59 protein-coding genes and 2 tRNA genes (2 of these 61 cut by a window edge) are annotated in these 55222 nt (G+C 61.7%); 35 read left to right on the top strand and 26 right to left on the bottom strand.

The window, feature by feature from the left end; genetic code table 11:
• Positions 1-3325: the 3' portion of a tetratricopeptide repeat protein gene (locus SMD31_RS01360; RefSeq protein WP_320500989.1), read on the top strand. 83 nt of this gene lie to the left of the window's left edge; only the last 3325 of its 3408 coding nucleotides appear in the window; its start codon lies off the left edge, out of view; it ends in the stop codon at positions 3323-3325.
• 63 nt (positions 3326-3388) lie between these two features.
• On the top strand, positions 3389-4567 hold the full coding sequence (locus tag SMD31_RS01355) for a tetratricopeptide repeat protein (RefSeq protein WP_320498812.1): 1179 nt from the start codon (positions 3389-3391) through the stop codon (positions 4565-4567).
• A gap of 146 nt (positions 4568-4713) precedes the next feature.
• Here the strand turns inward: SMD31_RS01355 and SMD31_RS01350 are convergent, their stop codons facing one another.
• Positions 4714-6948 (bottom strand): flagellin N-terminal helical domain-containing protein, encoded by a 2235-nt coding sequence (locus SMD31_RS01350; protein ID WP_320498810.1) that lies wholly within the window; start codon positions 6946-6948, stop codon positions 4714-4716.
• A gap of 530 nt (positions 6949-7478) precedes the next feature.
• On the opposite strand from SMD31_RS01350, the gene SMD31_RS01345 reads away from it, so the two are divergent.
• Positions 7479-8039: a hypothetical protein gene (locus tag SMD31_RS01345; RefSeq protein WP_320498809.1), complete on the top strand. Its 561-nt coding sequence runs from the start codon at positions 7479-7481 to the stop codon at positions 8037-8039.
• Between the two features lie 48 nt (positions 8040-8087).
• On the opposite strand, the gene SMD31_RS01340 is transcribed toward SMD31_RS01345, so the two are convergent.
• The 3 genes from SMD31_RS01340 to SMD31_RS01330 are packed head-to-tail and all read right to left on the bottom strand — an operon-like array spanning position 8088 to position 10004.
• Positions 8088-8525, bottom strand: coding sequence for a hypothetical protein (locus SMD31_RS01340; protein ID WP_320498808.1), 438 nt, complete (start codon positions 8523-8525; stop codon positions 8088-8090).
• The gene (locus SMD31_RS01335; protein ID WP_320498807.1) at positions 8525-8839 is read right to left on the bottom strand and encodes a rod-binding protein; all 315 of its coding nucleotides are present in this window, start codon (positions 8837-8839) and stop codon (positions 8525-8527) included. The genes SMD31_RS01340 and SMD31_RS01335 overlap by 1 nt, the downstream gene beginning before the upstream one ends.
• Before the next feature lies 1 nt (position 8840).
• Positions 8841-10004 carry a flagellar basal body P-ring protein FlgI gene (locus tag SMD31_RS01330; protein ID WP_320498806.1) on the bottom strand — a complete coding sequence of 388 codons (1164 nt, stop codon included), beginning with the start codon at positions 10002-10004 and terminating at the stop codon, positions 8841-8843.
• A 304-nt stretch (positions 10005-10308) separates the two neighbouring features.
• Between SMD31_RS01330 and SMD31_RS01325 the strand changes: the two genes are divergently transcribed.
• Positions 10309-10740 carry a flagellar assembly protein FliX gene (locus SMD31_RS01325; protein ID WP_320498804.1) on the top strand — a complete coding sequence of 144 codons (432 nt, stop codon included), beginning with the start codon at positions 10309-10311 and terminating at the stop codon, positions 10738-10740.
• Between the two features lie 168 nt (positions 10741-10908).
• Positions 10909-11325, top strand: coding sequence for an RNA polymerase-binding protein DksA (gene dksA, locus SMD31_RS01320; RefSeq protein ID WP_320498802.1), 417 nt, complete (start codon positions 10909-10911; stop codon positions 11323-11325).
• A gap of 18 nt (positions 11326-11343) precedes the next feature.
• On the opposite strand, the gene SMD31_RS01315 is transcribed toward dksA, so the two are convergent.
• The 5 genes from SMD31_RS01315 to flgF all read right to left on the bottom strand — a co-directional run bounded on the left by SMD31_RS01315 (position 11344) and on the right by flgF (position 15450).
• Positions 11344-11916: a nucleotidyltransferase family protein gene (locus SMD31_RS01315; RefSeq protein ID WP_320498801.1), complete on the bottom strand. Its 573-nt coding sequence runs from the start codon at positions 11914-11916 to the stop codon at positions 11344-11346.
• Between the two features lie 161 nt (positions 11917-12077).
• Positions 12078-12851 carry a flagellar basal body L-ring protein FlgH gene (gene flgH / locus SMD31_RS01310; RefSeq protein WP_320498799.1) on the bottom strand — a complete coding sequence of 258 codons (774 nt, stop codon included), beginning with the start codon at positions 12849-12851 and terminating at the stop codon, positions 12078-12080.
• Between the two features lie 11 nt (positions 12852-12862).
• Complete coding sequence (flgA, locus tag SMD31_RS01305; RefSeq protein WP_320498798.1) at positions 12863-13888, bottom strand: flagellar basal body P-ring formation chaperone FlgA; 1026 nt, start codon at positions 13886-13888, stop codon at positions 12863-12865.
• Positions 13889-13899: 11 nt separating this feature from the next.
• Entirely contained in the window at positions 13900-14685 is a 786-nt protein-coding gene (gene flgG / locus SMD31_RS01300; protein ID WP_320498797.1) for a flagellar basal-body rod protein FlgG, read from the bottom strand.
• A gap of 21 nt (positions 14686-14706) precedes the next feature.
• Positions 14707-15450, bottom strand: coding sequence for a flagellar basal-body rod protein FlgF (flgF, locus tag SMD31_RS01295; RefSeq protein WP_320498796.1), 744 nt, complete (start codon positions 15448-15450; stop codon positions 14707-14709).
• A 336-nt stretch (positions 15451-15786) separates the two neighbouring features.
• Between flgF and SMD31_RS01290 the strand changes: the two genes are divergently transcribed.
• The 7 genes from SMD31_RS01290 (at position 15787) to SMD31_RS01260 (ending at position 23743) form a co-directional block, all read left to right on the top strand.
• Complete coding sequence (locus tag SMD31_RS01290; RefSeq protein ID WP_320498794.1) at positions 15787-16317, top strand: flagellar basal body-associated FliL family protein; 531 nt, start codon at positions 15787-15789, stop codon at positions 16315-16317.
• Positions 16318-16372: 55 nt separating this feature from the next.
• Positions 16373-17455, top strand: a complete 1083-nt coding sequence (fliM, locus tag SMD31_RS01285; protein ID WP_320498793.1) for a flagellar motor switch protein FliM — start codon at positions 16373-16375, stop codon at positions 17453-17455.
• A 24-nt stretch (positions 17456-17479) separates the two neighbouring features.
• A complete protein-coding gene (locus SMD31_RS01280; RefSeq protein ID WP_320498792.1) occupies positions 17480-17929 on the top strand; it encodes a DUF6468 domain-containing protein in 450 nt (149 codons plus the stop codon).
• 69 nt (positions 17930-17998) lie between these two features.
• On the top strand, positions 17999-18709 hold the full coding sequence (locus tag SMD31_RS01275; protein ID WP_320498791.1) for a MotE family protein: 711 nt from the start codon (positions 17999-18001) through the stop codon (positions 18707-18709).
• 122 nt (positions 18710-18831) lie between these two features.
• Complete coding sequence (locus SMD31_RS01270; RefSeq protein ID WP_320498789.1) at positions 18832-19218, top strand: response regulator; 387 nt, start codon at positions 18832-18834, stop codon at positions 19216-19218.
• Positions 19219-19324: 106 nt separating this feature from the next.
• A complete protein-coding gene (locus SMD31_RS01265; RefSeq protein ID WP_320498788.1) occupies positions 19325-19927 on the top strand; it encodes a protein phosphatase CheZ in 603 nt (200 codons plus the stop codon).
• Positions 19928-19960: 33 nt separating this feature from the next.
• Entirely contained in the window at positions 19961-23743 is a 3783-nt protein-coding gene (locus SMD31_RS01260; RefSeq protein WP_320498787.1) for a tetratricopeptide repeat protein, read from the top strand.
• A gap of 12 nt (positions 23744-23755) precedes the next feature.
• Here SMD31_RS01260 and fliP read toward each other — a convergent pair whose 3' ends face one another.
• Genes fliP through SMD31_RS01240 form a run of 4 tightly spaced genes read right to left on the bottom strand, consistent with a single transcriptional unit; the run spans position 23756 to position 25705 of the window.
• Positions 23756-24547, bottom strand: a complete 792-nt coding sequence (gene fliP / locus SMD31_RS01255; RefSeq protein ID WP_320498785.1) for a flagellar type III secretion system pore protein FliP — start codon at positions 24545-24547, stop codon at positions 23756-23758.
• The gene (fliO, locus tag SMD31_RS01250) at positions 24544-24939 is read right to left on the bottom strand and encodes a flagellar biosynthetic protein FliO (protein ID WP_320498784.1); all 396 of its coding nucleotides are present in this window, start codon (positions 24937-24939) and stop codon (positions 24544-24546) included. The genes fliP and fliO overlap by 4 nt, the downstream gene beginning before the upstream one ends.
• A gap of 41 nt (positions 24940-24980) precedes the next feature.
• Positions 24981-25346, bottom strand: coding sequence for a hypothetical protein (locus SMD31_RS01245; RefSeq protein WP_320498783.1), 366 nt, complete (start codon positions 25344-25346; stop codon positions 24981-24983).
• On the bottom strand, positions 25343-25705 hold the full coding sequence (locus SMD31_RS01240; RefSeq protein WP_407652064.1) for an EscU/YscU/HrcU family type III secretion system export apparatus switch protein: 363 nt from the start codon (positions 25703-25705) through the stop codon (positions 25343-25345). The genes SMD31_RS01245 and SMD31_RS01240 overlap by 4 nt, the downstream gene beginning before the upstream one ends.
• A 289-nt stretch (positions 25706-25994) precedes the next feature.
• On the opposite strand from SMD31_RS01240, the gene flgB reads away from it, so the two are divergent.
• From flgB to SMD31_RS01205, 7 genes are all read left to right on the top strand, one after another.
• Entirely contained in the window at positions 25995-26402 is a 408-nt protein-coding gene (gene flgB, locus SMD31_RS01235; protein ID WP_320498782.1) for a flagellar basal body rod protein FlgB, read from the top strand.
• A gap of 47 nt (positions 26403-26449) precedes the next feature.
• The gene (gene flgC / locus SMD31_RS01230) at positions 26450-26857 is read left to right on the top strand and encodes a flagellar basal body rod protein FlgC (RefSeq protein WP_320498781.1); all 408 of its coding nucleotides are present in this window, start codon (positions 26450-26452) and stop codon (positions 26855-26857) included.
• Positions 26858-26876: 19 nt separating this feature from the next.
• Complete coding sequence (gene fliE, locus SMD31_RS01225; RefSeq protein ID WP_320498780.1) at positions 26877-27188, top strand: flagellar hook-basal body complex protein FliE; 312 nt, start codon at positions 26877-26879, stop codon at positions 27186-27188.
• Between the two features lie 51 nt (positions 27189-27239).
• Complete coding sequence (gene fliQ / locus SMD31_RS01220) at positions 27240-27500, top strand: flagellar biosynthesis protein FliQ (RefSeq protein ID WP_320498779.1); 261 nt, start codon at positions 27240-27242, stop codon at positions 27498-27500.
• 9 nt (positions 27501-27509) lie between these two features.
• A complete protein-coding gene (locus tag SMD31_RS01215) occupies positions 27510-28271 on the top strand; it encodes a flagellar biosynthetic protein FliR (protein ID WP_320498778.1) in 762 nt (253 codons plus the stop codon).
• Positions 28272-28283: 12 nt separating this feature from the next.
• On the top strand, positions 28284-29354 hold the full coding sequence (gene flhB, locus SMD31_RS01210; RefSeq protein ID WP_320498777.1) for a flagellar biosynthesis protein FlhB: 1071 nt from the start codon (positions 28284-28286) through the stop codon (positions 29352-29354).
• Between the two features lie 65 nt (positions 29355-29419).
• Positions 29420-31867 carry a response regulator gene (locus tag SMD31_RS01205; protein ID WP_320498775.1) on the top strand — a complete coding sequence of 816 codons (2448 nt, stop codon included), beginning with the start codon at positions 29420-29422 and terminating at the stop codon, positions 31865-31867.
• A gap of 105 nt (positions 31868-31972) precedes the next feature.
• On the opposite strand, the gene SMD31_RS01200 is transcribed toward SMD31_RS01205, so the two are convergent.
• The gene (locus SMD31_RS01200; RefSeq protein WP_320498774.1) at positions 31973-32281 is read right to left on the bottom strand and encodes an HU family DNA-binding protein; all 309 of its coding nucleotides are present in this window, start codon (positions 32279-32281) and stop codon (positions 31973-31975) included.
• Positions 32282-32382: 101 nt separating this feature from the next.
• Here SMD31_RS01200 and SMD31_RS01195 point away from each other — a divergent pair, with 101 nt between their 5' ends.
• The 4 genes from SMD31_RS01195 to SMD31_RS01180 all read left to right on the top strand — a co-directional run bounded on the left by SMD31_RS01195 (position 32383) and on the right by SMD31_RS01180 (position 33191).
• Positions 32383-32538 (top strand): hypothetical protein, encoded by a 156-nt coding sequence (locus tag SMD31_RS01195; protein WP_320498773.1) that lies wholly within the window; start codon positions 32383-32385, stop codon positions 32536-32538.
• A gap of 11 nt (positions 32539-32549) precedes the next feature.
• A tRNA-Pro gene (locus tag SMD31_RS01190) sits at positions 32550-32626 on the top strand.
• Between the two features lie 162 nt (positions 32627-32788).
• A complete protein-coding gene (locus SMD31_RS01185) occupies positions 32789-33097 on the top strand; it encodes an ETC complex I subunit (RefSeq protein ID WP_320498772.1) in 309 nt (102 codons plus the stop codon).
• Between the two features lie 17 nt (positions 33098-33114).
• Positions 33115-33191, top strand: a tRNA-Arg gene (locus SMD31_RS01180).
• Positions 33192-33261: 70 nt separating this feature from the next.
• Here the strand turns inward: SMD31_RS01180 and SMD31_RS01175 are convergent.
• Complete coding sequence (locus tag SMD31_RS01175) at positions 33262-33687, bottom strand: DoxX family protein (RefSeq protein WP_320498771.1); 426 nt, start codon at positions 33685-33687, stop codon at positions 33262-33264.
• Between the two features lie 114 nt (positions 33688-33801).
• Here SMD31_RS01175 and SMD31_RS01170 point away from each other — a divergent pair, with 114 nt between their 5' ends.
• The 7 genes from SMD31_RS01170 to SMD31_RS01140 all read left to right on the top strand — a co-directional run bounded on the left by SMD31_RS01170 (position 33802) and on the right by SMD31_RS01140 (position 41216).
• Positions 33802-34698, top strand: a complete 897-nt coding sequence (locus SMD31_RS01170) for a LysR family transcriptional regulator (protein ID WP_320498770.1) — start codon at positions 33802-33804, stop codon at positions 34696-34698.
• Between the two features lie 437 nt (positions 34699-35135).
• On the top strand, positions 35136-36368 hold the full coding sequence (locus SMD31_RS01165; protein ID WP_320498768.1) for a dienelactone hydrolase family protein: 1233 nt from the start codon (positions 35136-35138) through the stop codon (positions 36366-36368).
• Positions 36369-37880, top strand: coding sequence for an SDR family oxidoreductase (locus tag SMD31_RS01160; RefSeq protein ID WP_320498766.1), 1512 nt, complete (start codon positions 36369-36371; stop codon positions 37878-37880).
• A gap of 19 nt (positions 37881-37899) precedes the next feature.
• Positions 37900-38661 carry an ABC transporter ATP-binding protein gene (locus SMD31_RS01155; protein WP_320498764.1) on the top strand — a complete coding sequence of 254 codons (762 nt, stop codon included), beginning with the start codon at positions 37900-37902 and terminating at the stop codon, positions 38659-38661.
• 2 nt (positions 38662-38663) lie between these two features.
• Complete coding sequence (locus tag SMD31_RS01150; protein ID WP_320498762.1) at positions 38664-39368, top strand: ABC transporter ATP-binding protein; 705 nt, start codon at positions 38664-38666, stop codon at positions 39366-39368.
• Position 39369: 1 nt separating this feature from the next.
• Positions 39370-40269 carry a branched-chain amino acid ABC transporter permease gene (locus SMD31_RS01145; protein ID WP_320498760.1) on the top strand — a complete coding sequence of 300 codons (900 nt, stop codon included), beginning with the start codon at positions 39370-39372 and terminating at the stop codon, positions 40267-40269.
• Positions 40269-41216, top strand: a complete 948-nt coding sequence (locus SMD31_RS01140) for a branched-chain amino acid ABC transporter permease (protein WP_320498758.1) — start codon at positions 40269-40271, stop codon at positions 41214-41216. The genes SMD31_RS01145 and SMD31_RS01140 overlap by 1 nt, the downstream gene beginning before the upstream one ends.
• A 58-nt stretch (positions 41217-41274) precedes the next feature.
• Here SMD31_RS01140 and SMD31_RS01135 read toward each other — a convergent pair whose 3' ends face one another.
• The 7 genes from SMD31_RS01135 to SMD31_RS01105 form a co-directional block, all read right to left on the bottom strand.
• Complete coding sequence (locus SMD31_RS01135) at positions 41275-42618, bottom strand: ABC transporter substrate-binding protein (RefSeq protein ID WP_320498756.1); 1344 nt, start codon at positions 42616-42618, stop codon at positions 41275-41277.
• Between the two features lie 40 nt (positions 42619-42658).
• Positions 42659-42901: an Lrp/AsnC ligand binding domain-containing protein gene (locus SMD31_RS01130; RefSeq protein ID WP_320498755.1), complete on the bottom strand. Its 243-nt coding sequence runs from the start codon at positions 42899-42901 to the stop codon at positions 42659-42661.
• An 83-nt stretch (positions 42902-42984) separates the two neighbouring features.
• Positions 42985-44226 carry a kynureninase gene (kynU, locus tag SMD31_RS01125; RefSeq protein WP_320498754.1) on the bottom strand — a complete coding sequence of 414 codons (1242 nt, stop codon included), beginning with the start codon at positions 44224-44226 and terminating at the stop codon, positions 42985-42987.
• A 3-nt stretch (positions 44227-44229) separates the two neighbouring features.
• Positions 44230-44850 (bottom strand): arylformamidase, encoded by a 621-nt coding sequence (kynB, locus tag SMD31_RS01120; protein WP_320498753.1) that lies wholly within the window; start codon positions 44848-44850, stop codon positions 44230-44232.
• 64 nt (positions 44851-44914) lie between these two features.
• Positions 44915-45106: a hypothetical protein gene (locus tag SMD31_RS01115; RefSeq protein ID WP_320498751.1), complete on the bottom strand. Its 192-nt coding sequence runs from the start codon at positions 45104-45106 to the stop codon at positions 44915-44917.
• An 87-nt stretch (positions 45107-45193) separates the two neighbouring features.
• Complete coding sequence (gene hisI, locus SMD31_RS01110) at positions 45194-45598, bottom strand: phosphoribosyl-AMP cyclohydrolase (protein WP_320498749.1); 405 nt, start codon at positions 45596-45598, stop codon at positions 45194-45196.
• Between the two features lie 6 nt (positions 45599-45604).
• Positions 45605-46912 carry an NAD(P)/FAD-dependent oxidoreductase gene (locus SMD31_RS01105; protein ID WP_320498748.1) on the bottom strand — a complete coding sequence of 436 codons (1308 nt, stop codon included), beginning with the start codon at positions 46910-46912 and terminating at the stop codon, positions 45605-45607.
• A 172-nt stretch (positions 46913-47084) separates the two neighbouring features.
• Between SMD31_RS01105 and SMD31_RS01100 the strand changes: the two genes are divergently transcribed.
• Positions 47085-48002, top strand: a complete 918-nt coding sequence (locus SMD31_RS01100) for a DMT family transporter (RefSeq protein ID WP_320498747.1) — start codon at positions 47085-47087, stop codon at positions 48000-48002.
• A 9-nt stretch (positions 48003-48011) separates the two neighbouring features.
• On the opposite strand, the gene speB is transcribed toward SMD31_RS01100, so the two are convergent.
• Positions 48012-48998, bottom strand: a complete 987-nt coding sequence (gene speB, locus SMD31_RS01095) for an agmatinase (protein ID WP_320498745.1) — start codon at positions 48996-48998, stop codon at positions 48012-48014.
• A 228-nt stretch (positions 48999-49226) separates the two neighbouring features.
• Here speB and SMD31_RS01090 point away from each other — a divergent pair, with 228 nt between their 5' ends.
• Both SMD31_RS01090 and SMD31_RS01085 read left to right on the top strand, forming a co-directional pair.
• Positions 49227-50171: a DMT family transporter gene (locus SMD31_RS01090; protein ID WP_320498743.1), complete on the top strand. Its 945-nt coding sequence runs from the start codon at positions 49227-49229 to the stop codon at positions 50169-50171.
• Positions 50172-50182: 11 nt separating this feature from the next.
• The gene (locus tag SMD31_RS01085) at positions 50183-50533 is read left to right on the top strand and encodes a hypothetical protein (RefSeq protein WP_320498741.1); all 351 of its coding nucleotides are present in this window, start codon (positions 50183-50185) and stop codon (positions 50531-50533) included.
• Positions 50534-50669: 136 nt separating this feature from the next.
• On the opposite strand, the gene argE is transcribed toward SMD31_RS01085, so the two are convergent.
• Positions 50670-51830 (bottom strand): acetylornithine deacetylase, encoded by a 1161-nt coding sequence (argE, locus tag SMD31_RS01080; protein WP_320498739.1) that lies wholly within the window; start codon positions 51828-51830, stop codon positions 50670-50672.
• A gap of 104 nt (positions 51831-51934) precedes the next feature.
• Between argE and SMD31_RS01075 the strand changes: the two genes are divergently transcribed.
• Complete coding sequence (locus SMD31_RS01075) at positions 51935-52804, top strand: N-formylglutamate amidohydrolase (RefSeq protein ID WP_320498737.1); 870 nt, start codon at positions 51935-51937, stop codon at positions 52802-52804.
• Positions 52805-52839: 35 nt separating this feature from the next.
• On the opposite strand, the gene SMD31_RS01070 is transcribed toward SMD31_RS01075, so the two are convergent.
• Positions 52840-53619, bottom strand: a complete 780-nt coding sequence (locus SMD31_RS01070; protein WP_320498736.1) for an NAD kinase — start codon at positions 53617-53619, stop codon at positions 52840-52842.
• Between the two features lie 174 nt (positions 53620-53793).
• On the opposite strand from SMD31_RS01070, the gene SMD31_RS01065 reads away from it, so the two are divergent.
• The gene (locus SMD31_RS01065) at positions 53794-54282 is read left to right on the top strand and encodes a molybdopterin-guanine dinucleotide biosynthesis protein A (protein WP_320498735.1); all 489 of its coding nucleotides are present in this window, start codon (positions 53794-53796) and stop codon (positions 54280-54282) included.
• Between the two features lie 23 nt (positions 54283-54305).
• Here the strand turns inward: SMD31_RS01065 and moaA are convergent, their stop codons facing one another.
• On the bottom strand, positions 54306-55222 hold the 3' portion of the coding sequence (gene moaA, locus SMD31_RS01060) for a GTP 3',8-cyclase MoaA (RefSeq protein ID WP_320500987.1). Its footprint extends 76 nt past the window's final position; only the last 917 of its 993 coding nucleotides appear in the window; its start codon lies off the right edge, out of view; it ends in the stop codon at positions 54306-54308.

Here is a 55222-nt window from a genome sequence, read left to right as displayed (position 1 = left end):
CGTGGCTGCTCAGAAGACGAAACTGAACCCTGGCGATCAGCGCAAACTCGATCAACTGATGGACCAAGCCGGCCAGGCACATCGTCAGGGCAAGATTGAGAGGGTCCGCCTACTCCTTGAGCAAGTTATTGAAATCCAGTCAGATAATGATCTGGCTCTGTTCAACTTGGGCATCGTTCTGCGCGATGCCAATGTTAACGGCAGGGCCGAGTTGATGTTCCGCCGGGCCATCAAGGCGAACCCGGAACGAGTGGAATGCTATCTGGCACTGGGGGACATGCTCTTTAGTCTCAAGCATGCCCTTTCAGCGGTGAAGGCCTATGAACAGGGTCTGGAACGCGCGCCCAACAACTTAACGATGCTGGTCAACTTGATGCGCGCGCGCATTGCCCTGCGCAACCCGCGCGATGTCGAGGCCCTGGCGCGCCGCATTCTCCTCATTGAACCCAAGGAAGCCGACGTCCTTTGTTACCTGGCATGGAGCCTGTGGCTGCAGAAAAAGGATTTGACAGAGGCTCTCACGTATATTGATCGCGCACTCGAAGTCACGCCCGATCACGTCCGCTCGCTGGCGGTGAAGGAGCGCATTTGCGCCGAGATGGGTGACGAGGAGACCCGACGCGAGGTCGAGGCCTGGCTGCTCGAACGGATGCGCCGCGGCACGATCGCTGACTTTCGCTGCGTGCGGGACATGTATCATTGGTCGGACGCGGCAGACAAATCCGTACTCTATCTTAACGAATACCTGGCTCATCACGAGTCCGACCCGGAGGCCGAAGCAGCAACTATTCAGGCGACGATGCAAGACGGCGACTTTGTCGAAGCGCATCGCATCGTCGAGAAGCTGGCGGCCCAGTTCCCGGACAAGATGCAGTTGCAGATGTCCCGCGCCCTCAATTTGTTTCGCTTGGGCAGGTTCGACGAAGCGATGCCGCTGATGGAGTCCCGCTGGGGGCGCGAACACAACGGCGGCAAGCTCGACTTCCCCGTTCCCGCGTGGAACGGCGAGGAAATTCGCGACGGCAAGCTGGTCATCTATGCTGAACAGGGCGTCGGCGACCACGTCATGTATGCTGGACATATGATCCCGGTCAGGGAGCGTGCCAGCCATATTGTCTTCGAGATATCGCCGCGCCAGACGACGTTGTTCCAGCGTAGCTTCCCGGATTTCGAGATCATCGAAAGAACCAATCTGCCGCCGCATTGGCGGATGGAGGAAGTAAAGGCCAAGGTCGCGGCGGGCGATCTCGCTTATGTGTTGGGCGAAGACTACCGGAACCTGCCGGGACGCGAAGGTTTCCTCATTCCGCACCCGGATCTGCTGCGTAAGTTGCGCAAGAAGTATCAGGAAAAGTTCCCCGGCAAGCTCCTGGTGGGGATTTCCTGGCGTTCCGGAAACCGGGACAGTGCCGGCGTTCGTTCGTTGGAATTGGAGAACTGGCTGCCGATTTTGCAGAATCCGAACTGCGGATTTGTCAGTCTGCAATACGGTGATGTCAGCCGCGACATCGAGGTGCTGAAAAGTGAATTCGGCGTCGAGGTGCTGCACGATCCGACGGTCGATGCCATGGGCAACATGGATCCCTTCACCTGCCAGGTGGCGGCGATGGACATCATCATTTCCGTAGACAACAGCACGATCCATTACGCGGCGGGGCTCGGCAAGCCTGTCTGGGCGATGCTGCCGATCAATTGCGACTGGCGCTGGCTGACCGAGGGGGACAAGTCCATCTGGTACGACAGCCTGCTCCTCTTGCGCCAACACAAGGGCGACACCTGGGAAGAGATGACGGCGAAGGTCGGCGGCATGCTGGCCAACGTCGACGTCGGCGAATTGCATCGCGCGCATGTCGGCATGCTGAAGCGTTGCGCAGAGACATTGCAGAAGTTCGGGCGCACCTCGGACACGGAAGATTACTGTCGTATGCTGCTCGAGGAAGACGCCTGCAAGGATGTGGCGCTTCATGGCATTGCGATCGCCGCGATGAATGTCGGTAAGCCTGGGGATGCCGTGGGAATTCTGATGCGCGCCTTGGAGTTGGCACCTGAACGCGCTGAATTGCACGCCGAACTGGCTGTGGCGCTGGCCGCCACCGGTGAGACCGGTGCCGCTGAGCGCATTGCCCGCGAGACGCTGCGCCGGTTCGGCGACAGCGAGGAGGCCCTGACCGCCATGGGCCAGATCCTGGTCCGCGAGGAACGCTATGACGAGGCCGGCGATTTCTTCGCGCGTATACTGCGCAAGGATGCCGGCCATATTCCAAGCCGGGTCCGCTTGGCCAAGATGATGGGGGCCCAGGGCGAGTGGGGGCTGGCGCGCGCAAATTATGACAAGGCGTTGAAGTTCGCGCCCACGTCGGCTGTCGCCCATGTCGGCGTGGCAGAAGCATCTCTACGGCAAGGGGATTGGGCGGCGGGCTGGCTGGAGTTTGGCTGGCGTTTCGGCACCCGTCCCGGTCTGCTTCCGCGCCATCTGGAGACGATCGACCCCAAGAAGTATCCTGCTGCCTGGGACGGCAATCATCTGAAGCGCAAACGGTTGTTCCTAAGGGCTGAGAGGTCGAAGGCCGAGCAGTTGCTATTCGCGCCGCTGCTGGCGGAAGCCGTGACTGAGGCACGATACGTCCTCGCTGAATGCGACCGCGAACTCATCCCGCTGTTGCAGCCGGTTTTCCCCAAGGTCGAATTCGTGCCGGCAGGGACATTGGACCCCAAGGACTTCCTAGATAAACGAATTCAGATCCAGACCAGCCTCGGTGACCTCGCGGCGCGGTATCGTGCAAACGCGGCTCAGTTCAATCAGGCACCGGCCTTTGCCTTGAAGCCGGACGAAGCGCTTACCCGGCAATTGGCTGGCGAATACCGCGAGGTCATGCCGAACCGCAGATTGATCGGTCTCAGCTGGCGGGGGGGTGACTGGTCTATGAAGTCCAGGCTGGTCGACTGGCTGGAACTGATGGATGCCGATGGCATCGCGGTTGTGGCGATTCAGCGCGACATGCCCCAAGCCGATCTCGATGAACTGGCGGCCACCGGCCGGAATATGATCGTCGATCCGCGCGGCCAGGCGAGTATCGAGGCCATGGCCGCTCAGATCGCGGCACTTGATGGTGTCATCGCCATCGATGACATGACCGCCCATCTGGCCGCGCAGCTTGGGAAGCGGGTGGTCAAGCCGGTATCGCGTGTTGACCATTGGTACTGGGGTGGCCCAAACTTCCAGCAGCCGTGGTATAAGAATGTGACGACTGTCTTCCATGGAGACGGTTCCGGACAGAATGACGTGATCAACCGCGCCATCGGCGCCGCTATCGCGCAGGCTTGACGCGATTGGTGGCGGCCTGTCCAGCAAGAATAAGACGGTCAGGCGTCGCGAAAGGTGTTTGAAATGAACCGCAAATCTCGCCGCACAGCAGCCAAGCAGCTGCGCACAGCGGACGTCAAGGGGACCGACGAGAATTCCGTCGCCCTGTTGCTCAACCAGGCGGTGGCGGCGGCGCAGGCCGGCAATTGGTTGGATGCCGAGAAAATTCTGAACCACCTGCTGGCGGTTGACCCGGACCACGCCGAGGCAGCGCACATGATGGGCATGGCGATGTCCAGCACTGGTCGCACAATTGAGGGCGTCGAGTTTCTGAAGAAGGCAACCGCCCTGAAGCCGAACGAAGCACTCTATTGGAACAACTTGGCTACCAGTTACACCGCGGCACGCATGCTCGCCGAGGCAGTCGATGCTGCGCGCAAGGCAGTCACTTTGGAGCCTGGTTATGCCATGGCCTGGGTGCGCCTCGGCGACGCGCTGAGCGACATCCGCGATTTCGCCCATGCCTGCGACGCCTATCAGCGCTATACGACATTGGCGGGGGCCGAGCCGGCGGTCCAAAAGCAGATTGCCAATTGCCTAATCAACCTCGGCCGTCTGGAAGAGGCGGAAGAATGCCTCAAAGCACTGCGCGCCAGCCTGCCCGGCGACATCGAAACGCTTGGCAATCTTGGCGCGGTGCTTGTCGCGCGCCACAAATACGCCGAGGCGCTGCCCTGTCTTGAAGCGGCGACAGCTGCCGATCGGAAGAAGTATTCGGCGGCATTCAATTATGCGCGGGCGCTCGAGGGAACTGGCCAGACGGATCTGGCAATTCAATGGCTGCGCCGCGCCACAGCTGTCGATCATCGCAGCGACGATGCGTGGCTGATGCTCGCTGACCTTCTGCTGAAAGTTGGCCAGATTGACGAAGCCCTTGTCTCTGCCAAGCGTGCGCATGCGTTGCGGCCCAGTTCGACGGCGGCCGGCGATTTGTTGCGTCGGATCGACGCTGCCCGCAGCCCAGGAACTGCCCCGTCGGCCGTCAAAGCGCCGCCGACCATGTGGGATTTCCATCTCGGCGACGGCGCGACGGGGCCGGATCTGCCTGTCGGCGGTATCGAGGTCACCTTTGATCAGGGCGCGACCAACGGCCGCAACGTAGCGGCAACACCGGCCAAGGCACCTGCGGCCGCGAAGGCTGACAAGCCCCAGACCGGTGGTGAACCCCATATTGTCGATCTCACGGTCCTCAAGATCGGCTGACCTTCCTCATTGGCCAACGTAAAAACGGCGCCTGCGAAAGCTGGCGCCGTTTTTTGTTGTCCGGATGGCTCCCAAAAGATGAACCCGGCCCAGCGGGAGCGAATCGCTGGGCCGGGTTTGCCGAGAGCCGATCGGGGGATCGGTCCTCAGAACAGGCGCAGGATGGCCTGCTGCGCCTGATTGGCGAGGCTGAGTGAGATGGTGCCGAGCTGCTGCCTTGTCTGCAGCTGCAGCATGTTGGCGCCTTCTTCGTTTTGGTCGGCTTGCACCAGCTTGTTGGCGCCCTCCGCCAGCACGTCGATGAACTCCTTGGTGTAGTCCAACCTGGTTGTGATGACGTCGAGATTGTTGTTGAGCGCCGAGGCGGTAGATCGGAGTCTGATCTTGGCCGCATCGATCATGGCAGCGGCATTGTCGATGTCTGCCCTGTCGAGCCAATTGTTCTGCGCGAAATCGATGGCGAGCCCTTGTCCGTCGGTCTTCACGTTTCGGCTGATGACCGTAACCTGGTTGGTGTTGGTCTCGTTGAGCTGCACCGTCAGATTGTTCTGGTCGGTACCATCCGTCACCTGGATCGTATTAAGGGTCGAGGTGAAACCGGTTTGTGCGGCACGGACATCGAAGCGCAACTCATCCGGTGCGGTGAAAGCGCCGATCGCGTTGTAATGCAGCGTCGCTTCGGCATCGGCGCGCAATGACGTGCCGCCGATTGTGATCTGCACGACAGCGCCGCTATTAACGCCGCCGCTGATGACGAAGCTCAGAACCTGGGCGGAATTGAGGTCGCCCGTGATAAGCGCCTTGCCGCCATATCCGTCGTCCAGCACGAATGTCGACGCCGAGCCATCGGTCTTCAAATTGATGGTGATCTTGTGCGCCAGATTGTCGGCCATGCCGGTGATGCTGGTCAGAGTGACGTTGCCGGCAGAGACTGCGCCGCCCGTGACGTTCTCTGTGGCGTTGGCCTGCGTCGCATCCGATGCCGAGGCGACGGTGATGCCGTTCAGGCCGCTGCGCAGGAAGTTGATATCGACGCTTTGGCCGTTATCGGCGATCGAGCTGAATGTGACGACGCCATCGGCGCTGACAGAGATTGCCGCTGTCGAAAAGGGACCCGTCGCCGTCACGGTATAGATGTCGAAATGGCCGGTCGTGAAATTGAAATTGCCGGCGGTCGCCGACGCCGTGATGTTGTAGGTGAAGTCGTTTGAGATTCCCGACGTCGAAATCACAGGCGTGCCGACGATGCCGCTCGACGCACGGCCGTAGGACTCGCCGATCGCGGCGCTGTAGGCCGACGACTGCAGGATTGTGCGCTCGTCGATGGTCAGGCGCGGTGTACCGGTGTCGAAGTCCCAGCTGTTTTCGCCATCGGCCAGTTTCTGCTGTCCCAGCAGATTGTTGGCCGAACGTGTAATCTCCTGGCCCACGCCGTTGAAGTTGGAGACATTCACGCCGAGGTCGATAAGCTTCTCGACGACCGAGGTGCCGAGACCGTTGGTATCGGCAACGTCGTCGATCTGATCAAAATCGATGTCAAAGTTGATGTGCGTGCCGCTGGCGAACTGGTGGTCGAAGTTGAGCACCTGGCCAGTCGACTTTGCATCTGCCCACTGCTGCAGTGTGAAGGTCTTGGTGACAGCGACGTCGCCCTCTGTGATGGTGAAGGTCTTCGCCTTGCCCTTGCCGCCGGTGTAGCGGATCGAGACTGGGTCAAGGTTGCCGGCCGTCTTGCTTTGGAAGCCGCTGATCACCAGATTGCTGATGCCGCGGTCACGCTCCGCATCGGCAACGTCGCTGGCATTCGGCGCAATGCGGCCGTCGCCCGACACATCGATGACGTAATCGTCCACCTTGGTGACGTTGGTAACACGTGCTGCAGTCACGCCGGGCAGCGCGTTGGTGGCGCTCTTCGACGACGAGGTCGCATCAAGACGCAAGCCGGAGCCAAGCAACAGGTTTTTACCCTGATAGCTCGAATCCTCGGCCAGCTTGTCGATCTGACGCAGCAACGTGTTGAACTGTTCGGCCAGCGACTTGCGGAGGTCGACCGAGTTGGCGTCGCTGCCGAGGTTCTGATAGGCGGAGGTGATGAGCCCCTTCGCCTGCTCGATCAGGGTTTCGATCTTGGTCATGCCGGTGTCGGCAGCCCTGATCGTCGAGACCGACTGATTGATCGAGTCCTTCAAAGTGGCGAGATCGTCGGCGCGACGGTTGAGGCCCTTGGACGCGAAATACGCCACTGGACCGTCGATCGCGCCGTTGATCTTGTTGCCCGTGGCAAGGCGCTGCTGGGTCCGGTCCAGTTTCCCGGAGATCTGCTGCAGCAGGAGGAGGTTGCTGCGGATGCCGCCGGTTAATTGAATGTCATTGGTCGCCATCTGGGTTCTCCCGAATGTGTTCTGCGACTTGGGTGGATTGTTTCTGACCACCTTGTGGCGCCTGTCGCCACGTCTCGGGAGGCTTTAATGCAGCTATCGTGCCAATTCATAAATTATTGATATAAAATGATAAAAAGCATATTTTTGATTGTGAGCGGCTATGCCGCCTTTGCCGGGTCTGGAAGAATCAGACCAGTGGACGGGGCAGCTTTTGCTTACTTTTCGTAAAATGCGCGGCGTTGGATGCGCCTGTCGCGGGGCCGGTCAGCTGTTTTGCCGATGATTGTGCGTGCCTGTGCAAGGTTGACGCAGGCAAGGGAGGAGGCCATCGCTTCACCACAATATGATGTGGTTGGGCACTTCATCCTATTGCAAGTTTTGAGGGGTCGTCCTATCTTGGAATCTGGGTGACTTTAAGTTGGTGTAGGTTTGTCAGTTTTCTATTCCGACACCTGCACCGTTTAGTTCACCCCTTCATGTTGCACTCTCACCCGTGAGAGGCGGGCAACATAGGCGAGGAACGTTTCGGAATGGTAAATGTCGCACAGGCATTGAGTTCGGGAGTCAGCGGCGCTGCGCAATACGCGCGGGCGTCTGCGGCCTCGGCTGCCTGGTCGACTGAGCCGGTGGATAACGCGGCGGCTCCCGAAGCTGCGGCAGCGTTGCCCGCAGAGCAGACGGTTCTGTCGGTCGACCGCTCCTACCGCTACAACAGCTTCGAATTCTCCTACCGGCAGGATTTTGGCAAGATCGTCCTGATCCGGCAGAGGCCGGATACCGGTGAACTCGTCCAGCAGTTTCCGTCCGAATACTATTTGCGCAAATATGCCGACAGCCAACGTGTGGCGCAGAGTGCCGCCAACGAGCAGTCAAATACCGGTTTTCGTCCTGGCACCAGTACCGGGACCGGCACCGGCACCGGCACAAAGCAGACATCGGCGGGTTCGACCCCGGTTGTTACGACCACACCATCGCCTGCTCCGCAGCAGCCCGCGCCAAGTGTGGCGCCAGCCGCCCCGTCCCTGCCATCGGCACCTGCTTTGCCGAGTGCTGGGGCCAGCCCGAGCGCACCCGTCAATCTGACCGTTTAATTCTGCAAAATCAGACGATTGAATGGTGACGTGAAGTGTCGCCCACAATCATGCACGCTGCTGAACGGCAACGGGGCAGGCAGCAGCTTGGCGCCGCGACTTGGTTGCACTGCCGCGATTGTTATAGCCGGTGACGGCGGCGCGCTTGTCGTCAAGCGCCTGAACAACCGCACGCATCACGCGCTCGTTGACGTCGCGCATAGCTTTGAGCGCGCGAAGATTGTCCTGGACCGCGGTCTGGAAGCGCTCGGTCGCCTCGGTAAGTTCGTCGCGGAGGGCGGCGCTCACGTTGCTGATATCTTCGCCGGGTTCGCGCAAGGCCAGGGTGAAGGCCTGGTAGGCGTCCGCCAAGGCGACCTTGTCCATCTGCAGCTGCTTGAGCTCGGTGGGCTTCAGGCTGCGCATCAGTTCCAGTTCGCGCTCCATGCAGCTGATGAGCTGCGAGGTGATGGCCAGCAATTCCGTCATCCGCGTTGTCTTGTCCATCACGCAACCTCCTGAATTTGCAGCAATTGCTTCTGCACGATATCGGCGATACCCAAGGAATGCGTGCGGGCGATGGCCTTGCCGTATTCCTGATTGAGCAACCCTTTGAACATATCCTCGCCCTCGCCACCGCCGGTGACGGGGTCGGGCTCGACGTCGGACGAGATCTGGTCGAAGACGAGGCCCGCAAAGAAGGCCTCGAAATCCTCGGCAACCTTGGCGATCCCGGCGGCGTTGCGCGGCATCTGCTTCACGCCCGGCGTTGCCTGCAGGCGTGGATCCATCATGACGGGGCTGGTGCTGAGATCGGTCATCCTATTGCACCGTGATATCGGCCTGCATAGCGCCGGCGGTCTTGATCGATTGCAGGATTGAGATCAGGTCGCGCGGGCCGACGCCCAGCGAATTGAGGCCGGCCACGAGTTCTTCGAGCGTCACGCCATCGTTGAGGATAGCCAGCTTGCGGTTGGGGTCTTCCTGCACATCGATATTGGTGCGCGGGACGACGGTCGTAACGCCGGTATTGGAAAATGGTGAAGGTTGAGAGACTTGGGGCGTTTCCGTCACGCGAATAGTGAGGTTGCCCTGGGCAATCGCCACCTTACTGATGCGCACGTTCTGCCCGATCACCACGACGCCGGTATTCTCGTCGATAATGACCCGCGCCTGCTGGTCAGGCTCGATTGGGAGTTGTTCGATATCGGTGATGAGGGAGGTCGGATTGCCGCCATATTGGGCGACGTTGAGTTGCACGGTGCCAGAATCCATGGCGCTGGCGGTCCCTGCGCCGACGAACTCATTGATCGCATCGGCAATCCGCCGCGACGTGGTGAAGTCGGGATTGCGAAGAGCGATCTTAAGCGATTGCAATTGCGAGAAATCGAATGGCACTTCGCGCTCGACGATGGCGCCGCGTGTGATACGGCCGGAAGTCGGCACGCCGCGAACAACAGTCTCGGCGGCGCCTGTCACCTTGAAGCCGCCGATCGTCAACTGGCCCTGGCCGACGGCATAGATCTCGCCATCGGCACCCAACATCGGGGTTGCGAGCAACGTGCCGCCCTGCAGGCTGGTGGCATCGCCAAGCGAGGAAACGGTGATGTCGATCTCGGAGCCTTGGCGGGCGAAGGCGGGCAGGGTGGCGGTCACCATGACGGCGGCCACATTCTTCGGCTCGAGGTCGGCATTGGCCTGGTTCACCTTGACGCCCAGGCGCTCCAGCATGCCGATCAAGCTCTCGCGGGTAAACGGCGCCTTTTTCTTCACGTCATCGCCGGTACCGTCGAGGCCCACGACCAAGCCATAGCCAACAAGCTGGTTCTCACGCACGCCTTCGAACTCGGCGATGTCCTTGATTCGTGAGAGAGCATGCGCCGGCCTTGCCGGCAAAGCGGCGGTCAGGATGATCGCTACGGAGGCCAACAGCGAGGTCAGCTGCCTCAGTCGACGATATCGGCGGTGATGAAGGTTGGTCGTCATTGCGCACTTGCGTCCAATCGGGTCGGATCTTTGTCCGCCCTGGGCGATGCGAGTTCCGTGCCACGCGTTAGCTTCTTGGATAAATGAATTATTTCAGTTGGTTAGTCGCAAATCATGCGGCGATGCCGAGACGCGGTGGTCCCGGTGGGGGCGAAATGCCTGGTTTCGACAGTACGCGCGCGGCAGAATTTGCCCGCTCTGCCCGCCGTCTTTGCACGGCCAAGTTGTTAATTCTTTTAATCTTTTATTAGCCCGCCATGCTACTATATGAGGATGAATCGGTCCCCCCGATCCAGGTGAGTGCGTGGCCATAAAAATCGACCCAGTTTCGCCAAAACCGGTCTCTGCCAATCGTCGTGTTGGCGGTACGGCGTCGGCTACCGGTGGCGGGGAGTTCGCCAAGGCTCTGGGAGAAACCCAGGCGGGTGGCGGCCATCCCGTGTCGATGTCGATGAGCGTCAACTCGCTGGCCGTCGTCTTGGCGGTGCAGGAAACCCCGGATGCGGCCAAGGGTCGGGCGCGCCAACGTGCCCGCGACCGTGGCCTCAAGATGCTCGATTTCCTCGAGGAGATCCGGGTCGGTCTCCTGATGGGCGCCATTCCGCGCGAGCGCTTGGAGCAACTGGCGCAGATGGTGCGCGCGAAGCGGGAACAGATTGACGATCCCAAGCTCACGGCGATTCTTGACGAGATTGAACTGCGTGCTGCCGTGGAATTGGCCAAGCTCAGCCGCTGACCATTGTCCAATTGGTCAAGAAATTAATCATTTCAATAATTTGACTGACCGAAGGAGCGATAAAACGCACTTGCGGGCAGCGGCCTTTTGCCTATACTCCGCGCCAAATTCGTCCCCGATTCCAACCCGTTTGAGGGGCGAAGTGGCAACGACAAGTCGAGACCACGCATGAAGCCTTTGCTGTCGCCTGACTACCGGCCCTCCGACAAAGAGCCTTTCATGAACCCTGTACAGCTTGAGTACTTCCGCCAGAAGTTGCTGGCCTGGAAGGGTGAGCTGCTTCGTGAATCGGGCGAGACCTTGAGCCATCTCCAAGAAGAGAGCTTGTCCGAGCCAGATCTGGCCGACCGCGCCTCGCTGGAGACCGACCGTTCCCTGGAACTGCGCACCCGCGACCGCGAACGCAAGTTGATCCAGAAAATCGACGAGGCCATCGGCCGGATCGAGGACGGGTCCTACGGGTTTTGCGAGGAGACCGGCGAGCCGATTTCCTTGAAGCGTCTGGAAGCCCGGCCCATCGCCACCTTGTCGCTGGAAGCGCAGGAGCGCCACGAGCGCATGGAGCGAACTCACCGCGACGATTGATCGACCCAATCGATCGGTTCAGCTCTCTCGATCGACCGGGACGATGGTCAACCACGGCCATCGCTGGCGATAGCTTTCGGCTTTTGCGCTGACACCCTTCATGCTGGGGCAGTGCGCGTTGGCGACCAGTTCACCGCGCGTGAGTTCCGCCAATCCAAACGGCGCATGCAGTTCCAGGCTGCCATCGCTCTGCGGCCGCAATCCGACACAGGTGCAGCGGATCTGGAAGCGCCCGATGGCTTCGGCGGCCCTGGCGACCGGCGGATAGTTGCCCCCGAAGCGATCCCGATACCAAAGATGCACACGCGCCTGGTTCTTCAAGTCGATCAGTGCGTCGAGATCGGCAAAGACCATCTGCGCGCGCTGGATCGCCGCATCCTCCGCCGCGTAGGACAGATCGGCATCGTCGAAATAGAAGATGTCGTAATCCTTGATACCTTCCGTCGCCGGTCGGCCGGACAGTACATTCCAGTAAGACTGAAAGACGCTGCCGGCGACGAGCCATGCGTCTTTCAGCCCCAGCATCGGCAGACGCTGCAAGATGGATCGGTTGATCGGATTGGCAAGCGCCGCGTTGACGATATCGACCATGCCGCGAGCTTAACAACAATTCCTGAATTGGCTAAGCGGATAGACGGCTAAAAAAAACCCTTCCATCCGGGTGGATGGAAGGGAAGTCGCCGTCATGAACTCTGGCGTGAGGCGCATCCGCGAACGGTTGCGCTCAGCCTGCAATCGCGTACCAGGAAAGTTTAGAAGGGGAAGAAGATGTCGTAGACCTGTTGGCCGAAGCGTGGCTGCTGGACGTCGGACAGCGTGCCCTTGCCGCCATAGGCGATGCGGGCCTCGGCGATCTTGTCGTAATTGATCTCATTGACGTTGGAGATGTCTTCGGGCCGGATCACGCCGCCCACCGTGAGCTGGCGCAATTCGTAGTTCACGCGCACCTGCTGTGACCCCTGCAGCACCAAATTGCCGTTGGGCAAAACCTGCGTGACCACGGCGGCGACGCGCAGCTTGATGGCTTCCGATCGGTCGACCGTGCCGGATCCCGTGGTGGTCGATTTGCTGTCCGAGTTCACCAAATTGCCGGCGTCGATACCGTCGGGAAAGATATCCTTCAGCATCGTCTCATAGCCCAGCAGATTGTCGAGGCCGGCGCTGTTGCTGCCGTCGCGGGTTTGATCGGTCTTGTTGTCGAGCTTGGCTTCGTCGTCGATCTCGATCACGACCGTCAGGATATCGCCGATCTTGGCGGCGCGCTGATCCTTGAAGAAGGCACGGCTGCCCTGGCGCCACAGCGAATTGGGCTGGCGGACATCGACCGAGGGCGAGGGCATCGGCAGGCTGACCGGTTGATAGTTCGGGTCTTTCTGCGGGTTCTCGATCGGATCCATCGATGGTTCATTGCCGATTCCGGCAACGCGATCGATCATGTTGCCGCAGCCGCTGAGCATGCCGGCGCCGAGGAGCGATGCGAGCGTGACGGATAGCGTGAAGCGGCGATGGTGGCATGGGCGGGCCATGGCGGCCTCCTTCAGTTCAGGGTGAGCTGGCCGGCGACGGGGATCACGATCGTGCTCGCATCCCGAACGATGCCGGTCAGTTCTTTTTTGCTGTTGACGTTGATGACGCGGATCGGCTGGCCGATCGCCGCATCTTCAAGCGCGCGCCCGGTCACGGTGAGGTTCATCTGCCCCGACTGCAGGGCCAGGGTAATCAAGGTGTTCTTTCGAATGGCCGGGGTCATCACCAGATCGCTGCCGCGTAGCATCTGGCCGGTGCGCAAGGGGCGCTTGGTCGTCATGCCGACCAATTGGCGGCTGTCGGTGACGACATTGCCGATCAGCCGATCAGTGCGCACCGAAATCCATTGCAGGTCCGCTTCCTGGACCGTGACACCGGCACCCATGGCGTGATTGAAGACGGGAATGTCGATGGTTTCGAAGATCGACCCGGAAACCTGGCGCTGCAGGACCGTCGGACCGTCGGCCGGCACGACCAGGGTCGCAGCGAAGCGCTGGCTGGTCGGGTCGTATTGCAAGTTGCGAATGCCGATGGTCGGCGAGATGTTCGTCGGCAAAGTGAATTCTACATCGCCACCGTCCAGCACGAGATCCAGCCGGGCATCATTGCCCGCGCGCTCGTGAATGGCGTCGTTGATGGTCGCCACAACCTGGGTCGTGTCGATGCGCTGGCTCATGCGCCCGACCAGCACCTTCTCGAATTTCGAATCCGGCTGCCAGTCGAGATGATAGGCGCGGGCCAGCTGACGCAGGAAGCGCGCGTCGAGAGCGATCGTCTGGCCGGGCGCCGGTGCCTGGGCGATCGGGGTGTCGCCGACCGAAAGCGATTCCATGAATAGGTCGCCCAGCCGCACGACATCGTCATCGACCATGACGTTGTTGCGCAGACTCAGACCTTGCGCGGCTTCCGCCGGCACCACCTCGCCGTCGCCGGTGCTGGCGATCAGCTCTTCGGCCCGGACCGCGGTGTGCATGGCGGCGGTACTTATCATCAATGCGAGGGCAAGGACGCTCGCATGAATTGAACGATGTGTCATGCTACGCCTCCCTACCGGATGTTGGTGACGGTCGCCATCATGTCGTCAGACGCCTGGATGACCTTTGAATTGATCTCATAGGCGCGCTGGGCGGCGATGAGGTCCGTCATCTCGCTGACCATGTTGACGTTCGACTGTTCCAGGAAGTTCTGCTGCAGCAGGCCGAAGCCGACGGCGCCCGGATTACCCGTGGTGGGGCCACCCGAGGCCTCGGTTTCGAGCAACAGATTATCGCCGCTCTGCTGCATGCCGGCGTCGTTGATGAAGGTTGCCAGCTGGATCTGGCCGAGCAGGGTCGGCGCCACCTGGCCGGGGATCGTGACTTCCACCTGGCCGTTGCCATTGATGGTGATGTCGGTTGCGTTGTTGGGAACGGTGATGTTCGGCACGATGGCAAAGCCGTCGGCGGTGACGAGCGTGCCGTCATTGGCCAGGCGCAGCGCGCCATCGCGCGTGTAGGCGGTGGTGCCATCGGGCAGGGTGACCTGCAGATAGCCGCGCCCCTTGATGGCGATGTCCAGCGGATTGTCGGTGGGAATGAGCGAGCCCTGCTCGTTGATGCGATAGACGGCAACGGCCTTGACGCCGACGCCGATCTGCACGCCGGCTGGCACGATGGTCGCTGTATCGGACGATTGCGTGCCGACGCGACGTTGGTCCTGGTAGAGCAGGTCGGCGAATTCCGAGCGGCTGCGCTTGAAACCGGTGGTCGTCACGTTGGCGATGTTGTTGGCGATGACGTCGATGTTCAGCTGTTGGGCGAACATGCCGGTCGCGGCTGTGGTGAGCGATCTCATGATGCTGTCTCCCGTCCGGTGTTAGGAGCTGGGGATGATGTAGTTGACAGCACGGCGCATGCGCTCATGCTCGCCTTCCAGGAATTTCTGGGCGGCCTGGTAGTTGCGCTGGACCCAGATCATGCTGGTCATCTCGCGGATCGATTCCACATTCGATCCTTCGATCATGCGCTGCTGTACCTTGAACTGATCGGTGGTTGCCGGCTGTGGCGCCTGATCGCTTGCGAACAAGGTGCCGCTGCCCGGCTTGAGGGCGGCATCATCGGCAAAGGTGACGACATCCATCCGGCCATAAATGACCGGGGTGTTGCCGCCTTGCGTGCGATCGGCGGAAACGGTGCCATCGGCGGCGATCTGAATGGGGCCGTCATCCGGATTGATGATGAGCGGTGCGCCGCCGGCGAGGACCCGGAAGCCGTCGCTGTTCACGACCTCGCTCGCCGCATTCAACTGGAAGCGGCCGTTGCGCGTATAGCGCGGCCCGTCGGGGGTCTGGACGACAAAGTAGCCCTTGCCCTGGATGGCGACGTCAAGGTCGTTGCCGGTCGTTTGCAGCGGGCCTTCCTTGAGGTCGCGATAGCTGGCGAGGTCCTGCACATAGGACAGCTTCACCGGCTTTTCCGCCTTGATGAGGTATTCGCTGAAGACCATCCCCTCGGATTTGAAGCCGGGGGTGTTGGTGTTGGCCAGATTGTTGGCCACCACGTCCATCTGTCGTGTCAAACCGAGCTGCCGCGACAGCACGATGTAAGTCGGTGTTTCCATGACGGTGCCCTCAAAGGGTCAGTTTCGTCCAGCTCTGCGGCTGGTAGCGACCTATATGCAGACGCCATGCCATTAAATAATATCATATAAATCAACTACTTAATCAGACTGCACGGTCATGGGGGCAGAAACTGCCCCCGGCAAAAAATGTGCCGGCCCGGCACAATTTGCGACGCCGGGACGGGCCATCGGTTCACCGGATATTAACCATCCTCGCCTAGTTTAACCCCATTGCCCGGCTGCATATTTTCGGCGCCAGCGCCACGTGGCCAGCACCACCAGCCCCGGTTTTGGCGCCGCATGGCGGCCAGGGGCCATTTGGGATGTCGAGGGAAAATGGCTGAGGAAGGCGCAGAAGGCGCACCACAAAAGAAGAAGATGAGCGGCAAGAAACTGGTGCTGTTCATCGTGCTGCCATTGTTGCTGCTGGGCGGCGGCGGTGCGGCGGCCTATTTCCTCCTGTTCAAAGAGGATCCAAAGAAAGCCGAGGCCGGTCACGAAGGTGAAGCCGATGCTGCGGCGGCCGAAGAAGAAGCCGCCGCCGAGGACGAGGCGCATCCCCCCGTCTTCATCGAACTCCCGAAGATGCAGGCCAACCTCATCATGACGGGCAAGAAGCAGCCTTTCATGGTGACGACGCTGGTTCTGGAGGTGGGATCGCCTGAGGAGCAGAAGCTGGTTGAGGAATTGCAGCCGCGAATCGAAAACGAGATCGTGACCTATCTGCGCAGCCTGCGACCGGAGGATATCCAGGGGGCGGCCGGCCTGCAGCGCCTGCGCGAGGAGTTGCTGCTGCGGGTCAAGGCGGCGGCGAAACCGGCCAAGGTGAAAGATATCCTCTTTAAGGAAATGCTGGTTCAGCAATAAGATGGCATCGGAATTGCTTGATTCGTGCGATACTGGCGCCAATCGAGGTTAGGGCATGATCGACGATCCTGAAGAGGAACTCTCGGAAGAGGAAAAGGCAGCAGCCGCTGCCTGGGGCGACATGGCCGATGACGACGGCGGTGGCGACGGGGCCGATGGTGCTGGCCAGCCCACTGGGCCAATGTCCAATCGCGTCCTCGACCAGGATGAGATCGACAGCCTGCTCGGCATCGCCAAGGGCGGTGAGGGCGAAGAAAAGACCTCCGGCATCCAGGCCATGCTCAACAGCGCGCTCGTGTCCTACGAGCGTCTGCCGATGCTGGAAATCGTCTTCGACCGGCTGGTGCGCATGCTCTCGACCAGCCTGCGCAATTTCACGTCGGACAACGTCGAAGTCAGCCTCGACAACATCACGGCCATCCGTTTCGGCGATTACCTCAATTCGATCCCGCTCCCGGCCATGCTGGGCGTGTTCAAGGCTGAGGAGTGGGACAATTACGGCCTGCTGATGGTCGATTCCTCGCTCACCTATTCCATCGTCGATGTGCTGCTGGGCGGTCGCCGCGGCACGGCCGCGATGCGCATCGAGGGCCGTCCTTACACGACGATCGAGCGCAACCTGGTCGAGCGCCTGGTCAATGTTGTGCTCAATGACCTGACCGCGACCTTCGATCCGCTGTCACCGGTGACCTTTCGTTTCGAACGCCTGGAAACCAATCCGCGTTTCGCCGCCATTGCCCGTCCGGCGAATGCCGCCATTCTGGCGCGTCTGCGCGTCGACATGGAAGACCGCGGCGGACGGCTCGAACTGATGCTGCCCTATGCGACCCTGGAACCGGTTCGCGAACTGCTGTTGCAGATGTTCATGGGCGAGAAGTTCGGTCGCGATTCCATTTGGGAAACCCATCTTTCCGGCGAGCTGTGGCAGACGGATGTGAAGATCAATGCCGTGCTCGACGAAGTATCTGTGTCGCTCAACGAGGTCCTTAACTGGAAGCCTGGAAGCCGGCTCGACCTCGAAGTGACGCCCGATTCATTGGTGGAGCTGCGCTGCGGCGATGTGAAGCTGTTCAACGGCCAGATGGGCCGCAAGGGCAAGCATATTGCCGTCAAGCTCCACGACCGCCTGATCAAGTAAACGGATCGGCAGGCAAGATAGCTGATGATGTCATTCGGTCTCATCACCGATTTCATACTCGTTGCCTTGCTGGCAGCGACGCTCTTCTATGTTCTCAAATTGCTGCGGCGATTGGGCGAATTGCAGAAGGACCGCGACAGCTTTCAAAAACTGATCCAGGATTTCACGGCCGCGACAACGCAAGCCGATCGGGCCTTGGCCGATCTGCGTATCGGCGCCGATGGTGTCGGGCGCGAGCTCGGCGAGCGCATCGGTAAAGGGCAGGGTGTCATCGGCGAATTGCAGCGCAGCAGCGAAGATCTGAAAATGCTGATCGCCCGCGCCGAGGCAGCGTCGGACAAGTTGGAGACGCAACTGGGCGCCAGCCGCCAGGCGCCGCCGCCACCTCCCAAGGTGCGCAGCGACGGGGACAGCGCCGTGGCACAGGATCCGCAAACCCAAGCTCTCCTGTCGGCCCTGGGCCGCATTCGTTAGGACCGCTCCATGCCCGACAGCGCTCATACTGAATTGACGACGGCTGCCGGGCAGGGGGCCAAAACAACCATGCCCCGCGTTCGCCTGTTGCCAGCCTTGGCGGGTGTCATGGCGCTGGTCTTGACGATCCGTGTCGGCGACGTTTATCGCAGCATTTCGGTGGGAATTGGCAGCGAGACGCAGGCGCAGACCACGCCCGCCACCAATGCCGCCTCAACGGCGGCACCCGCGCAGAATGCGGCGGCAACGCAGCCAGCCAATGCCGCTCCCACTCAGAATGCTGCCGCGACTACGCCCGCCGGCAATGCCGCCCCGACCGAACCGGCGGCGACATCCGAAGCGACGCCACCCAAAGATCCGCTCGAATACACCGATGAAGAGGTCGAGGTGCTGCAGCAGCTCGCCAAGCGTCGCGAGGAACTGGAGCTGAAATCCAGGCAGCTCGACGAACGCGAGGCGATGGTGGCAGCGGCCGAACAGCGCATGGAACAGAAGATGGCGGAGCTCAAGGCCCTGCAATCCACGGTCGAGGATATTCTGAAGAAGCGCTCCGATGAGGAGGAGCAGCGGTTGCAGGCCCTGGTCCTCACCTATGAAAAGATGAAGCCCAAAGACGCGGCGCAGGTTTTCGAGGAACTCGACATGGACCTGCTGGCCGATTTGGTCAGCCGGATGAAGCCCTCAAAGTCGGCACCGATTCTGGCGATGGTGACGCCGACGAAGGTCAAGGAACTGACCTTTGAGCTGGCGCAACAGAAAACCCTCCCCCTGGCGCCTTGAAATAATTGGCAAATTTGTTTCAACGGGGCTTAACTCCGGTTTAACCTATTTGCTGCAAATTCAAGACCGTACGGGGCAGAAACTGCTTCATAAACGGACAGAGTTGGAGTGAGAGGGAACTGATGTCGGTCGATCTCAATATGCAGGTGCTCATCGTCGACGATTACAAGACGATGCTCCGCATCATCCGTAACCTTTTGAAGCAGCTTGGTTTCAACAACGTCGATGAGGCGACGGATGGATCCATGGCGCTGCAGAAGCTGCGCGATAAGGATTACGGCATGGTCATCTCGGACTGGAACATGGAGCCGATGACCGGCATCCAGTTGCTGCGCGAAGTACGTGCCGATGCGCGTCTCAAGAATCTTCCCTTCATCATGATCACGGCGGAAAGCAAGACCGAGAACGTGATCGCGGCGAAGGAAGCGGGTGTGAACAACTACATCGTGAAGCCGTTCAACGCCGCCACGCTCAAGACCAAGCTGACTTCCGTTCTCGGCGCATTCTAAGCCGATCGAACCGAGCCAGCATTAGAGAGCCAGCGGCATGGGGGCCGGTATGACTGCGACAGTTCCGCCAGAATTAGTTCACCGTTTGACCGCGCTTAAGGGCCGTATGCAGACAGTCAGCCGTGATGAAATCGCCGAAGTCGTCAGTAGTCTTCTGGCGACGATGGAGGGCGATCTTTCGGATGACAATCTGAAGCTCTATTCCGAACTCGAATCACTCGCCAAATACATTGCCACCGCCAAGAGCGAGATCGCAGCGCTGCGGCCCGATGAAATTACCGCCCAGCACCTGCCCAAGGCGACCGATGAATTGGACGCCATCGTCGGTGCGACCGAGGAGGCGACGAATGCGATCCTTGGCGCCATGGAAAGCCTTGAGAATGTGGCCGGCGAACTGCCGCCGGAACTCGGGGAAAAAGTCAGCGAGGCCGTGACCCAGGTCTATGAGGCCTGCAACTTCCAAGACATTACCGGCCAGCGCATTACCAAGGTGGTGCGAGCCCTCAAACATATCGAGGAAAAGGTCGACGCGCTGGTGGCGGCCTTTGGTGATGAAATCGCCAAGTACAAGAAGGCGCACCCCGAAGCGGAACCGGCGCCGCTCGTAGAGCAGAAGCCCAGCGATGCCGACCTCCTCAACGGGCCGCAATTGCCCGACGATGCCTCGAAACAGGCCGAGATCGACGCCTTGCTGGCCAGTTTCGACTGATCGACTTCCCAGCGCGGCCGATGGCCCGCCCAGGTGGCGATTGCCGCCGATCCCGATTATCTTGCTGGGATGATCAAGCCCACACCTGAGTCGGCCATTTTGCAGCGCGGGCGCCGTTTGGCGACCGTGTCGTTTTTGGCGCTGGCACTGGCCCTGCCGGCCGGCATTGCATTGGCCCAGGAAACCGTCGGCGTCCGTGGGCAACTCTTCGACGATTATGGCCGTTTGACGCTGGACTGGCCGAAGGCTGCGCCCAAGGTCGATGTGGGCGTTACTCCCCAGTTGATGACATTGCGCTTCGACCGGCCAGTGGCGATCGACCCGGCTGCTTTGCGCGCTGGGCTCAAGGCCTATATCCGCGGCGCCAGCCTCAGTGCCGATGGCAAAACGCTGGAACTCTCACTTAAAAAGCCGGTGACTTATCGCCTCGATCGGACGGGTAGTCGCCTGCAGCTTGACCTGGCGCAGCCCGGCGAGGCCGTGTTTGCCAACAAGGCAAATGCCCCGGCGGAACCGCCCGCGGCACAGGCCAGCACGCAACCGCCGGCCACGCCATCCGCGCCACCGACGTTGAACCCGGCGGCACCGACATCCGGGCCGAAGGTGAAGTTGCGCAGTGGCGAACACAGCGGCTATTCGCGCCTCGCCCTGGATTGGCCGGGCGTCGATTTCTCGGTTCGTCAGGAGGGCGACAAGGCGATCATCACCTTTGCCAAGCCCGGCCAGCTCGATTCCGGCTTCCGCCTGCCGCCGCGCCTGCGCGGCGTGAGAGCGACGTCGACGGCCGATGGCGGCCTGGCGCTGGAGCTGCAGCTGTTACCCAATGTCGGCGTCAATGCCTTCCGCAACGGCGGCACGGTCGTGTTCGATCTGGTCGACGGCAGGGCACCGGTTGCAACACCGGCCGCAGTGGCAGCGGTGGCCGAACCACCTGCTGCCGAAAAATCGCCAACCGTCGCCGAACAGCCTGCCGTCGCCGAACAGCCTGCCGAACCAGCCCCGGCGCAACCGGCACCGGCACCAGCCGTTGCGGCGGAACCAAGCTTCCCGGTTCCGGCCCTGGAAACGGCGCCACCGGTCGGCGCGGAACTGCCATCGGCGACGGCGTCGCCGGCACCCGCGGTGGAGATTGCGCCACCGGTCGTCGTGACCAAGGAACCGGCAGTGACGAAGACGGCCAAGCCGCCCGCACCGGTCGCGATTGTCGCATCGGCAGCGCCGGCCGAGAACGGCGCCGTGCTCAATTTCGGTTTTCCCAAAGCGACTGGGCTTGCTGTCTTCAAGCGCGGCGATTCACTGTGGCTGGTGTTCGATCGCCCGGGGCCGGTCGATATTGCGGGGCTGGTCAAGTCGGCGCCGGCGCTGACCGGCCTGTCACAGGTGGAGACACCCTATGCGACAGCCCTTCGCATTCCCGGCCTTGACCGCCTGGGCGGTGCCGAGGCCGGCGCCACGGTCAGCGGCGACGGCCGCAGCTGGCAGGTGACGCTTGGTCGGGGGCGCAATCTGCGGCCGGGGAAAGTGATCGATCAGCGGCGTGAATCCTTGGCGAATGGCGGCGCTTCCCTGTTGCTGCAGGCGACCAGGCCTGGACCGGTGGTGACGCTCAACGATCCCGACGCCGGCGACGCACTATCCGTCATTCCGGTGACGGCGGCTGGCGCCGGCATTGCCGACGGCGCTGCCTGGCCCGACTTTCGGGTCCTGCCCAGCTTTCAAGGCGTCGTCGTTGTACCCATCAGCGACCGCACGCGGGTCGAGGCGCTGCCGAACGGCGTCGTGGTGACGACCGATGGCCAGCCCGGTTCGCCGCCGAGCCCGACCGTTCCCCAACCGATGGCGGAAACAGAGCCACCCCCGGTTGAGGGCGGTGCGCCGGCAACCGTTGCGGCTGCGCCGGAACCCGTGGCCGAGGCCAACCCGCCGGCCACGACGTCACCCACGGCGGAGGCGGCGCCGGCCGTGGCCGACGGCATCTTCGACCTGCCGCGCTGGCGGCGTGGTGGCGAGGCGGCATTTGCCGAGGATGAAGCTGCCTTGACGGCGGCGATCGAACAAGCACCCGAGCATGACAAGCCGCAGGCACGGCTGGCGCTGGCGCAGTTTCACTTCGCGCATGGCCGCTATCCCGAGGCAATCGAGGATCTTGCCTTGCTCGACAAACTCGCCGATGACGGCAACAAAGACGTGCTCACATTGCGTGGCGCTGCGCAGGCTTTGTTGGACCGGGAGGCCGATGCTGCGGCGGACCTCAACCGGCCCGAACTTGCCGACGTTCCGGAAGCCAATCTGTTTCGTGGTTACGTCGCTGCGCGCCAGCACGACTGGCCGGCAGCGGCCACGGCGTTCGGCAAGGCCTTGCCCGGTCTCGACGACTACCCGAAGACGGCGCGCATGTTGTTGCGGCGTGCAGGTGCCGAAGCGCTGATCCGGGCCGGCAATGCGGTGGGCGGCCAGTCGTTCTTGGATGCCATGCGGCTCGATATGCCGAGTGCCGAGGACCAGGCCTATTATGACTATCTTACCGGCCTGCAGCAGGCGGCGGGAGAGGACAAGGAACCGGCCATCAAGACCTGGTCCGCCTTGGCCGAAAGCCCCGTCAGCGAAGTTCGTGCGCGCTCGCAATTCGACCTGACCGAGTTGCAGTTGAAGGAAGGGAAGATCGACGCGCGGCAAGCTGCAAAACAGCTTGAAGCATTGCGCTTCGTCTTTCGCGGAACGGATTTCGAGTTTGATCTGCTTGATCGTTTGGGCGGGCTCTATGTTGAATCGGATCAGCCGCGCAAAGGCCTCACGACCTTGCGCCAGGCGGCCACGAACTTCCCGAAGAATCCGAAGGCGAAACATGCCGCCGAGGAAATGAGCAAAGCCTTTCACGATCTTTATCTGGGCAACCGGGCCGACCAATTGCCGCCGCTCACCGCCGTGGCACTCTATGACGAATTCCGGGAACTGACGCCGAGCGGCGCCGACGGCGACAAGATGGTGACTGCCCTTGCCGATCGCCTGGTGAAGGTCGATCTGCTGGACGGTGCCGCAAAGCTGCTTGAGAACCAGGTTGCCAAGCGCCTCACGGGCCTCGACAGGGCAAAGGCCGGCACGCGATTGGCGGCCATTCGGCTGCTCGACGGAAAGCCGGACCTGGCGCTCGAGGCGATCAAGGACAGCGAAGTGCCGGATATTCCGCCAGAGGTTACGGCCCAGCGTCGCCGCTTGCAGGGGCGCGCCCTCTTTGAAACCGGCGATACGCTGAAGGGCATGGCGCTGGTGCGCGACGACAACAGCCTCGATGGGCTTTGGCTGAAGGCAGATCTTGCCTGGCGCATGCGCGAATGGCCGGCCGCCGCCAGCGCCCTGGCAAATCTGGTCGCTGCCGAGACCGACCGCCTCGCTGAGGAGGAGCCGTCGATGCGGCCGCCGGCAGATATCACGGCCGATCCTGCTGCGGCACTTGCAGAGACTGGCGACGATGGTGCCGCCGCCGCCAAGCGCGACGAGCTGTTCAACAAGGTCCTGGCGCCGCTGGTGCTCAATCAGGCGGTCGCATTGTCGCTTGCCAACGACCGCCCCGGTTTGCGCATGCTGGCCAAGGCGCAAGGCAAGCAGATGGAGAAAGGGCCCTACGCCACGGCGTTTGCAACACTGACATCACCGAGCAGCAGCCTTGCCGACAGCATCAGCGCGGCCATGAAAAGCGTCGACCAACTCGGCGCTTTCGTCGACGACTATCGCGAGCGGCTCAAGAAGGAAAGCCTCAGTGCGCCGGAGACGGCAGCGGATGCAGCGCCCCCGCCGGAGGCCACGCCCACGCCATAGCCGGTTGACGGGTCAGGTCGTGCCGAAGCTGCGGACCAGACTGCCGGCCACCAGATACCAGCCGTCGACCATCACGAAGAAGATGAGCTTGAACGGCAAGGCGATCATCACTGGCGGCAGCATCATCATGCCCATCGACATAAGGACCGAAGCGACCACCATGTCGATGATGAGGAAGGGTAAGAAGACGAGAAATCCGATCTCGAAGGCGCGCCGCAATTCCGAGATCATGAAGGCGGGCACCAGCACCTTCAGCGGTGTTTCCTCAGGCGTCGCCACTTCGTCGATCTGCCCCATATCCATGAACAGCCGCAAATCCTTTTCGCGCACCTGGGACAGCATGAAGGTGCGGAAAGGGGCGACGCTGAGGTTGAAGGCCTGTTCCTCGTTGATCTTTTCTGCGATCAGCGGGGCGATGCCGTCGTCATAGGCCTTCTGGAAAGTCGGCGCCATGATGAAGACAGTGAGGAAGAGGGCAAGGCTGGTGAGGACCATGTTGGGCGGCGTCTGCTGTGCGCCAAGCGCCGAGCGTAACAAGGAAAGGACGATCACCACGCGGGTGAAGCTGGTAACCATGATGAGGATGCCGGGTGCTAGCGACAGGACCGTCATCAAGGCAAGCAACTGGATGATGCGGCCAGTGGTGCCGCCATTCGGGCCGCTGCCCAGATCAAGGTTGAGGCTTTGTGCAAGTGCCGGACAGGCGCTCAGCAACAAGATTGGCAGCACCGTCAGCAGGGGCAGGCCGATTGAAGCAAGCCGCCAGGCATTTGTGCGGCGGCTCGGTGTCGACGATGGGTTCATGGCTGATGGTTTTCCTGGGGTTCCGCACCGGATCCAGCGGCCGGGCGGAGGGACGGCGGTTCCTGACGGACCAAACCGCGCGCGGCGGCAAGGCGGGATGGGGTTGGACGAGTCATCTCCTGCTCGAAGGTCGCGCGTTCGATACCGCGCTCGACCACCACATCGCCTTGCGGTCCGAGCAGTAGCAGATGCTCGATGTGATCGCGGCGAACGAGCACAAGGCGATGCCGCGGACCCAAGGGGGTTGTTTCGAGTACCTGGATGCGCCGCCGATTGTCGGCGCGCAAAGCCCCGCCGAATCCGAAGCGACGCAATGCCCAAGCAAAAATGGCAATGAGGCCGAGAACCAGCAGCAGCGCCAGAACGAAGCGGAGATAGGTCTCATACTCCATGGCGGGATCCGGGTCGGACTAGGCTCGGCGAGGACACGGGATCACTTCCGCTCGGGCGCGGAGCCGGGTTTCTTGCCAGGCCCAGGGCCATAGGCAAGCTGGGCACGCAACCGGCGGTCGGCCTGCTGCAGGTCGAGCGACAGGTCGACATTTCTGCGCCGCAAGGTGAAGTCGAGGCGGTCCAGTTCCCCCATCAGCGTCTCGAGCGCTGGGCGCAACGGGCGCGCCTTGTCGACGGACAGCGACCCGACGGCATCGCAAAGCACCGCGATCCGCATGGCGAGCAGATCGAGTTCAACGAGTTGCCCGGCATCGGCCATGACTTTCGTCTCGTTGATCATGGCTGCCAGTTCGGCAATTGCCGTGGCGAGGTCCTCGTGCTCCGGCAGTGACTGGGGCGCGCTCATGGTGTCTCATCCTGCGGTCGGCCATTGGCCCGGTAGATATAACTGAGGATCTCGGCGACGGCGGCAATCGCATCGACCGGGATCTCGGCGTCAATTTCGACGGCTGCCAGCAATTCGACCAGATCGGGATCCTCGCGCACCGGCACGCCCTTGGCAAAAGCGATCTCGAGAATCTGCTCGGCCACGTTGCCGCGACCGGTCGCGACGACCCTGGGTGAGCGCGGGCCGCCAGCCGTCTGGCCGGCGGTAGCGCCCATCTTGGGCTTGTGGTCGAGCGCCACGGCAATCGGCACGCGCTCCTTTGGCTTTTGCCATCGGGGGCGCCGGGGGCCGATCTCATCCTCGTCGCTCGCACCCATTCTCGGCTCCATGGGACCGATTCTCGGCCCGTCGGGAAGTGTCTGACCTCTTATACTATGTTCGCCAGCTGCTTAACGAGGCCTTAACGATGCGGCAATATGGTGCTGAATCAATATCTTCGGTGACGCCCACACCCGGGTGCGTGAGATAGGCCCAATTTGCCGAGATTTTTCATAGCATTTTAGGTAATTTAACGGGATCTTAAGGGCTGGCGGCCAAAGTGGCCGGGAACGCCGCCTTAACAGGCGGATTTTGGCCTGCCTTGGCGGGTGTCCGGGAGCGAAGCGGATGGACTTTACCAACATCCCATTGTTCGAGCGGTTGACCGAGCGCATGAACTGGCTCGGCCAGCGCACGCGCGTCCTGTCGCAGAACATCGCCAACGCCGACACGCCGAGTTACCAGCCCAAGGATCTGAAGCCGATCGATTTTGAAGCCGAGATGCGCAAGCTGGAGCCGGTCGAACCGGCCCGTACGAATAAAAAGCACCTCGTCGGCACCGTCGCGCCCGTTGGGGATTTCGATCCGAAGAAATCGAAAAAGACTTACGAAACGGCGCCGGTCGGCAATGCCGTGGTGGTCGAAGAGCAGATGATGAAAGTCTCCGAGACCCAGATGAATTACAACATGGTGGTCAATCTCTATCGCAAGCACATCGACCTGTTCAAAACGGCGATCGGTCGCGGTGGCGCCTGAGCGCATGGGCCGGCGCGGCGATATTCCGGCGACGATAGGAGCGTAGCATGGAACTCTTCGATTCAATGTTCATCTCGGCCTCGGGCATGCGGGTACAGGGTGAGCGCCTTCGCGTCATCGCCGAGAACCTTGCCAACGTCGATTCCGTTGGCGAGACGCCGGGTGCTGATCCCTACCGGCGCAAGACCATTACCTTCCGCAACCAGCTCGACCGCGAGATGGGCGTCGATCTGGTCAAGGTGGCCAAGGTCGGAACGGATCGGAGCGATTTCCGCAAGAAGTACGAGCCCGGCAATCCAGCCGCCGACAAGGACGGCTATGTCAGCCTGCCCAATGTGAACGCGCTCGTCGAAATGACCGATATGCGTGAAGCCCAGCGTTCCTACGAAGCCAATCTCAAGGTTATCGAGGCCTCGCGCACCATGCTGTCCCGCACAATCGACGTTCTGCGCTAAAGGCTGAGGAGCCAAGCATATGGCCGATTCGACCATCAACGCAGCCCTGAATGCCTACAACAATGCCGCCAAGGCCTTGGGCACGGGGGGCATGGAAGCCCGCGAAACCGAAGGGCCGAGCTTCAGCGAGCTGCTGCAAAACATCAAGACCGATGCCGTCCAGGCCGGTAAGAACGACGAAAAGCAGAGCATGCTGGCAGCGGCCGGCCAGGCCAATGTGACTGATGTCGTGACTGCGGTTTCCGCCGCCGAAGTGACGCTGCAGGCCGTGACCGCCGTGCGCGACCGGGTCATCTCCGCCTACCAGGAAATCATGCGTATGCCGATCTGATTGGCAGAACATCAAGTCTGCGATCGGTCGGCTTCGTGATACACTTGCGCCATGGATGAGGCAGCACTTCTCGAAATTGCCCGTGACGCGGTCATCGTGACACTCAAAGTGGGCGCGCCGATCATGTTGATCTCGCTGGCGGTCGGCCTCCTGATTTCTCTGTTCCAGGCGTTGACGCAGATTCAAGAAGCGACACTGACCTTCGTGCCGAAGGTGGTGATCGTCTTCATCTCGCTGCTGCTGCTGGCGCCTTTCATGCTGCATGCGTTGACGGACTTCTTCGAACAGATCATGGCGCGGGCGAGCGGCTGAGGCGGGGTGATGTCCATCGAAGCCTTCCTCACCGGGTCGCTCTTCCAGTTTCTCCTGATCTTCGCTCGAATCGGCGCGGCGATTTCGCTCATTCCGGGCTTTGGCGAGGTCTATGTCGCCGTGCGCTCGCGGCTCGCCTTTGCCTTGCTGATGTCCTTTGTCCTGATGCCGATGGTCAAGGATATGATCCCCATATTGCCGCCGGAACCGATGGCCATGGCATTGCTGGTGATCAGCGAAATCCTGGTGGGATTGTTTTTCGGCATGATCTGCCGCCTCATCCTGCTGGCGACGCTGTCGGCGGGCATGGTCATCGCGTTGCAGATCGGCATAGCCAACGCCTTTTCAAGCGACCCGACGACGGCACAGCAAGGTGCCATCACCGGCAATTTTCTCATTGCTGTCGCGGTCGTGCTGATCTTTGCCACCGATCTCGATCATCTGACCTTGCGTGCCTTGGTCGGCACGTACGGCGTGTTTCATCCGGGCGAAGTGCCGCCGTTGCAGGACGTGGCGAACATGATCGCCCGCGTCTCGGCCGATTCAATCCTGCTGGCGCTGCAGATGTCCGCGCCATTCCTGGTTTATGGCGTCGTTCTGGTCGTCGGCATGGGGCTGCTTGCGCGACTTATGCCGACGCTGCAGGTCTTTTTTGTCATCATGCCACTACAGCTTCTGGTTGGCTTCGGCCTCATGGCGGTGACCGTCTCGGCGTCCATGATCTGGTTCCTTGAGGTCTATCGCAATCATCTCACCGGTTTTGCGGAATAGGTGGGATAGGCGATGTCCGAAGACAGCGATGACTCGCAAAAAACCGAAGACCCGACGTCAAAGCGGCTGGACGAAGCCCGCAATGAAGGCCGGGTTCCGAAATCGCAGGAATTCAACCATCTGCTGATGATCCTGGCGCTGACCTTGGCCGTGCTGATGTTCGGACAGTTCGCGGGCAAGCAGATCGCCAGCGTCGCTCTGCCGTTCCTGGAAGCGCCGGACCAGATACCGACGGATCTCGGTCATCTTCTGAATATCGCCTGGCGAACGCTGGGCTTGATCCTCCTGGCCGGCGCGGCGCCGCTGGTGCTGGCATTCCTCGCTGCGTTTGGCGCCAGCTATCTTCAGTTCGGCTTGCTCTGGTCGGCGGAGAACTTGATGCCGAGCCTGGACAAGATTTCACCGATGGCAGGCTTCAAGCGCATCTTCTCGTTGCACTCGGTCACCGAGCTCATCAAGGGCATCATGAAGATCGCGATCGTCGCGGCGGTGGTCGGTGCGTTCATCATGCCCAGCGTTGGCGATCTCCATCGGCTGATCGGCATGGACATGGTCCAGCTGATGGCGATCATCAATGACAAGATGCATATCCTGCTGATCGGTGTTTTCGCGGTGATGGGGGTCATCGCCGGAGCCGACATCTTCTATCAGCGTTACGAATATCTGAAGGGCCTGCGTATGTCGCGCCAGGACCTGCGTGACGAATACAAGCAGACGGAAGGTGATCCGTTGGTCAAAGGGCGCCTGCGGCAGCTGCGCATGGAACGTGCGCGCCGGCGCATGATGGGCGAGGTGCCGAAAGCGGATGTGGTCGTCACCAACCCGACGCATTACGCCGTGGCCCTGAAATATGATCAAACCGCCATGTCGGCACCGAAGGTCGTGGCAAAGGGGACTGACAAGGTCGCGTTGCGCATTCGCGAAGTGGCGGAAGGCGCCGACGTGCCGGTGATCGAGAACCCGCCACTGGCGCGTGGTTTGTACGCGGCGGTCGAGATCGACCAGGAAATCCCATCGGAATACTACAAAGCGGTCGCCGAGCTCATTTCCTATATCTTCAAGCTGAAGAAAAGGCGGCTCTAGGCGGCTGGATTTGGCAAGAGGATCGGCTAAACTCGGCCCGCGTTGATGGAAACGAGGGTCTGACCTTGCGCCGAGCGACCATTCTTTGCGGAATCCTGGCGGCGGCTGGCCTCATACCCTTGCCGCCCGCCAATGCCCAATCGGCCGAGATGGCGGCGACCAGCCCGCTCTGGCCGATCGTTGCCATTGGCGTCATCGTGCTGCTGATTGCCGCCCTGGCCGCCTGCCTGGTCGGCTGGCGCCGGACTGCGGCACGCCGCGATCTTCTTCTGGGCAGCCTCAATGCCACCAGCCGGGCGCGGCAGCTGATCGACCCGACCGGTCGCGTGGTCCTTGCCAACGATGCCTTTGGCCGCCTGTTTCAGGGGTCGAACGCCGCCCTGCCGCAATTGCTGATGTCGCGGGTCAGCGCCGGCTCGGACACGGCGGAAATCCTGCGCCAGCTCATATTGACCGTGGCCGAGGGTGGCCGCGGCCGCACCGAGATCGAGATTCCGCAGGGCGATGGCCAGACCGATTGGTTTGATGTCTCGGGACGGTCCATCATCGGCTTTCCCGGCCATGTGCTGTGGGGGGCGGAAAAGGTCACCGCGCAGCGGCAGATCGAAGACTTTATCCGTTCCGACCACGAGACGTTTGCCGATCTCATCGAGCATGCCCCGATCGGCTTCTATTCGGTCGACGAGAATGGCCGCTTCCTCTTCGTCAATTCGACCCTGGCGAACTGGTTGGGCCTGCTGCCGGACAACGAAGGCGGCTACCGCGAGACGCTGCACGACTTGGTGGCAGACAACCTGCCGCTCGATGCGCACCCCTACAGCCCGTTCCGCGACCCCCAGGCGCGCAGCGGCGAGGTGGCCCTGCGCGGCCCCAATGAACGTGCCTTTCAAGCCTTCATTCGCCATGACGTCGCCAATGTCCAGTCGCCCAATGGCAAGGGCATGAAGCTGCGCACGCGTTCCGTGGTACACGACCTCAGCCGCGAGCGCGAACTGGAAAGCGCGTTGCAGGTCTCCGAGCAGTACTTCCAGCGCTTCTTCGAAGAAGCGCCGGCCAGCATCCTGCTGCTCGACGAGAAGGGGCGGGTCGAACAGGCCAACCCGGCCTTCCAGCATCTGCTGATCGGCGCCGAATGGTCGCAGATGCCCTTCGTCAAACTGGTTCAACCGGAAGAGCGGGCGGCTGCCGAGGCGCATCTGGGGCAGGTAATGGCCGATGGCCGTGCCGGCCAACCCCTGACCGTGCGCCTGATCGGCGACAAGCAGCGTTCGGTGACCATCTATGCCTCGCGCCGCGAAGATCGTGGCCGCGCCATCGGCATGATCGTGCATCTCATCGACGCCACCGAACAGAAGCGCCTGGAGGCCCAGTTCGCCCAGTCGCAAAAGATGCAGGCGGTGGGCCTGCTGGCGGGCGGTATCGCGCATGACTTCAACAATCTGTTGACCGCGATGATCGGCTTCTGCGATTTGCTGCTGCTGCGCCATCGCGCCGGCGACCAGTCCTTCGCCGACATCATGCAGATCAAGCAGAATGCCAATCGTGCGGCCAATCTGGTGCGCCAGCTGCTGGCCTTCTCGCGCCAGCAGACGCTGCAGCCGCGCGTGCTCGACGTGACCGATGTGCTGGCCGAGTTGTCGCATCTGCTGCGCCGGCTCATTGGCGAGAACATCGAACTGATGATGGAGCATGGCCGCGACCTTAAGTTCGTCCGCGTCGATGCCGGCCAGCTCGAACAGGTCATCATCAATCTCGCCGTCAATGCGCGCGATGCGATGATCGAAGGTGGTCGCCTGCTCATTCGGACCCGGAACGTGACGACGACCGAGCCGATCAGTCGCGGCGTCGAGGTCATGCCGCCTGGCCCCTATGTATTGGTCGAAATCGCCGATACCGGTTCGGGCATTCCGGCCGAGATCCTGGACCGCATCTTCGAGCCGTTCTTTTCGACCAAGGCGGTCGGTTCGGGAACGGGGCTCGGCCTCTCGACCGTCTATGGCATCGTGCGCCAGACAGGTGGCTTCGTCTTTGTCGACAGCACGGTCGGCAAGGGCACCAATTTCCGCATCTATCTGCCCCAGCATGCGGCGACCGGCGATTCCGCGGCGCGGGCGGACAGCGCCGACGACCAACCCCGCGACCTCACCGGCATCGGCACGGTCCTGCTGGTCGAGGATGAGGATGCCGTGCGCCTGTTCTCAGCGCGCGCCCTGCGGAACAAGGGCTACAAGGTGCTGGAGGCCCGCAGCGGCGAGGCGGCCTTGGAACTGATCAACGAGCAGCTCAATGACATCGACCTCATCATCAGCGATGTGGTCATGCCGCGCATGGACGGTCCGACCTTGATCAAGGAAGTGCGCCAGCGCCGGGCCGACGTGAAGGTCATCTTCATCTCCGGCTATGCCGAGGACGATTTCCGCCGCAAAGTCGATGCCGGCGAGGAGGCGCATTTCCTGATGAAACCCTTCACCCTTAAGCAGCTGGCGACGAAGGTGAAGGAAGTTCTCGACTGACGGCCTGTGGATGGTGGCCTGGGGATTCCGTTGCCCAAACGAGAACGCCGCGCCCCAAGGGGCGCGGCGTTGTCGCAAGTCTCGCAGAAACTTGCCAGGAATCGATTAGATCGATTCCTTCAGTTCCTTGGCAGCGCGGAAGGCGACCTTCTTGCTGGCCTTAATCTTGATGGCTTCGCCGGTGGCCGGGTTGCGGCCCATGCGCGCCGGGCGCTTGCGAACCTGAAGGATGCCCAGAGCCGGGATGCGGATCTTGTCGCCCTTCTTCAGGTGCTTGCCGATCAGCGCCACGAGGTCGCTGAGAACTTCGTTGGCCAGCTTCTTCGACAGCTCGTGCTTCTCGGCGAGGTCGGTGCCAAGCTGCTTGAGCGTTACGGTCTTCTGTGCTGCTGCGGTCTTCGTTGCGGTTGCCATAATAAGCCCCTCTGTCACGGATGATTCCCAAGGCCGGAGCATAACGACGGCGGGAATGAGTCGCAAACAAAGAAAGCAGCCTGAAAACGATAGAAATCCGCTTGACGCGGGCCTTTCTGCAGCGCAATGCCATGCGGTGGAATGCTGGCATGTTTGGCATAAATGCCGAATCCGCTGCTTTCCGCTCGGTCGGCACGGTCATCAAAACGCCGGTTGCAGTTTCTGCGGGCTTTGATAAAACGGCTGGAAATGCTTGATTTTGCGGGATCGGGGTGTAGCTCAGCCTGGTAGAGTACCTGCTTTGGGAGCAGGGTGTCGGAGGTTCGAATCCTCTCACCCCGACCATTTCGCACCATCCCGTTAACGGGATGTTTCAAGCTTGAGGGGCAACCTGGGCCGCTCATGGAGGGCCCGAAAAATTCGGGGTCACCGAGCGGGGGCCAGTTTGGAGCCCTGAATTTGGCGCCCGATTCGGGGCCGTAGGAATGAAGGAAGCGAGGTTAGGAAATGGCTGCACGAATCTATCAGCCGGCAAAATCGGCGATGCAGTCCGGCCGTTCGGGCCGGTCCAGCGATTGGATCCTGGAATTCCCGCAGCAGTCGCCGCGCCGCGCCGATCCGTTGATGGGCTGGACGTCGAGCGATGATACGCGCCGTCAAGTGCGCCTTGTTTTTGCGACGCAGGAAGAGGCCGTGGCCTATGCGACGCGCGAAGGCATCGCCTATGAGATCGAGCAGCCCAAGCAGCGCAACCTGGCGACCAAGGCTTATGCCGACAATTTTAGATATGACCGCGTCGGTCGCTGGACGCACTGAAACGACGCGACGCCTCCGACCCCATAGCTCAGCTGGATAGAGCAGCTGCCTTCTAAGCAGCAGGTCGCGTGTTCGAATCACGCTGGGGTCGCCAGATTGCAGTCATGAAAAAGGGCGGCAGTGAACATCACTGCCGCCCTTTCGCGTTTGCAGATCGATGTGGCTTAGGCGCGGGCGGGCTGCGCCGATTTGCCAAGGACATTGTCGATCGCGAAGGCGCCGTTGCCGAGCAGGGCGACGATGCCGGAGATCACGATCAGGAACAGCGGATATTCCCAGCCGCCATTGGCAGCGCTGAACACCCAGCCATTGCCGCTGTGGACCCAAAGTGCGCCGAGCAGGATCGGGATCAGGACGACGGAGACGATGCGCGACTTGAAGCCGAGCACCAGGGCGATGCCGCCCAGCGTCTCGCCGGCGAAGGTCAGGTAGGCGAGGGCGGCCGGAAGGCCGAGGGATTCGAAGAACTGGGCCGTGCCGGCCAGGGTGAAGGTCAGATATTTCAGGATCACGCCATGGGCGAGATACATGACACCCAGCGACAGGCGCAGGGCAAAGGCCGCCAGGGCGGCATTCTTCTGGTCGATCATGGTTGAGCTTCCTTTGGTTTCGAGGGGGCGGTGGTGTGAAACCAATATCGGCTGTTGAATTTCTGATATAAACTGCCAATAAATTGCCATCCATTATTGCAGAAATGCACAGGTATGCCTTCTAATTCGCTGGAATGGAATGATTATCGCGTGGTGTTGGCGATCCACCGAACGGGGGGGCTGGCGCCCGCTGCCCGGTTGCTGGGTGTCAACCATGCCACCGTTTTCCGTCAGGTGAACGCCATGGAGGGGCGGCTGGGGGTCAGGCTGTTCGACCGCCATCGCTCCGGCTATGGCCTGACGGCGGCGGGAGAGGTGGCGCTGGCGGCAGCCGAGGCGATCGAAGTGCAGACCCTGGCCGCCGAGCGGCGCATGGCTGGGGGCGATCTCAGCCTGACGGGGACAATTCGGGTGACCGCACCGGATGACATGGCGCAGCGCCTGCTTCTGCCGATGTTTGCCGATTTCCGCGCGCGCTATTCCAAGATCGAGCTGGAGGTCATCGTCGACAACCGCTTCCTCAATCTTTCACGTCGGGAAGCCGATATCGCGGTACGACCAACGGCATCCGCGCCGGAGGCGATGACGGGCATCAATATCGGCCCCCTCAATATGACAGTCTATGGGACGGCGGCGTTCGCGGCCCGCATCGCCGATGGTGACGATCTGCGGGCGCTGCCTTGGGTTGGCTGGGAGGATGGCGCGGAAACGCTGCGCTTTGGCGGTTTCTATCGCAACCGCGGGCTCAGCCCCAGCTTTGCCTATCGCAGCAATTCGCTGCTGGCGCAGGTTGCGGGTGCCGAAGCAGGCATGGGGATCGCCGTTCTGCCCTGCTTTGCGGGGGACAGCAGCGCTTTTCTGCAACGGCTGGAGCCGGTCGATCCTGCCTATGCCACAAATCTGTGGCTGTTGACGCATCCGGACCTGCGGCGGGCGGCGCGCATCAAGGCATTTCTCGACTTCATGTCGGTGGCATTGCGCAAGAAGCGGCGGCTTCTTGCCGGCGATTAGCGGCTATTTCTCGCCGCAGCTGCCCAGCGACTGGATGGGGCAATCGGGCCATTCCGGGGCGTCGATCGGGGTGCTGCTGTAAATGACGACCAGGGCAGTCGCGGCCATCACAATACCGAGCAACCCCAAACCCCCGGCAGAGCTTTCGGGCTCGTCAGGCTTCGGTTCGGGGCGTAGCAGGTCATCTATCGGCAATTTGCCGAAGCGTTGAGGCGTCTTCACAATCTCATTCCGTCCAATGAGGCGCATGAGCGCGCTTTTTTATATGGGGCTTGGCGACCCCGATTGCAGCAGCGACATGGCGTCACAGACTGCTGGTTGCGTGGCTTCCGGGCTCGGACTCTTATTGCGCCGCCAATCGCACATATAGTTGCCAAGATTGGCTCGATGGGGCAGTTTTCGTGCAGCTAGCAGAAAAAATGGACCAGGGGGCAAACATGGCCGGCAGCTACGTGACAATTAACGCGCAAGATGGTGGTCAGTTCCGTGCCTATTTGGCGCTGCCGAAGGCCGGCAAGGGGCCGGGCATCGTCCTCTGCCAGGAAATCTTCGGCGTAAATGCCTATGTGCGCGAAACCGCCGATTATTATGCCGAGGAAGGTTACGTGGTCCTTGCACCGGATCTTTTCTGGCGCATGGAGCCCCATGTCGACATGGGCTATTCGCCCGAGGAATGGCAGCGGGCGTTTGGCTATTTCCAGAACTTCAATGTCGATAAAGGCATCGAGGACATCGCCGCCACGGTGAAGGCGATGCGCGCGCGGAGCGACTGTACCGGCAAGGTTGGCGTGCTCGGCCACTGCCTGGGAGGCAAGCTCGCTTATCTCACGGCAGCGCGCGTCGATGTCGATGCGGCGGTCGGCTATTACGGCGTCGGCATCGAAGGCTCGCTGGCCGAGGCCAAGAACATCAAATGCCCGACCGTGCTGCACTTTGCTGAGTTGGACAAGTATTGCGACGCCAACGCGCGCAACCAGATCATCGCGGCGTTCAAGGATCGGCCGGACATCGAGACCTATGTCTATCCCGGCGTCGACCACGCCTTTGCTCGGACAATGGGCGAGCATTTCGACAAGCCGGCCTCGATCATGGCGCATTCACGTTCGATCGCCGTGTTCCGTCGTGCGCTTGGGCCGCATTTTGATCTCTCGGCCCTGTGGGACGCCCATTGCTATCACGAATTCGCGACGCGCGATGTGGCGGCGACGATGAAGACGATGGTCGACCAGCCTTACGTCAACCACATCCCGACCATGACGGGGGGTGTCGGACAAAAGGAATTGGCGCGCTTCTATCAGCACCATTTCGTCAATGCCAATCCGGCCGATACCAAGCTCATCCCGATCTCGCGCACAGTTGGCGCCGATCGTGTCGTCGACGAGATGTTGTTCTGCTTTACCCACGACCGCGAGATCGACTGGATGTTGCCCGGCGTGAAGCCGACCGGGAAGTATGTCGAGATCCCGCTGGTGGCGATCGTCTGTTTCCGCGGCGACAAGCTCTATCATGAACATATCTATTGGGATCAGGCTTCGGTCCTGGTCCAGATCGGCCTTCTTGATCCCAAGGGGCTGCCGACGGCGGGAAATGAGACGGCTAAGAAGCTGCTCGATGAAAAGCAGCCGTCGAACACCTTGATGAAGCGCTGGGCCGAAAGCGCGGGGAAGTAAATGTCCAATCCGTTGAAGGAAAAACTCGCCGCCGGTGGCTGCATCGGTTGCCATTGGGCTACCCTTGGGTCGCCATCGGTCGCGGAATTGCTGGCGGAGTCCGAGCCGGACTGCATTCTTTTTGATATGCAGCACGGCCTCTGGGACCGTGCCAGCCTGGAATACGCGATCGGCCTCGTGCGGCATAAGACCATCCCCGCCGTGCGCAGCGTCGATGCCAGCGACTACGCCATCGGCCATGTGCTCGATGCTGGTGCCCGGGCGCTGATCGTGCCGATGGTCGATACCGCCGAACAGGCGCGCGCTGTCGTGCGCGCGGCGAAGTATCCGCCCATGGGCGGCCGCTCCGGTGGCGGCACGCGGCCGATGCTGGATTACAAATCCTATATTCCGAACGCCAATGACGACATTGTCGTCGCCGTCATGATCGAGACGGCCACAGCCGTTGCCAACGCGGCCGAGATCGCGGCCGTGCCCGGCATCGACATGCTCTTCGTCGGCCCTTTTGACCTCGCGATGTCGATCGGCACCTTCCCGGATTTCGGGCCGAAGCATGAGGCGGCGGTGCAATCCGTCCTCACGGCGGCCAAGGCCGCCGGCAAGACTTGCGGCATCTTCACGCCCTATGCGAGCTTTGCTGCCGACCGCCGTGCACAAGGTTTCCAGTGGGTGGTTCTTGCCTATGACCAGGCCTTGATCCAGGAGCCGGCCAAGGGTGCCGTGAAGCACGCGCGGACCGGCACCGGGCCCGACCTCGTGAAGGATGCCGTGGCCCTGGTCAGCGGTGCCAATGGCGGCATTGGCAGCGAAATCGCACGTGCCCTGCTGCGCGCGGGGGCTGCCAAGATCTATTGCGGCGCCCGCCACGTCGACAGCCTGCGTCTGCTGACGGCGGTGGCGCCCGACAAACTGGTTCCGGTCCAGCTCGACGTGACCGACCCGGCCAGCGTCGCCGCGGCTGCCGGGGCCTGCCCCGATGTCAGCCTCCTGATCAACAATGCCGGCTGGAATTCCAATGAAGGCGTGTTCAGCGGCAACGGTCTCGACAATGCGCGGCGGGAGATGGAAACAAACTACCTGGGAACGCTCGCGCTCTCGCGCGCGTTCCAGCCGATCCTTGCCAAGAACGGGGGTGGTGGGCTGGCCAATCTCATCTCGGTCGTGGCCCACAGCAACGTACCGTTGATGGCGACTTATGCTGCCTCCAAAGCGGCACTGCTGTCGCTGACCCAGGCCTTGCGCGCCGAGCTGCGCAAGCAGGGTACGCATGTGATGGGCGTTCTGCCGGGTGCCGTCGACACACCGATGACGCCGGGTTTCGAAGGCATGAAGATGCGCCCGCAACAGGTAGCCGAGGCCCTGATCCAAGGCCTTCGCGCGCGGATGGAGGATATCTATCCTGGCGGGATGGCATCTGGCGTCTTCAATGGCGTGGCTCTCGATGCCAAGGCGATCGAGGGGGATTTCGCCAATTACCTGCCGGCGGAAACCACCGTTCGCGCCAAAGCGTGAGTACTGACGACCACAGGCCATGATCGTCGTCGACAACATCACCAAGCGCTTCGGCGGGATCCGCGCCGTTGACGGATGCTCGTTGCAGGTCGCCAAGGGATCGATCACGGGTTTGATCGGGCCGAACGGCGCTGGCAAATCGACGCTGTTCAACATCATTGCCGGCCTGTTCGCCCCGGATCATGGCAGTGTCTCATTGGACGGCACTGACGTCACCGGATGGCCGGCGCATCGATTGTTCTCACAGGGTCTGGCCCGCACATTCCAGATTGCACACGAATTCGGCCGCATGACGGTGCTGGAGAACCTGATGGCGGTCCCGTCAGGTCAATTGGGCGAACACGTCGCCAGCGTCTGGCTCAACTGGCGAAAGGTCCGGGCCGAGGAGCGCATCATTCGCGAACGTGCGGAGGAGGTCCTGGCCCAACTGCGCATCGACCACGTGAAGCACGAATTGGCCGGCAACCTCTCCGGTGGGCAGAAAAAGCTCGTTGAACTGGCCCGCACGATGATGTGGCAGCCAAAGGTCGTGCTGCTCGACGAGATCGGCGCCGGCGTCAATCGGACCTTGCTCGCCGAGATCGCCGGCGAGATAGAGCGTCTCAACCGCGATTTCGGCTATACCTTCTTTGTGATCGAGCACGACATGGACCTCATCGCGCGGCTCTGCTCGCCGGTCATCGTCATGGCGGAGGGCAGAGTGCTGACCCAAGGTTCGATGAGCGATATTCGCGCCAGTGCCGATGTGATCGAGGCCTATCTCGGCGGCAGGAAGGCCTGATCATGGCGCTGCTTGAAGCCCAGGGCATGATCGGCGGTTATGGTGGGATGGACATCCTCAATGGCGTCGACCTTACTGTCGGTGCCCATGAGATCGTCGTCATCATCGGCGCCAATGGTGCAGGCAAATCCACGGCGATGAAGGCATTGTTTGGCTTGGTGGCCTTGCGCGAGGGACGCGTGTCGTTGGACGGCAAGGATATCACCAATGCCGCGCCCAACGCGCTGGTGGCCGCCGGCATGGGCTTCGTGCCGCAGGAACGCAATGTCTTTCGCACGCTGACGGTCCGCGAAAATCTCGAGATGGGCGGCTTCCTGAAGCCGGCCGCGCAAGCGCGGGTGATGGAGCAGGTGTTCGACCTTTTTCCGGTCTTGAAGGAAAAGGCCAACCAACCGGCCGGCGAGCTTTCCGGCGGCCAGCGCCAGATGGTCGCCGTGGGGCGGGCGCTCATGACGGAACCCAGGCTCCTGATGCTCGATGAACCGACTGCAGGCCTTTCGCCCCTGATGATGGAGCAGATCTTCGACCGGATCCTTGCCATCAACAGGGAAGGGATCGGTATTCTCCTGGTCGAACAGAATGCGCGCCAAGCCCTGGCGATTGCCCATCGCGGCTATGTGCTGGCGACTGGGCGCAATCGCTTCACCGGCACGGCGGAGGCGCTGCTCGGCAATCCCGAAATCGGCCAATCCTTTTTGGGTGGATGAGATGCAAGCCCTGGCCGATTTCATGAATCTCTATTTCCTGCCGGGCGTCGCTGTGGGGTGCATCTATGCCCTTGGCGCCGTCGGCATCTCGCTCATTTTTGCGATCCTGCGCTTTGCCCATTTTGCCCATGGCGACGTCATGACCTTTGGCGCCTACGTGGCCTACAGCCTGGTGGCGAGCCTTGGCTGGTCTGTCTATCTGGCCTTGCCGATTGCCGTCATCGCCGGCGCCTTGGTGAGTGTGGTCGTCGACCGCCTAGCCTATCGACCCTTCCGCAAGAGTCCCGGCATCATCGTCGTCATTGCCTCGTTCGGCGTCATGTTGGTTCTGCGTTCGCTGGTGCAGCTGATCTGGGGTGTCGACGTCCTCAATTACGAGACGGGCATCCGCAAGCCGGTCGAACTCTTTGGCGGTTTCCGCATTGCACAGAAGCACATCATCATCATTCTGGTCTCTGTCGTGATCGCCGCCGGCCTGCACTGGTTCCTCAGCCGCAGCCGGATGGGCAAGGCGATGCGCGCGATGAGCGACGATGCCGATCTGGCGCGCATCTCGGGCATCGATACCGAACGCGTCGTGCGCTGGACCTGGCTCATTGGCGGTGGCCTGGCTGCGGCGGCTGGCGTCTTTGCCGGCATCAATTCGAAACTGCACCCCAGCGTCGGCTGGGATCTGCTGCTGCCGCTGTTTGCGGCGGCGATCCTGGGTGGGATCGGCAAGCCATATGGCGCCATTGTCGGTGGCCTCGCGATTGGCGTGGCACAGGAAGTGGCGACCTATCCCTGGATCGCTGACATGCCGCTGGTCCCGCCCGCCTACAAGAATGCGGTCGCCTTCTTCGTCATGGTCTGCATGCTGATCTGGCGGCCGACGGGGCTTTTCAAAGGGCGGGTGCTGTGATGGATCAGCAGTTCCTTGGCCTCTTCATGTATGCCCTGTCGCTGGCGACCATGTTCGGCATCTATGGCGTCTTGTGCCTGGGCCTCAACCTGCAATGGGGTTTCGCCGGCCTCTTCAATGCCGGCATTGCCGGCTTCTTTGCCGTCGGCGCCTACAGCACGGCGATCTTGGCTTCACCTGACAGTCCACATTACCTGGGCGGCTTCGGCTGGCCGCCCATTCTGGCGATCCCGGTCGCCATGTTCCTGTCGGGCCTCATCGCTTGGCCGATCGGACGCATCTGCCTTGGCCTCAAGGGCGACTATCTCGCGATGGCGACGATCGGGATCTCGGAAATCATCCGTCTGGTGCTGAAGAACGAAGATTGGCTGGCCAATGGCACGATGGGTATTTCGACCATCCCACGGCCCTTCGAAAGCCTGGGGCAGCCCTGGGGTAACGTGGCCTTTCTCGTCTTCGTGCTGGCCGTAATGCTGGCTGTCTATGTCGCTCTGGAGCGGGCCTGGGTGTCGCCCTGGGGCCGCGCCATGCGCGCCATACGTGACAACGAGCTGGCGGCGGCGGCCATCGGCAAGGACGTGGTTCGTTTCCGGTTGGAGGCTTTCGTCATCGGCGCCGCCGTGATGGGCCTCGGCGGGGCCCTCTCCGCGATGTATTTCAAGTTCATCGGTGCCAGTGCCACCGAACCGTTGCTCACCACCTTCCTGGTCTGGGTGATGCTGATCATCGGTGGCAGCGGGAATAACCGTGGTGCCCTGCTGGGCGCGGGGCTGGTCTGGCTCATTTGGTCCGGCACCGAGCTTCTCACCAATCGGCTGCCGGCCGAATGGATCACCCGGTCCTCTTACATGCGCGCATTGTTGATCGGCGTGCTGCTGATCGTCGTGCTGCAGCGCTTTGCCAAGGGCGTTTTGCCCGAACGGCCACCCCGGCGCATCGACCGCTGACCGCCAAAACGAAAACGGCCCGCCGATGGGCGGGCCGCTCGCATGGTTGCCTGGCGCTTTACGGCGTGACGAGACCGACCTGCTTGTAGCCGTTGCCGTCGACCACGAAATGGCCGATGACGCCGGGAATATCGCCATTGGCATCGAATTCCATTTCGCCGGTGGCGCCGGAATAATCGACATCCTTGCCGGCATCGATCAGTTCCTTGGCCTTCTTCCATTCACCGGGAAGAATCTTCTCGCCCGGAGCATTGGCAACCTCGCGCAGGGCATCCTTCACCTTGGCGCGATCGGTCGAGCCTGCTTTCTCGACGGCAAGCGCCGCCAGCATGACCGAGTCATAGGTCTGGCCGATGAAAATCTTGTCCTTCGAGGTCTGGTAGGCGGCCGTGTAGAGTGCATCGAACGCCTTGGCAGCGTCGCTCTCCGGGGCGGAAGGCGAGGTGAAGAACGAGGTCTTCAGGTTGTCGGCGCCAATCGTCTCGATGAGCTTGTTATCGCGCAGGCCATCGGTGCCGATGAAGCGGTTGAAGAGGCCGTTCTCCAAGGCTTCCTTGACGATGGTCGTACCGGAATCGCCGGCATAGGCGATGAGGACCAGGGCTTCCGGCTTATCCTTGGCGAGGGTGCCGAGTTCAGCCGCATAGCTCTGCTGCTTTTCCTCATGCTTCACCTCGGCCGTGATCGTGCCGCCGCCCTTCTTGTAAGCCTCGGCGAAACCGGTCGCGAGCGGTGTCGCGTAATCGTTGTTGGCATAGGTCAGGGCCACGGTCTTGATGCCCTGGTCCAGCACCAGTTTGGCCAGCACGACACCCTGATAGGCATCGGAAGGAACAATGCGGAAGACGTAATCGTTGTCCTTCAGCGAGGTAAAGTCTGGCGAGGTCGCGGTGGGCGAGATCTGCAGCACGCCGGTCGGGATGGTGACGGCATTGGCCGCAGCCAGCGTCGTGCCGGACATCAGCGCGCCGACAACTACCGGCACGTTCTCGACATTGACCAGCTTGGTCGCCGCGTCGACGGCGCCCTGGGTCGAGCCGGTGGTGTCACCGACCACGGTCACCATCTTGCCCCCCAGCAATCCACCGCCGTCATTGATTTCCTTTTCGGCGAGCTTCACCGAATCCATCATCGGCGGGATGAAGCTGGCGATCGGGCCGGTGACGTCGAAGAGAATGCCGACCTTGGTGTCGCCGGCAGCGGGTGCCGCGGCAGGTGCCGCCTCGGAGGTCGCAGTGCTGGCCGCGGGCGTCGCCTCCGATGTTGCCGTGCTGGCAGCGGGTGCCGCTTCGCTGCTGGCTGCCTGTTCTTCCTTCTTCTCACCGCAGGCAGTGAGGGCGAGGCCCGAGGCGAGCATGGCCGCGATGCTGGCCCGCTTCATAAGCGAGATCCTGGTCGTCATTTTCTTCTTTCCCCTGTCCTTGTGGTTGTTCGTTGGCGTTCTAGGTGAAGGCGTTGAAGGTGATGATCGTCAGCGTGTCCTTGACATGCGGCAGCGTCTGCAACTCAGACGTCACGAAGCGGCCGACATCCATTTCGGTCGGCAGATAGCATTTCACCAGCAGATCGTACTGCCCCGAAATGGAATAGAGCTCGGCGATCTGCTGCACCGTATCCAGCGCTTTTTCGGCGACGTCATAGGACTTGCCCGGCTCGCATTTGACCATCACGAAAATCGGCCGCATGAAGCTGAACTCCTTAATTGTACCAATTGGGTCGCATGTTGCCTCGGCGGGGCAATAAAATCCAGTCCTCGGAGCCGGCTTTATCAGGTGACCGCCGCCCGCTGGCTGAACTCTGGCCGCCGCCATTCGGCCCCCGCTAAAACGGCTTTAAGGATGGCAACCGCTTCCCAGATGTCCTGGTAGCGCACATAAAGCGGGGTAAAGCCGAATCGCATCAGATTGGGTGCCCGGAAGTCGCCGATGACGCCGCGCGCGATGAGCGCCTGCATGACGGCATAGCCGCAATCGTGGGCGTAGCTGACTTGGCTCCCGCGCTGGCCCCCGTCTGTCGGACTGGCCAGGGTCAGGCCGGCGCCGGCACATTCCTGAGCCACCAACCGGATCATCAGGTCGCCGAGCGCCAGCGACTTGCGGCGGATCTCAATCAGGTCGATATCGTCAAAAGTGGCGAGGCCGCATTCGAGTGCCGCCATGCTCAAGACCGGCGGCGTCCCGACCAGGAAGCGGTCGATACCGGCCTTGGGCTGATACGCGGTCTCGAAGGCGAAAGGTGCCGCGTGGCCGAACCAGCCGAACAAGGGCTGGCGCGTTTCATTGAGCCACCGCTTGGCGACGAACAGGAAGGCCGGCGCGCCGGGACCGCCATTCAAATACTTGTAGCCGCAGCCGATCGCGAAATCGGCACCCGTGCCATTGAGGTCAACGGGCAGGGCGCCGGCGGAATGGGCGAGGTCCCACAACGTCAGAACGCCTGCAGCCTTGGCCAGCCTGTTGATGGCGGCCATGTCGTGGCGGCGGCCGGTGCGATAGTCGATTTCCGTCAGCATCACCACGGCGACATCGGGGCCGATGCGCCCAGCCACAGCTTCGGGCGTCACCAGTTCAAGCCGGTGGTCCCGGCCGAGGAGATCAGCCAGGCCCTGCGCCATGTAAAGGTCGGTCGGGAAGTTTCCGGTATCGGAGAGAATGACCCGACGCCCGGGTTGCAAGGCGAGAGCGGCACTCAGCAGTTTGAAGACATTGAGCGAGGTCGAATCGCAAACGACTACTTCATCCTGGTCTGCGCCGGTCAGACGAGCAATCTTCGCGCCAAGTCGGCGCGGCAGGTCGACCCAGCCATGCTTGTTCCAGCCGGTGATGAGGTCCTGGCCCCACTGGTTGCGGACCACCGCGCTCAAATGATCGGCAGTGGCCCTTGGCAAAGCGCCGAGCGAGTTGCCGTCAAGATAGACCAGGCCCTCCGGTACATCAAAGCGCGCGCGCGCGAAGGCAAGCGGGTCCTTGGCGTCAAGCGCCGCGCATTGGGCGCGGTCCAGCATGGTCATCTGTCAAAGGCTCCGCAACATGGCCCGCACGGGGCTCGAATCCGCGCCGGCGATTTTGAGCGGCAAGGCGATGAGTTCATAGACGCCGAAAGGCACGGCGTCGAGGACGAGCCCTTCAAGAATGGCGAGACCCCGCCGCGCGACGGCAAGATGGGCCGACATCTTCTTTGAGCTTTGCGGGTCAAGCGACGGTGTATCTACGCCGATGAGCTTCACGCCGCGATCAGCAAGCGCCTCGATCAAGAGCGGATCGATGGCGGCGAAATCGTCGTCCCAGATCTGCTGCGGCGCCGTCTGATAGGTGCGGATCAGCACGCGGGAAACATTCATGTGCAATTGCGGCATGATGCGCTCGACAGTGACGAAGCCGCTGGCCCCCCGGGCGTCCACGATCTGTGCCGGTCCCAGATAGACATTGGCATCGACCGCATCAATCGTCTTTCCATCGCCGTCGTAATGAAACGGCGCATCGGCATGGCTGCCGCTATGGGTCGACAGGGTAAGGGCAGAGACGTTGACGGGAATACCAGGGCCCATCGCCCAAGTGCGGTTCAGGGTAAAGGCGGTATCACCTGGCCAAACCGGCAGGTCGGGTCTCAAAGTTTGGGAAATGTCGTAGAGCATGCGCCATCTGCCAGGAATTCAGTCACTGAACCCTAAGCGACCGCGAGGTCGGCGGCAAGCTGCGCTATTTGGCAGCGAGGAAGTAGTAGGCGGCGATGCCGGCGCCCGCGAGCAGCACCAGCACCCACAGGAGGATACCGGTCAACTCCATGCCGCCGAGGCCCGATTTGCCGGATTTCGGCGAACCGGCCGCCGGGTCGGCACGACCTGCGACGATATCCAGCGCGCGTTGTTCGTTCTCTTCCCGGCTAGCCATAGCTTTCGTTTACTCTGTCTGCTGCTGCGTTCAACTATCCTCTATGCTGCAACAGTTAAAAACTCATTCACAGCAGACAGTTCCATCTCACTTTTCATAGAGTTTGTCCGGCGAAATGCGCACATCTGCGATGATCTTGGGACTATTGTCTCCAATCGACGTGAAGAAGCAGTTGCGCCGGCCGGTGTGGCAGGCAACGCCGATCTGATCGACCAGCACCAGCAGACAGTCCTTATCGCAATCGACGCGCAGTTCTTTGAGCGTCTGGACCTGTCCCGACGTATCGCCTTTGCGCCACAACGCCTGGCGCGACCGCGACCAATAGACGACGCGGCCACTGCGGAGCGTCTCAAGGATGCTGTCGCGATTCATCCAGGCCATCATCAACACCTCGCCCGTGTCGTGCTGTTGCGCGATTGCGGGAATGAGGCCAGCTGCGTCGTAGGTCAGGCCGTCGATGAAGGCCGTCGTCTCATGGGTCAATTGGGGCATCGCGCATCACCAGATGGACAGAGGTTGCTTGACGTCGCCCTCGGCAAAGCGCGATAGGCGGAAGGGCCGCAGGTTGAACCCGGTGTCGATGCCTTGTGCCAGCGCCAGCATGATCTTGCCCACAATTGGCCCCAGCGCGAAGCCATGGCCGCAGAAGCCGGTCGCCACCAGCAGGCCGGGCAGGGCGGGCGGCGCATCCAGCACGGGAATGCCATCTGGCAGCGTGTCGATATTACCTGCCCATTGCTCGGCGATTCCGACGCGGCCGATCGTCGGGAAGGCGCGCTCGATCAAGCGCACGGCACCCTGCAAGCGTTCCTGCTGCGGCGGGATCATCGGTTCACGCTCGTGTATGGCCGGCTGGCGTGCTTCTTCGCGCCAGGGCAGGCGCTGGCGAAGATCGCGCAGCATGGGGCCACCGACATGCAGGGAGAGGCCCTTGGCGCTGTCGCGATAGGCCTTCCAATACCAGGGTGCAAGGCGCAGATGGTCGAGCGTCACGTCGACATCGCCATGCATGCTGGAGGCGATATTGAGCGAACCGTCACTGCGCTTGCGAAACGCGATGCCATCGCCGACGAAGGCTGAGTCCGTTACCGCCGGCAGAATATTGGTCCGCGCGACAGAGGCACGCACGAAGGATTGTGGCAACAGCACATGGTGCGGCTTCAGCAGGCGCCATGAACTGGCACCCGCGCAAAGCAGGACATGCTTGGTGCGGATATCGCCCCATTCCGTGACGACGCTGCTGACACGGCCGGCGGATTTCTCAATGGCGAGCGCGCCGCAGCCTTCCAGGATGACGGCCCCGCGCTCGCGTGCGCGCAAGGCATAAGCCGCCGCTGCCTTTCGCGGTTCGGCATGGCCGTCGCTCTTGGTATAGAGGCCGCCGTTGATCGGGCTGGCGAGGTTGGGCAGCAGTTTCTTCACCTCGGCAACGCTGAGGAGGCGCGTATCGAGGCCGAAAGGCCGAGCCGTCTGCAGCCACTTTTCGCGGTAGGCCATGATCGCCGGCGAGTTGCTGGCGTAAAGCGCCCCACCGTCATTCCATTCGAGATCGCTGCCGAGCTCTGCCTCGAGCCCGCGCCACAGGGTCTTGCAGGCTTCCATCAAGGGGATCTCGTCAGGGTCGCGCATCTGCGTCCGCACGAACCCCCAGGCCCGCGAGCTTTGCTGGCCGGCAACCCGCGATTTGTCCAGCAGGACGACCTTCATGCCGGCTTGCGTCATGTAATAGGCGCTGGCGCAGCCTTGGATACCGGCGCCGATGATGACCACATCCGCCTCGGCAGGCAGGGCATTGGGCAGTTGCACGTTAAATCCCCATTAGTGCAGGAACATGGTGGGGAATGTCCTGCCTTGCTACCGCAGTGTCAATGCGGCCAAAGCAATCTCGGCATGCGCGCGCATGGATTGACCGTGAGGGCTGCAGTTGAGAGAGTGCCGCGCCCCGAGGCGGGCGATAAGGGGCATATTCGGGGGAATCATGGGGCGCTGGGTCGGGGTTGCGGGGTTGCTTTTGGCAGCCCTGTTCTGGGGCGGCATGATCCCGCTCACCAAATATCAGTTGGAACGCTGGGATCCCTATTTCCTGGTCGCCGCCCGTTCCTTGGGGGCAGCGCCCCTGCTTTGGCTGATGATGCAGGTCACCGACCGGGGGCGGCCAGCACCGTCCGCGGTTCCGCGCTGGAAACAATGGACCTTCGGCGTGCTTGGGAATGGCGGCTTTGCGGTCTTCTACACGCTGGGCGTTCAGTTCAGCGACCCCATCCTCGCCGCCATCGTCACGGCAACCGCACCGGCCGTGGCGGCCGTCACCGATCGGGTCTTCTTCGGCCTGCCGTTCAACCGGCTGATGGTGCCGGGCCTCATCGCCAGCGCCATCGGTTGCGCGCTGGCTTCCGTCAGCCCGGGCAGTGGCGGGAATGGGATCGCCTTCGGTGGTGGCGAACTCCTCATCCTTCTCTCAACGATCTGCTGGGCCTGGTATTCGACCGTGGCCCAGCGCTGGTGCCGGGATTGGTCCCAGGTGCGCATCACCTTCGTCACCATGGCGACGTCCGGTATTGCCATGACCCTGCTTTATCTTGTGCTGGGCGCCACCGGCTATGTGGCCTTCCCGCCTGCCGTGCCGGCGCGAGCGATCGAAGGCTTCAGCCTGCTTTGGTACATCGTGACGGTGATGGTTCTTGGGGTCGTTCTGTGGAACGCTGGCGTGCGCGCGGTCGGCGTGGTGACCGCGTCGCTCTACATCAATCTCACCCCGTTGGTGGCAATCGCCATCCTGGTCGTGCTGCAAGGTGCGCAACCGACACTGCTGCAACTCATCGGCGGGGCATTGGTGCTGGTCGGGATCGTCTATTCGGAATGGCGCATCCTGCGGGCCGGCAAGCCCGCAGGATGACGTCTCTCGTCAAAGCTTGCCGTCGGCCTTGCGCTTGGCCATCAGGCAGATGAGATCGCAGGCGATGTGTGCGGCCGCCAGTGCCGTGATCTGGCTCTGGTCATAGGCCGGGGCCACTTCGACGACATCCATGCCCACCAAATTGAGCTCGGTGAAACCACGCACGATGGCAAGGCCCTGTGCTGCCGACAGGCCGCCTGAAACCGGCGTGCCGGTGCCTGGCGCGAAGGCGGGGTCGAGGCAGTCGATATCGAAGGTGAAATAGGCCGGCCGGTCGCCGACAATGCGGTTCACTTCCTTGATGACCGCATCAGTCCCGTGGCGGTGTACCCACGGCGCGTCCAGAATGTTGATGCCCATGAAGTCGTCGTTCCAGGTACGGATGCCGATCTGCACCGAATGCTCAGGGTCGATCAGACCATCCTTGACCGCCTTGTAGAACATCGAGCCGTGATTGAGCGATTTCGGTTCATCGTCAGCCCAGGTGTCGCAATGCGCGTCGAAATGAATGAGGGACAAGGGCTTGCCGAACTTCTCGACATGCGCCTGCAGCAGCGGATAGGTGATGTAGTGGTCGCCGCCGAGGGTCAGCATGCGCGCGCCTGATTTCAGGATATGGCGTGCGTGGTCGACGATGGCGTCATGAATCGTCATTGGGTTGTGGACGTCGAGATAACAATCGCCATAGTCGATGACCGCCATCTTCTCGAACGGATCGAAGCCCCAAGGGTATGGCTTGAGGCTCGCCACTTCCGCCGAGGCAAGGCGAATGCCCTGTGGCCCAAGCCGTGCGCCGGGGCGGTGGGTGACCGCAAGGTCAAGCGGCACGCCGCTGATGACCAGGTCGGCGCCTTTCAGATTCTTGCTGTAATTGCGCCGCATGAAGGACAGGACGCCGGCAAAGGTCGGCTCGAGGGCAAGTCCATAAGGGCTTTTACGGGAAATGGCGCCGTCGATTTTGATGTCGGCGTCGTCAGCAGCATCTTCGTCATGCATTGGAAAAACTCTTCCTGGGTTTCGTCACTTAGGGATCTCCCCTAAAGGTCACCTGGGATCGATTGAGGTCTCGATTTCGGATTGCTGGGGGTCTCCCCCAGGGGTCGTCAAACTCAAGGAAAGGTCGTTTATCCTCTTGAGCGTGACGACCTTAAGCAAGCTTTGACACAGTGTCGAGCCATGATTTCGATAGCGCTCTCCAGTAACGACTCGGATTGTTACCAAATCATGGCCAAATGGATCGGCTATTTCGGCTTGGCTCTGCTGGCCCTTCTCTGGGGCACCATGGTGCCAACCGTTGCGCATCTACTGCAGCGTTGGGACCCGTTCTTTCTGGCCGCCTTTCGCTATATCGGCGCCTTGCCGGTCATGTGGGCGGCGCTGGCCTTGCTGGAGCGGCGGCAACCGAGCGCGGTGACCGCCGGCTCGGGTGGTGACTGGCGGATCTGGCCGCTCGGCATCATCGGCATCGGTTGCTATGCGGCGCTCTATACGACAGGTGTCTTTCACTGCAATCCGATCACGGCGGCAATTCTCAGTGCGACCTCGCCGGCCATTGCGGCGGTGGTCGATCGCATCGTCTTCAAGGTACCGGTCGATCGGCGCATGTTGCCGGCCATTGCACTCGCCATCCTGGGTAGTGCGCTGGCGACGGTGCATTTGGACGGTGGCGATATGTTCGATTTTCGTGGTGGCGAGATCTTGATGGTGATCGCCTTCGCCTGCTGGTCCTGGTACTCGACTGCCGCGCAGAAATGGTGTCGCGGCTGGTCGCAGCTGCGCATCACCACCGTGACAATGACCACCGGCGGCGTTGGCCTTGCCGTCATTTTCACGATAGCGGCAGTTTTGGGCGCGGCGCATTTTCCACCCGCCATGCCGGACAACGCGACCGATTGGCTAGTCTTTGCCTGGATGACCGTCGTGCTCGTTGCCTTCGGTGTTTATCTGTGGAACTTCGGCGTGAAGCGCACCGGGGTCGTTGTGGCCAGCCTTTATCTCAACCTTGTGCCGGTGGTCTCGATCAGCATCTTCGCGCTCTCCGGCACCAAACCGACACTGATGCAGATCATCGGCGGCGTGCTCGTGATCGCTGGCATCCTGATGTCGGAATTGCAGATGCTGAAGGCTAAGAAGACCGATCCGGCATTGAACTCAGCGCATCTCAGCTAGGAGAGAGACAAATGGGGAAAGTCACGCATTACAAACGCTCGGACATGAAGTTCGAGGCTTACGGCGGTCCTCCCGGCACGGCGGAGATCAGCCGTCTTGTCGGCCCCGATCTGTCTAGCACCATGGGCGTCGGCATCGCCAAGTTCGACGGCTGCTCGATCGACTGGACCGTTCTCTATGATGAGATGATCATCGTCATCGAAGGCTGGTTCCGCCTCAAGCATCCGGGCGGCGTCATCGAGGCAGGCCCCGGCGATGTCATCTGGCTGCCCGAAAAGACCCCGATCACCTATGAGGGCGATAAGGCCATCGTCTGCTACGCGCTCTATCCGGTGGATTGGCGCAAGAAGCACAATCTGTAACGCCCCCTCTCCCTAACCCTCTCCCACGTAGGGGAGAGGGGATTCGGGCGAGGTTGTTGTGGCGAACGGCTCCCTCCCCCCACAGTCGGCGAAGGCCGACATGCGTCGGCGGTGGGGGAGGGCCGGGGAGAGGGGGTTACGCGCTCACTCTCGCCACGAACCGTTCCAGGAACGCTTCGCATTGCGCGATTTGCTCGATCATCACCCATTCATTGGGCTTGTGGGCCTGCTCGATCGAGCCGGGGCCACAGATGACGGTCGGAATATCGATTTGCTGAATGAGGCCGCCTTCGGTGCCAAAGGCGATCTTGATCGTGTCGTTGGCCTTGGTGAGCGCTTTGGCGATGACGGTGATCTCGGCATCTTCCGCCGTGTCCAGGCCGGGGAAAGCGGAGATCGGCTCCCACGAGAAACCGGTCTCGCCATTGATCGCCTTCATTTCCCTGGCCAATTCTTCCTCGGCGAAGCGTTTCACCTCGGCGACCAGATCGTCCGGCTTCTGCACCGGCAGGTAGCGGAATTCGAAATCGAAGCTGCAATCCTTGGGTACGATGTTAAGGGCCGTGCCGCCCTTCACCACGCCTGTATGCACGGTGGTATGTGGCACGTCGTAATCGTGGTCGTATGGGCCTTCCGCAGCAAAACGGCGCCCCATGCGCTTCAGATAGCCGATGACTTCGGCGGCGTACTCCACCGCGTTGACGCCCTTCGGCGCCAGCGAGGAATGGCACTCCAAGCCATGGACATGGCAGCGCAGGCTCTTCTTGCCCTTATGCGCGATGGCGACCTTCATCAAGGTCGGCTCACCAATGACGCAACCCTTGGGCTTGATCGGGCGATCCTTGAGGACTTCCAATGCGCGTCGGACGCCCAAGCAGCCCACTTCCTCGTCGTAAGAGAAAAGCAGATGCACCGGCGTCGTCAGTTTGCGCTTGGCCAGTTCCGGCACAGCGTTGAGGACGACACCGAGGAAGCCCTTCATGTCGCTGGTGCCGCGGCCGTAAAGCTTGTCGCCATCTTCCTTGACGGTCCAGGGGTCGCTCGACCAATCCTGGCCGTCGATGGGCACCACATCCGTATGGCCGGACAGCGCGTAGCCGGCGCGGTCATCCGGACCGATCGTGGCATAGAGGTTGGCCTTCTTGCCGGTCACGTCATGGATGAGTTCGCTCTTGATGCCGAAGCCGTCTAGGTAATTGCGCAGGAAATCGATCAATTCCAGATTGGAATTACGGCTGGTCGTATCGAAGGCGATCAGACGGCGAATGAGATCGAGACTTTGCGGACGTGGCGCCAAGATGGAACTCCGTGTTGACAAGGCGTGCTATTGACGAGCGATGCGGGAAAGCATACCGGGGTGCAGCAGAATGGCAAGATGACGGAATGGCAGAGCCGGGGCGCATGCAGCGAAAGACTTATCTGCCGGGTGTTTTGGTGCATTACGAGCCGGCACCGGGCGTGGCGCTGGCGCCGGTGGTGTTCGATTCACCCCATAGCGGATACGACTATCCCGGGGATTTCGGCCATGTCGTTCCCCGCGACATGCTGCGACGTGCCGAGGATGCTTTCGTTGACGACCTTTACGCCGATGCCCCAGCCGCTGGCGCCGCCTTTCTGAAAGCCCTGTTCCCCCGGGCCTATATCGATCCCAACCGTCACGAAGACGAAATCGACACCGATATGCTGGCCGAGCCCTGGCCGCGACCGGTCCGGGCCAGCGAAAAGGCGGAGATGGGGCTGGGCCTGATCCGCCGCCTGATCAAGGGCCGCGTTCACATCTATGACCGCCCGCTGACGGTGGATGAGATCATGGCGCGGATCGAAAGCTACCATCGGCCTTACCATGATGAATTGGCGTCGATGATCGAGGAGCGGCTGGGTGCATACGGTTCTGTCTGGCACGTAAACTGCCATTCGATGCGCACGACGGGCCGGCATCAGGGAAAGCCGATCCCGCGCGACGATTTCGTGCTGGGCGACCGCGAAGGGGAAAGCTGCGATCCGGCCTTCACCGAGTTCGTCGCTGAGCGCCTGCGTGCCATGGGCTATTCAGTGCAGATCAATCATCCCTTCAAGGGTGCTGAACTGGTAGCACGCTTCGGTCGGCCGCTTTCCGGCAGCCACTCGCTGCAGATCGAAGTCAACCGCGGCCTATACATGGACGAGGATCGCATCGAAAAGCACGATGGCTTTGCCGCGCTGAAAGCCAATATCGATCGACTGATCTCGGATGTGTGCACCTTCGCGAAGGAACAGATTGGCGCAAAATAACATCGTCATGCCCGGCAATGACGAGAGGATGATCACTACGCCTGGAACTGTTCCTGCAGGATGCGCTCTTCCAGGTGATGTTCCGGGTCGAACAACAGCGTTAGGGCCGTGCTGGGATCCTGGCAAACAGTGACCTCGGTCACCTCGCGGATCTCGTTGAAATCAGCGGTGGCACTCACGGGCCTGCGGTCGGCCTCGCGGATGATGAAGCGCAGCTTCGCCTTTTGCGGCAAGATGGCGCCGCGCCAGCGCCGCGGGCGAAATGCACTGATCGGCGTCAAGGCCAAGACGCCCGAGGCGAGGGGCAGAATAGGCCCGTGCGCGGACAGGTTATAGGCGGTGCTGCCGGCGGGCGTCGCCACCAGGACGCCGTCGCAGACCAGTTCGCTCATCCGCTCGCGGCCATCGATCTCGATGCTGATCTTGGCGGCCTGCGCGGTTTCGCGCAGCAGCGAGATTTCGTTGATGGCGACCAGTCGGTGCTCCTGCCCGTCGCCGGTCTTGGCGGTGAGCTGCAGGGGGTGGAGGATGACCTGTTCCGCCCGTTTGACACGTTCGACCAGGCCTGCCGTGTCGTATCGGTTCATCAGGAAGCCGACCGTGCCGCAATTCATGCCGAAAATGCGGACCTTGCGGTTCATGGAGCCGTGCAGGGCGCGCAGCATCGTGCCGTCACCCCCCAACACGACGATGACGTCGGCATGGGCGATATCGCCGGCACCATAGCGGCCGGTGAGCTCCGCGAAGGCGGCCCTCGCATCGGGCGATTCGGCGGCGAAAAAGGCGATGCTGGGCGTGGAGTTGACGGTGTTCAATGGATTCTGGCTCCGGAGGAGGGCGGGCGCAGTATAGCGGGGGCAACGGCGCTTGCCAAAGCTGCCCTTGTCAAAAGCCAGGGCGCATTGCAGTCTAGCCGGCAGAAACGTGGGGCATTGGGGGCTTTTATGCGTCGTGGGATTTGGGCTGTAGCGCTCGGTTTGGGACTGGCGATGGGTGTTTTCGGACCGCCCATGCGGGCCTCGGCCCAGGAAAGCGTCGCCCTGACCGTCACCGGCGAGGATGAGGCCGGTGACCACCACGAAGGCTACTATTACCCGACACCACAGACCGTCGAGCATTACAGCAGCCGTGTCGTCACCCTGGAAGACAGCGACAAGATCCGGCGCCTGGGCTTCGTCATCGGCATGGCTCGGCAGCTCGTCTCTGGTCAATACGCGCCCGATTACGCCCTCTTTGCCAAGGGCGATGAGGGGCAGAAGCTGATCATCACCGGCCTCCATGACGGCTCGCTCGACACGATCTATCGGGCACGGGCCCTGTTCGCCAGTCTGACGCTCGTCGCCCGCTCGACACCGTTCTTCCAGAAAAATACGCAGCCGGAAGAGGCTACCTTTTTCGATCTCTTGAAGTTATTGGGGTTCACCCAGGTGACCATTTCCGATGGCAAGAAGTTCTGCCACCAGGTCATCATCGACTGACCGTGGGGCAGCCGCCCCGATCCTCAACCACCCGTGACACTCATGTGACGCTCGACCGCCGGCCCTTGATGGTCGCGGTCGATGATGAAGTCGTGTCCCTTGGGCTTGCGGCGGATGGCTTCGCGGATCGCCGCCAGCAAAGCCTCGTCTGATTCGCTTGCGCGCAAAGGTGCCCGCAGATCCGCGGCATCGTCCTGGCCCAGACACATATAAAGTGTGCCGGTGCAGGTAAGGCGCACGCGGTTGCAGGCTTCGCAGAAATTGTGGGTGAGGGGCGTAATGAACCCGACCCGCTGCCCGGTCTCTTCCAGTGTCACATAACGGGCCGGTCCGCCGCTGTAATGCCCGCTATCCTTCAATGTCCAGCGTTTGCCGAGATGGCTGCGCAGCAGTGAGATCGGATAGAACTGGTCGACCCGGTTTTCACCGCCGATATCGCCCATCGGCATCACCTCGATGAAGGTGATGTCATGGCCATTCTCGCCGCACCATTCGACCAGCCGATAGAACTCGTCGTCATTCACGCCTTTGAGGGCCACAGTATTGAGCTTGACGCGGATGCCGGCGGCCTTTGCCGCGGCGATGCCGTCGAGCACCGGCTCCAGCTTGCCCCAGCGCGTGATCCGCGTGAATTTTTCCGGATCAAGGGAGTCGATCGAGACATTAATGCGCTTCACCCCGCAATCGGCGAGCTCCTCGGCGTATTTCCCAAGCTGGCTGCCGTTGGTGGTCAGCGTCAGTTCATCTAGCGCCCCGGTCTGCAGGTGCCGCGACAGGTTGCGGATAAGCTGCATGATGCCCTTGCGGACCAGCGGCTCGCCGCCGGTCAGGCGCAGCTTCTTGACGCCGACGCCGACAAAGGCGCTGCACAGCCGGTCGAGTTCCTCGAGGCTCAGGACCTCCGCCTTGGGCAGGAAGGTCATGTCCTCGGCCATGCAAT

The organism is Dongia rigui (assembly GCF_034044635.1).
Classification (GTDB): domain Bacteria; phylum Pseudomonadota; class Alphaproteobacteria; order Dongiales; family Dongiaceae; genus Dongia; species Dongia rigui.
The sequence above is the reverse complement of the archived record's forward strand: the minus strand, read 5'-3'. Positions and strand labels throughout refer to the sequence as shown.

Excerpts from the sequence above, each read along its gene's own strand:
- fliQ (WP_320498779.1), top strand. The coding sequence starts at position 27,240 with ATGGATGAGGCAGCACTTCTCGAAATTGCCCGTGACGCGGTCATCGTG.
- SMD31_RS01335 (WP_320498807.1), bottom strand. The coding sequence starts at position 8,839 with ATGACCGATCTCAGCACCAGCCCCGTCATGATGGATCCACGCCTGCAG.
- kynU (WP_320498754.1), bottom strand. The coding sequence starts at position 44,226 with ATGACCATGCTGGACCGCGCCCAATGCGCGGCGCTTGACGCCAAGGAC.
- SMD31_RS01275 (WP_320498791.1), top strand. The coding sequence starts at position 17,999 with ATGCCCCGCGTTCGCCTGTTGCCAGCCTTGGCGGGTGTCATGGCGCTG.
- SMD31_RS01270 (WP_320498789.1), top strand. The coding sequence starts at position 18,832 with ATGTCGGTCGATCTCAATATGCAGGTGCTCATCGTCGACGATTACAAG.
- SMD31_RS01065 (WP_320498735.1), top strand. The coding sequence starts at position 53,794 with ATGGGTGTTTTCGGACCGCCCATGCGGGCCTCGGCCCAGGAAAGCGTC.
- SMD31_RS01290 (WP_320498794.1), top strand. The coding sequence starts at position 15,787 with ATGGCTGAGGAAGGCGCAGAAGGCGCACCACAAAAGAAGAAGATGAGC.
- SMD31_RS01355 (WP_320498812.1), top strand. The coding sequence starts at position 3,389 with ATGAACCGCAAATCTCGCCGCACAGCAGCCAAGCAGCTGCGCACAGCG.
- SMD31_RS01185 (WP_320498772.1), top strand. The coding sequence starts at position 32,789 with ATGGCTGCACGAATCTATCAGCCGGCAAAATCGGCGATGCAGTCCGGC.
- SMD31_RS01245 (WP_320498783.1), bottom strand. The coding sequence starts at position 25,346 with ATGAGCGCGCCCCAGTCACTGCCGGAGCACGAGGACCTCGCCACGGCA.
- flhB (WP_320498777.1), top strand. The coding sequence starts at position 28,284 with ATGTCCGAAGACAGCGATGACTCGCAAAAAACCGAAGACCCGACGTCA.
- SMD31_RS01345 (WP_320498809.1), top strand. The coding sequence starts at position 7,479 with ATGGTAAATGTCGCACAGGCATTGAGTTCGGGAGTCAGCGGCGCTGCG.
- dksA (WP_320498802.1), top strand. The coding sequence starts at position 10,909 with ATGAAGCCTTTGCTGTCGCCTGACTACCGGCCCTCCGACAAAGAGCCT.
- SMD31_RS01165 (WP_320498768.1), top strand. The coding sequence starts at position 35,136 with ATGGCCGGCAGCTACGTGACAATTAACGCGCAAGATGGTGGTCAGTTC.
- SMD31_RS01150 (WP_320498762.1), top strand. The coding sequence starts at position 38,664 with ATGGCGCTGCTTGAAGCCCAGGGCATGATCGGCGGTTATGGTGGGATG.
- SMD31_RS01340 (WP_320498808.1), bottom strand. The coding sequence starts at position 8,525 with ATGGACAAGACAACGCGGATGACGGAATTGCTGGCCATCACCTCGCAG.
- SMD31_RS01240 (WP_407652064.1), bottom strand. The coding sequence starts at position 25,705 with ATGGGTGCGAGCGACGAGGATGAGATCGGCCCCCGGCGCCCCCGATGG.
- SMD31_RS01280 (WP_320498792.1), top strand. The coding sequence starts at position 17,480 with ATGATGTCATTCGGTCTCATCACCGATTTCATACTCGTTGCCTTGCTG.
- fliE (WP_320498780.1), top strand. The coding sequence starts at position 26,877 with ATGGCCGATTCGACCATCAACGCAGCCCTGAATGCCTACAACAATGCC.
- fliP (WP_320498785.1), bottom strand. The coding sequence starts at position 24,547 with ATGAACCCATCGTCGACACCGAGCCGCCGCACAAATGCCTGGCGGCTT.
- SMD31_RS01140 (WP_320498758.1), top strand. The coding sequence starts at position 40,269 with ATGGATCAGCAGTTCCTTGGCCTCTTCATGTATGCCCTGTCGCTGGCG.
- SMD31_RS01155 (WP_320498764.1), top strand. The coding sequence starts at position 37,900 with ATGATCGTCGTCGACAACATCACCAAGCGCTTCGGCGGGATCCGCGCC.
- SMD31_RS01170 (WP_320498770.1), top strand. The coding sequence starts at position 33,802 with ATGCCTTCTAATTCGCTGGAATGGAATGATTATCGCGTGGTGTTGGCG.
- SMD31_RS01175 (WP_320498771.1), bottom strand. The coding sequence starts at position 33,687 with ATGATCGACCAGAAGAATGCCGCCCTGGCGGCCTTTGCCCTGCGCCTG.
- hisI (WP_320498749.1), bottom strand. The coding sequence starts at position 45,598 with ATGCCCCAATTGACCCATGAGACGACGGCCTTCATCGACGGCCTGACC.
- SMD31_RS01215 (WP_320498778.1), top strand. The coding sequence starts at position 27,510 with ATGTCCATCGAAGCCTTCCTCACCGGGTCGCTCTTCCAGTTTCTCCTG.
- SMD31_RS01085 (WP_320498741.1), top strand. The coding sequence starts at position 50,183 with ATGGGGAAAGTCACGCATTACAAACGCTCGGACATGAAGTTCGAGGCT.
- SMD31_RS01160 (WP_320498766.1), top strand. The coding sequence starts at position 36,369 with ATGTCCAATCCGTTGAAGGAAAAACTCGCCGCCGGTGGCTGCATCGGT.
- flgG (WP_320498797.1), bottom strand. The coding sequence starts at position 14,685 with ATGAGATCGCTCACCACAGCCGCGACCGGCATGTTCGCCCAACAGCTG.
- SMD31_RS01130 (WP_320498755.1), bottom strand. The coding sequence starts at position 42,901 with ATGCGGCCGATTTTCGTGATGGTCAAATGCGAGCCGGGCAAGTCCTAT.
- flgB (WP_320498782.1), top strand. The coding sequence starts at position 25,995 with ATGGACTTTACCAACATCCCATTGTTCGAGCGGTTGACCGAGCGCATG.
- SMD31_RS01200 (WP_320498774.1), bottom strand. The coding sequence starts at position 32,281 with ATGGCAACCGCAACGAAGACCGCAGCAGCACAGAAGACCGTAACGCTC.
- SMD31_RS01315 (WP_320498801.1), bottom strand. The coding sequence starts at position 11,916 with ATGGTCGATATCGTCAACGCGGCGCTTGCCAATCCGATCAACCGATCC.
- flgC (WP_320498781.1), top strand. The coding sequence starts at position 26,450 with ATGGAACTCTTCGATTCAATGTTCATCTCGGCCTCGGGCATGCGGGTA.
- SMD31_RS01100 (WP_320498747.1), top strand. The coding sequence starts at position 47,085 with ATGGGGCGCTGGGTCGGGGTTGCGGGGTTGCTTTTGGCAGCCCTGTTC.
- SMD31_RS01115 (WP_320498751.1), bottom strand. The coding sequence starts at position 45,106 with ATGGCTAGCCGGGAAGAGAACGAACAACGCGCGCTGGATATCGTCGCA.
- kynB (WP_320498753.1), bottom strand. The coding sequence starts at position 44,850 with ATGCTCTACGACATTTCCCAAACTTTGAGACCCGACCTGCCGGTTTGG.
- SMD31_RS01075 (WP_320498737.1), top strand. The coding sequence starts at position 51,935 with ATGCAGCGAAAGACTTATCTGCCGGGTGTTTTGGTGCATTACGAGCCG.
- SMD31_RS01350 (WP_320498810.1), bottom strand. The coding sequence starts at position 6,948 with ATGGCGACCAATGACATTCAATTAACCGGCGGCATCCGCAGCAACCTC.
- speB (WP_320498745.1), bottom strand. The coding sequence starts at position 48,998 with ATGCATGACGAAGATGCTGCTGACGACGCCGACATCAAAATCGACGGC.
- SMD31_RS01135 (WP_320498756.1), bottom strand. The coding sequence starts at position 42,618 with ATGACGACCAGGATCTCGCTTATGAAGCGGGCCAGCATCGCGGCCATG.
- fliM (WP_320498793.1), top strand. The coding sequence starts at position 16,373 with ATGATCGACGATCCTGAAGAGGAACTCTCGGAAGAGGAAAAGGCAGCA.
- SMD31_RS01090 (WP_320498743.1), top strand. The coding sequence starts at position 49,227 with ATGGCCAAATGGATCGGCTATTTCGGCTTGGCTCTGCTGGCCCTTCTC.
- fliO (WP_320498784.1), bottom strand. The coding sequence starts at position 24,939 with ATGGAGTATGAGACCTATCTCCGCTTCGTTCTGGCGCTGCTGCTGGTT.
- flgA (WP_320498798.1), bottom strand. The coding sequence starts at position 13,888 with ATGACACATCGTTCAATTCATGCGAGCGTCCTTGCCCTCGCATTGATG.
- SMD31_RS01145 (WP_320498760.1), top strand. The coding sequence starts at position 39,370 with ATGCAAGCCCTGGCCGATTTCATGAATCTCTATTTCCTGCCGGGCGTC.
- flgF (WP_320498796.1), bottom strand. The coding sequence starts at position 15,450 with ATGGAAACACCGACTTACATCGTGCTGTCGCGGCAGCTCGGTTTGACA.
- SMD31_RS01265 (WP_320498788.1), top strand. The coding sequence starts at position 19,325 with ATGCAGACAGTCAGCCGTGATGAAATCGCCGAAGTCGTCAGTAGTCTT.
- flgH (WP_320498799.1), bottom strand. The coding sequence starts at position 12,851 with ATGGCCCGCCCATGCCACCATCGCCGCTTCACGCTATCCGTCACGCTC.
- SMD31_RS01330 (WP_320498806.1), bottom strand. The coding sequence starts at position 10,004 with ATGACGACCAACCTTCATCACCGCCGATATCGTCGACTGAGGCAGCTG.